General features: G+C 71.8%; 56 protein-coding genes (1 of these 56 only partly in view). 34 read left to right on the forward strand and 22 right to left on the reverse strand.

The features are described 5' to 3' along the window. Positions 1-68: 68 nt before the first annotated feature. Positions 69-1,412: an IS701 family transposase gene (locus RB614_RS25535; RefSeq protein WP_308714810.1), complete on the forward strand. Its 1,344-nt coding sequence runs from the start codon at positions 69-71 to the stop codon at positions 1,410-1,412. Between the two features lie 399 nt (positions 1,413-1,811). Here RB614_RS25535 and RB614_RS25540 read toward each other — a convergent pair whose 3' ends face one another. Continuing rightward, positions 1,812-3,986, reverse strand: a complete 2,175-nt coding sequence (locus RB614_RS25540) for an elongation factor G-like protein EF-G2 (protein WP_308715165.1) — start codon at positions 3,984-3,986, stop codon at positions 1,812-1,814. 214 nt (positions 3,987-4,200) lie between these two features. On the opposite strand from RB614_RS25540, the gene pgsA reads away from it, so the two are divergent. From pgsA to pdxS, 5 genes are all read left to right on the forward strand, one after another. Continuing rightward, positions 4,201-4,821 carry a phosphatidylinositol phosphate synthase gene (pgsA, locus tag RB614_RS25545; RefSeq protein WP_308715166.1) on the forward strand — a complete coding sequence of 207 codons (621 nt, stop codon included), beginning with the start codon at positions 4,201-4,203 and terminating at the stop codon, positions 4,819-4,821. Then, positions 4,818-5,744, forward strand: a complete 927-nt coding sequence (locus tag RB614_RS25550) for a phosphatidylinositol mannoside acyltransferase (RefSeq protein ID WP_308715167.1) — start codon at positions 4,818-4,820, stop codon at positions 5,742-5,744. The genes pgsA and RB614_RS25550 overlap by 4 nt, the downstream gene beginning before the upstream one ends. A gap of 13 nt (positions 5,745-5,757) precedes the next feature. Further along, entirely contained in the window at positions 5,758-6,894 is a 1,137-nt protein-coding gene (locus RB614_RS25555) for a glycosyltransferase family 4 protein (RefSeq protein WP_308715168.1), read from the forward strand. A gap of 86 nt (positions 6,895-6,980) precedes the next feature. After that, complete coding sequence (locus tag RB614_RS25560; protein ID WP_308715169.1) at positions 6,981-7,469, forward strand: hypothetical protein; 489 nt, start codon at positions 6,981-6,983, stop codon at positions 7,467-7,469. Between the two features lie 63 nt (positions 7,470-7,532). Next, entirely contained in the window at positions 7,533-8,498 is a 966-nt protein-coding gene (pdxS, locus tag RB614_RS25565; protein WP_308715170.1) for a pyridoxal 5'-phosphate synthase lyase subunit PdxS, read from the forward strand. Positions 8,499-8,618: 120 nt separating this feature from the next. On the opposite strand, the gene RB614_RS25570 is transcribed toward pdxS, so the two are convergent. Then, positions 8,619-9,032 carry a hypothetical protein gene (locus RB614_RS25570; protein ID WP_308715171.1) on the reverse strand — a complete coding sequence of 138 codons (414 nt, stop codon included), beginning with the start codon at positions 9,030-9,032 and terminating at the stop codon, positions 8,619-8,621. A gap of 78 nt (positions 9,033-9,110) precedes the next feature. On the opposite strand from RB614_RS25570, the gene pdxT reads away from it, so the two are divergent. The 5 genes from pdxT (at position 9,111) to RB614_RS25595 (ending at position 12,386) form a co-directional block, all read left to right on the forward strand. Beyond that, complete coding sequence (pdxT, locus tag RB614_RS25575; RefSeq protein WP_308715172.1) at positions 9,111-9,710, forward strand: pyridoxal 5'-phosphate synthase glutaminase subunit PdxT; 600 nt, start codon at positions 9,111-9,113, stop codon at positions 9,708-9,710. Beyond that, the gene (locus tag RB614_RS25580; RefSeq protein WP_308715173.1) at positions 9,710-10,465 is read left to right on the forward strand and encodes a YebC/PmpR family DNA-binding transcriptional regulator; all 756 of its coding nucleotides are present in this window, start codon (positions 9,710-9,712) and stop codon (positions 10,463-10,465) included. The genes pdxT and RB614_RS25580 overlap by 1 nt, the downstream gene beginning before the upstream one ends. A gap of 61 nt (positions 10,466-10,526) precedes the next feature. Then, positions 10,527-10,757, forward strand: a complete 231-nt coding sequence (locus RB614_RS25585) for a type II toxin-antitoxin system VapB family antitoxin (protein WP_308715174.1) — start codon at positions 10,527-10,529, stop codon at positions 10,755-10,757. Next, positions 10,754-11,158, forward strand: coding sequence for a PIN domain-containing protein (locus RB614_RS25590; RefSeq protein ID WP_308715175.1), 405 nt, complete (start codon positions 10,754-10,756; stop codon positions 11,156-11,158). Before RB614_RS25585 ends, RB614_RS25590 begins: the two co-directional genes overlap by 4 nt. Positions 11,159-11,216: 58 nt before the next feature. Continuing rightward, positions 11,217-12,386: a YncE family protein gene (locus RB614_RS25595; protein ID WP_428983112.1), complete on the forward strand. Its 1,170-nt coding sequence runs from the start codon at positions 11,217-11,219 to the stop codon at positions 12,384-12,386. Positions 12,387-12,830: 444 nt separating this feature from the next. On the opposite strand, the gene RB614_RS25600 is transcribed toward RB614_RS25595, so the two are convergent. Continuing rightward, positions 12,831-13,505, reverse strand: a complete 675-nt coding sequence (locus RB614_RS25600; RefSeq protein ID WP_308715177.1) for a response regulator — start codon at positions 13,503-13,505, stop codon at positions 12,831-12,833. Continuing rightward, entirely contained in the window at positions 13,502-15,061 is a 1,560-nt protein-coding gene (locus RB614_RS25605; RefSeq protein ID WP_308715178.1) for a sensor histidine kinase, read from the reverse strand. The genes RB614_RS25600 and RB614_RS25605 overlap by 4 nt, the downstream gene beginning before the upstream one ends. 102 nt (positions 15,062-15,163) lie before the next feature. On the opposite strand from RB614_RS25605, the gene RB614_RS25610 reads away from it, so the two are divergent. The 12 genes from RB614_RS25610 (at position 15,164) to RB614_RS25665 (ending at position 29,413) form a co-directional block, all read left to right on the forward strand. Further along, the gene (locus tag RB614_RS25610) at positions 15,164-16,528 is read left to right on the forward strand and encodes a cation:dicarboxylate symporter family transporter (protein WP_308715179.1); all 1,365 of its coding nucleotides are present in this window, start codon (positions 15,164-15,166) and stop codon (positions 16,526-16,528) included. A 93-nt stretch (positions 16,529-16,621) separates the two neighbouring features. After that, complete coding sequence (locus RB614_RS25615; RefSeq protein WP_308715180.1) at positions 16,622-17,656, forward strand: aminotransferase class V-fold PLP-dependent enzyme; 1,035 nt, start codon at positions 16,622-16,624, stop codon at positions 17,654-17,656. Between the two features lie 105 nt (positions 17,657-17,761). Next, complete coding sequence (locus RB614_RS25620) at positions 17,762-19,333, forward strand: MFS transporter (RefSeq protein WP_308715181.1); 1,572 nt, start codon at positions 17,762-17,764, stop codon at positions 19,331-19,333. A gap of 10 nt (positions 19,334-19,343) precedes the next feature. Beyond that, positions 19,344-19,955 (forward strand): TetR/AcrR family transcriptional regulator, encoded by a 612-nt coding sequence (locus RB614_RS25625; RefSeq protein ID WP_308715182.1) that lies wholly within the window; start codon positions 19,344-19,346, stop codon positions 19,953-19,955. A 92-nt stretch (positions 19,956-20,047) separates the two neighbouring features. Continuing rightward, positions 20,048-20,572 carry a crossover junction endodeoxyribonuclease RuvC gene (ruvC, locus tag RB614_RS25630; protein ID WP_308715183.1) on the forward strand — a complete coding sequence of 175 codons (525 nt, stop codon included), beginning with the start codon at positions 20,048-20,050 and terminating at the stop codon, positions 20,570-20,572. Beyond that, complete coding sequence (ruvA, locus tag RB614_RS25635) at positions 20,569-21,171, forward strand: Holliday junction branch migration protein RuvA (protein WP_308715184.1); 603 nt, start codon at positions 20,569-20,571, stop codon at positions 21,169-21,171. Before ruvC ends, ruvA begins: the two co-directional genes overlap by 4 nt. Next, positions 21,168-22,223: a Holliday junction branch migration DNA helicase RuvB gene (ruvB, locus tag RB614_RS25640; RefSeq protein WP_308715185.1), complete on the forward strand. Its 1,056-nt coding sequence runs from the start codon at positions 21,168-21,170 to the stop codon at positions 22,221-22,223. Before ruvA ends, ruvB begins: the two co-directional genes overlap by 4 nt. 199 nt (positions 22,224-22,422) lie before the next feature. After that, positions 22,423-22,731: a preprotein translocase subunit YajC gene (gene yajC / locus RB614_RS25645; protein ID WP_308715278.1), complete on the forward strand. Its 309-nt coding sequence runs from the start codon at positions 22,423-22,425 to the stop codon at positions 22,729-22,731. A gap of 104 nt (positions 22,732-22,835) precedes the next feature. Further along, complete coding sequence (secD, locus tag RB614_RS25650) at positions 22,836-24,719, forward strand: protein translocase subunit SecD (protein WP_308715186.1); 1,884 nt, start codon at positions 22,836-22,838, stop codon at positions 24,717-24,719. A 243-nt stretch (positions 24,720-24,962) separates the two neighbouring features. Continuing rightward, entirely contained in the window at positions 24,963-26,150 is a 1,188-nt protein-coding gene (gene secF, locus RB614_RS25655; protein ID WP_308715187.1) for a protein translocase subunit SecF, read from the forward strand. Between the two features lie 89 nt (positions 26,151-26,239). Then, positions 26,240-26,767: an adenine phosphoribosyltransferase gene (locus tag RB614_RS25660; RefSeq protein ID WP_308715188.1), complete on the forward strand. Its 528-nt coding sequence runs from the start codon at positions 26,240-26,242 to the stop codon at positions 26,765-26,767. Positions 26,768-26,947: 180 nt separating this feature from the next. Next, positions 26,948-29,413 (forward strand): RelA/SpoT family protein, encoded by a 2,466-nt coding sequence (locus RB614_RS25665; protein ID WP_428983114.1) that lies wholly within the window; start codon positions 26,948-26,950, stop codon positions 29,411-29,413. Between the two features lie 352 nt (positions 29,414-29,765). On the opposite strand, the gene RB614_RS25670 is transcribed toward RB614_RS25665, so the two are convergent. Then, positions 29,766-30,587, reverse strand: coding sequence for a peptidylprolyl isomerase (locus RB614_RS25670; RefSeq protein WP_308715190.1), 822 nt, complete (start codon positions 30,585-30,587; stop codon positions 29,766-29,768). Positions 30,588-30,626: 39 nt separating this feature from the next. Beyond that, positions 30,627-31,538: a peptidylprolyl isomerase gene (locus RB614_RS25675; RefSeq protein WP_308715191.1), complete on the reverse strand. Its 912-nt coding sequence runs from the start codon at positions 31,536-31,538 to the stop codon at positions 30,627-30,629. Positions 31,539-31,721: 183 nt separating this feature from the next. Between RB614_RS25675 and RB614_RS25680 the strand changes: the two genes are divergently transcribed. Next, entirely contained in the window at positions 31,722-32,405 is a 684-nt protein-coding gene (locus RB614_RS25680) for an MBL fold metallo-hydrolase (RefSeq protein ID WP_308715192.1), read from the forward strand. After that, positions 32,402-33,733 (forward strand): histidine--tRNA ligase, encoded by a 1,332-nt coding sequence (gene hisS, locus RB614_RS25685; RefSeq protein ID WP_308715193.1) that lies wholly within the window; start codon positions 32,402-32,404, stop codon positions 33,731-33,733. Before RB614_RS25680 ends, hisS begins: the two co-directional genes overlap by 4 nt. Positions 33,734-34,318: 585 nt before the next feature. Here the strand turns inward: hisS and RB614_RS25690 are convergent. Beyond that, positions 34,319-34,771 carry a MarR family winged helix-turn-helix transcriptional regulator gene (locus RB614_RS25690; RefSeq protein ID WP_308715194.1) on the reverse strand — a complete coding sequence of 151 codons (453 nt, stop codon included), beginning with the start codon at positions 34,769-34,771 and terminating at the stop codon, positions 34,319-34,321. A 75-nt stretch (positions 34,772-34,846) separates the two neighbouring features. Here RB614_RS25690 and RB614_RS25695 point away from each other — a divergent pair, with 75 nt between their 5' ends. The 6 genes from RB614_RS25695 to urtE all read left to right on the forward strand — a co-directional run bounded on the left by RB614_RS25695 (position 34,847) and on the right by urtE (position 40,908). Next, positions 34,847-35,914 carry a substrate-binding domain-containing protein gene (locus RB614_RS25695; RefSeq protein WP_308715195.1) on the forward strand — a complete coding sequence of 356 codons (1,068 nt, stop codon included), beginning with the start codon at positions 34,847-34,849 and terminating at the stop codon, positions 35,912-35,914. A gap of 233 nt (positions 35,915-36,147) precedes the next feature. Further along, positions 36,148-37,389, forward strand: coding sequence for an urea ABC transporter substrate-binding protein (gene urtA / locus RB614_RS25700; RefSeq protein ID WP_308715196.1), 1,242 nt, complete (start codon positions 36,148-36,150; stop codon positions 37,387-37,389). A 49-nt stretch (positions 37,390-37,438) separates the two neighbouring features. Further along, entirely contained in the window at positions 37,439-38,326 is an 888-nt protein-coding gene (gene urtB, locus RB614_RS25705; RefSeq protein ID WP_308715197.1) for an urea ABC transporter permease subunit UrtB, read from the forward strand. Continuing rightward, positions 38,323-39,417 (forward strand): urea ABC transporter permease subunit UrtC, encoded by a 1,095-nt coding sequence (urtC, locus tag RB614_RS25710; RefSeq protein ID WP_308715198.1) that lies wholly within the window; start codon positions 38,323-38,325, stop codon positions 39,415-39,417. The genes urtB and urtC overlap by 4 nt, the downstream gene beginning before the upstream one ends. 67 nt (positions 39,418-39,484) lie before the next feature. Continuing rightward, positions 39,485-40,216: an urea ABC transporter ATP-binding protein UrtD gene (urtD, locus tag RB614_RS25715; protein ID WP_308715199.1), complete on the forward strand. Its 732-nt coding sequence runs from the start codon at positions 39,485-39,487 to the stop codon at positions 40,214-40,216. After that, a complete protein-coding gene (gene urtE, locus RB614_RS25720; RefSeq protein WP_308715200.1) occupies positions 40,216-40,908 on the forward strand; it encodes an urea ABC transporter ATP-binding subunit UrtE in 693 nt (230 codons plus the stop codon). The genes urtD and urtE overlap by 1 nt, the downstream gene beginning before the upstream one ends. Before the next feature lie 111 nt (positions 40,909-41,019). Here urtE and RB614_RS25725 read toward each other — a convergent pair whose 3' ends face one another. Next, a complete protein-coding gene (locus RB614_RS25725) occupies positions 41,020-41,559 on the reverse strand; it encodes a PaaI family thioesterase (protein ID WP_308715201.1) in 540 nt (179 codons plus the stop codon). A 56-nt stretch (positions 41,560-41,615) separates the two neighbouring features. Between RB614_RS25725 and RB614_RS25730 the strand changes: the two genes are divergently transcribed. Then, positions 41,616-42,086 (forward strand): winged helix-turn-helix transcriptional regulator, encoded by a 471-nt coding sequence (locus RB614_RS25730; protein WP_308715202.1) that lies wholly within the window; start codon positions 41,616-41,618, stop codon positions 42,084-42,086. 84 nt (positions 42,087-42,170) lie between these two features. Here RB614_RS25730 and RB614_RS25735 read toward each other — a convergent pair whose 3' ends face one another. The 14 genes from RB614_RS25735 to RB614_RS25800 form a co-directional block, all read right to left on the reverse strand. Continuing rightward, complete coding sequence (locus RB614_RS25735; RefSeq protein ID WP_308715203.1) at positions 42,171-43,979, reverse strand: serine/threonine-protein kinase; 1,809 nt, start codon at positions 43,977-43,979, stop codon at positions 42,171-42,173. 110 nt (positions 43,980-44,089) lie between these two features. After that, positions 44,090-44,869, reverse strand: coding sequence for an ABC transporter ATP-binding protein (locus tag RB614_RS25740; protein ID WP_308715204.1), 780 nt, complete (start codon positions 44,867-44,869; stop codon positions 44,090-44,092). Then, positions 44,869-45,699 (reverse strand): ABC transporter permease, encoded by an 831-nt coding sequence (locus tag RB614_RS25745; protein ID WP_308715205.1) that lies wholly within the window; start codon positions 45,697-45,699, stop codon positions 44,869-44,871. The genes RB614_RS25740 and RB614_RS25745 overlap by 1 nt, the downstream gene beginning before the upstream one ends. A 5-nt stretch (positions 45,700-45,704) precedes the next feature. Then, on the reverse strand, positions 45,705-46,697 hold the full coding sequence (locus tag RB614_RS25750; RefSeq protein ID WP_308715206.1) for an ABC transporter substrate-binding protein: 993 nt from the start codon (positions 46,695-46,697) through the stop codon (positions 45,705-45,707). After that, entirely contained in the window at positions 46,694-47,809 is a 1,116-nt protein-coding gene (locus tag RB614_RS25755; protein ID WP_308715207.1) for an agmatinase family protein, read from the reverse strand. The genes RB614_RS25750 and RB614_RS25755 overlap by 4 nt, the downstream gene beginning before the upstream one ends. 342 nt (positions 47,810-48,151) lie before the next feature. Then, entirely contained in the window at positions 48,152-48,589 is a 438-nt protein-coding gene (locus tag RB614_RS25760; protein ID WP_308715208.1) for a DoxX family protein, read from the reverse strand. An 81-nt stretch (positions 48,590-48,670) separates the two neighbouring features. Then, complete coding sequence (locus RB614_RS25765) at positions 48,671-49,441, reverse strand: urease accessory protein UreD (protein WP_308715209.1); 771 nt, start codon at positions 49,439-49,441, stop codon at positions 48,671-48,673. Continuing rightward, positions 49,438-50,091: an urease accessory protein UreG gene (ureG, locus tag RB614_RS25770; RefSeq protein WP_308715210.1), complete on the reverse strand. Its 654-nt coding sequence runs from the start codon at positions 50,089-50,091 to the stop codon at positions 49,438-49,440. The genes RB614_RS25765 and ureG overlap by 4 nt, the downstream gene beginning before the upstream one ends. Beyond that, on the reverse strand, positions 50,081-50,713 hold the full coding sequence (locus RB614_RS25775) for an urease accessory protein UreF (RefSeq protein ID WP_308715212.1): 633 nt from the start codon (positions 50,711-50,713) through the stop codon (positions 50,081-50,083). Before RB614_RS25775 ends, ureG begins: the two co-directional genes overlap by 11 nt. 5 nt (positions 50,714-50,718) lie before the next feature. After that, on the reverse strand, positions 50,719-52,425 hold the full coding sequence (locus RB614_RS25780; RefSeq protein WP_308715213.1) for an urease subunit alpha: 1,707 nt from the start codon (positions 52,423-52,425) through the stop codon (positions 50,719-50,721). Beyond that, the gene (locus RB614_RS25785) at positions 52,422-52,718 is read right to left on the reverse strand and encodes an urease subunit beta (protein ID WP_308715214.1); all 297 of its coding nucleotides are present in this window, start codon (positions 52,716-52,718) and stop codon (positions 52,422-52,424) included. The genes RB614_RS25780 and RB614_RS25785 overlap by 4 nt, the downstream gene beginning before the upstream one ends. A gap of 67 nt (positions 52,719-52,785) precedes the next feature. Beyond that, entirely contained in the window at positions 52,786-53,088 is a 303-nt protein-coding gene (locus RB614_RS25790; protein WP_308715215.1) for an urease subunit gamma, read from the reverse strand. A 204-nt stretch (positions 53,089-53,292) separates the two neighbouring features. Beyond that, on the reverse strand, positions 53,293-53,772 hold the full coding sequence (locus RB614_RS25795) for a TM2 domain-containing protein (RefSeq protein WP_308715216.1): 480 nt from the start codon (positions 53,770-53,772) through the stop codon (positions 53,293-53,295). Between the two features lie 231 nt (positions 53,773-54,003). Then, a complete protein-coding gene (locus RB614_RS25800; RefSeq protein ID WP_308715217.1) occupies positions 54,004-54,678 on the reverse strand; it encodes a hypothetical protein in 675 nt (224 codons plus the stop codon). Between the two features lie 121 nt (positions 54,679-54,799). Here RB614_RS25800 and RB614_RS25805 point away from each other — a divergent pair, with 121 nt between their 5' ends. Together RB614_RS25805 and aspS are read left to right on the forward strand one after the other, a co-directional pair. After that, entirely contained in the window at positions 54,800-55,654 is an 855-nt protein-coding gene (locus tag RB614_RS25805) for a hypothetical protein (RefSeq protein WP_308715218.1), read from the forward strand. Positions 55,655-55,732: 78 nt separating this feature from the next. Then, a protein-coding gene (gene aspS, locus RB614_RS25810; RefSeq protein WP_308715219.1) for an aspartate--tRNA ligase crosses the window boundary here: on the forward strand, positions 55,733-56,973 show its 5' portion. Its footprint extends 583 nt past the window's final position; the window shows 1,241 of its 1,824 coding nt (coding positions 1-1,241); it begins with the start codon at positions 55,733-55,735; its stop codon lies off the right edge, out of view.

The raw sequence follows: 56,973 nt of genomic DNA on the forward strand, positions 1-56,973 counted from the left end.
CTAGTAGTGCTTTGTTAGGTCGGCGTGTCGTGGGGTCGTCGGGGTGGTGCGGGTAGTTTCATGCTTCGGTGACTCCGGATGAGCTTTCGGTTGTGCGGCAACGCCTGGAGGCGTTCGCGGCGGACGTGTTCACGCCCTTGGCCCGGTCTGACCAGCGGGTCAAGGGCGAGACGTATCTGCGGGGGCTGTTGCTGGACGGGCGGCGTAAGTCGATGCAGCCGATGGCGGCCCGGCTCGGCGTGGATCATCAGGGGCTGCAGCAGTTCGTGACCACGTCGACGTGGGACACCATGGCGGTGCGGGCGCGGCTGGCCGAGCGGGCGGTAGAGTTGATCGACCCGGTCGCGTGGGTGTTCGATGACACCGGGTTCCCGAAGGACGGCACCGGCTCGCCCGGGGTGGCCCGGCAGTACTCCGGCACCCTGGGCAAGGTCGCCAACTGCCAGATCGGGGTCAGCGTCCACGCGGTCACCGATACGGCGTCGTGCCCGCTGGACTGGCGGCTGTTCCTGCCGGAGTCCTGGGACGCCGCCAAGGCCGGACCGGCCGCGGTCAAGGCGGCCAAGGCCAAGCAGCGTAAGACGTTGACGAATGCACCGCGGGCCACCGCGTCTGTCGAACCGGCCGAGGTCGATGTTGATGCGGTCGCCGCTGCCGCGACCGAGACCGCGCGGCGGCGGCGCCGCAAGGCCGCGATTCCGGAGGATGAGGGCCACCGTCCGAAGTGGATACTGGCAATCGAGATGATCGACGGGCTCGCTGCACACGGATTGCGACCACCCCTGGTCACCGCCGACTCCGGCTACGGCGACAGCGGCCCGTTCCGGGCCGCGCTCGACGAACGCGGCATCCTCTACAGCGTCCAGGTCAAAGGCGAAACCCTCGCCCACCGGTCCGACGCGGAACCCGCGCCACCCACGTGGTCCGGGCACGGCCGCCCACCGACCCGCCCGGACTACCCCGACGACGCGGCCAGCATTGCCCGGCACGTGCTCGACGCCGGCCGCGATGCCGCGACCACGGTCACCTGGCGCGAAGGCAGCAAAGGCATCCTCAGCTCACAGTTCGTGTTCCTACGGGTCCGTCCGGCTGGGCACCGCATCCCCCGCAACCCCGACGGCAGCCTGCCCGAGCGGTGGCTGATCGCGGAATGGCCCGACGACGAGGCCGAACCGGTCACCTACTGGCTATCCAGCCAACCCGCCGACACCGACCCCGTCGACCTGATCCGCACCGCGAAGATCCGCTGGCGGATCGAACACGACTACCGCGAACTGAAAACCGGCCTCGGCCTGGACCACTTCGAAGGCCGCTCCTTCACCGGCTGGCACCGCCACGTCACCCTGGTCACCGCCGCGCACCTGTTCATCACCCTGCTGCGACACGACCCAAAAGCGGCTGCGCCGGCCTGACCCTCTACAAGGTCATCCGCGAGCTGCAATACCTCCTCGCGACCTGGACCGGCGCCTGCCCCACATGCCACCAAACCGTGAAACCCTTACACCACAACCAATCTCGAGTTACCTAACAAAGCACTACTAGGGCCTGTATCAAATTCCTTGCCGGGCTGCGCCGGGCCCAGGCGGCGCCATGCGGCGTCGGGCGTAAGCCCGCATACAACGCGGTCGCCCAGGTCGAGGAGAACGCGGGCGCGCTCGCCAAAGGCCCCCTGGCGCCAGACGCCGCGGCGGCGGTGACCGCCCTGCTCACCCACCCCCGCTCCCGCGGTTGATCAGGGAGTTCGTGACGTGACGCGCCGGCGACACGCGCGACGAACTCCCTGATCAACCCATCGAGGCGAGTCGGGCGGGTCAGGCGGAAGCGTGTTCTTTCTTGACCTGGTCGGCCAGGTGGGTGGGCATGGGTTCGTGCCTGGCGAAGGTCCTGGTGAAGGTGCCGGCGCCGCTGGTCATGGAGCGCAGCTCGACGGCGTAGCGGACCAGCTCCGTCGCGGGGACCTCGGCGCGGACCAGCGTGCGCTCGGTGCCGGTCTGGTCGGGCTCGGTGCCGAGCACCCGGCCGCGCCGACCCGACATGTCCGACATGACCGCACCGACGAACGAGTCCGGTACGCGGATCACGATCTCGTCGACCGGCTCCAGCAGGGTCAGGTGGCCCTTTTCGGCGGCGTCCTTGAGCGCCATCGCGCCCGCCGTCTGAAACGCCGCGTCCGAGGAGTCGACGCTGTGCGCCTTGCCGTCGAAGAGCGTGATGCGCAGGTCGACCACCGGGTAGCCGGCGACGATACCGCGTTCCATCTGGGCCTTGACGCCCTTTTCCACCGACGGGATGTAGTTGTGCGGGACCACGCCGCCCACGATCTTGTCGATGAACTCGAAGCCGCTGCCGCGGGGCAGGGGCTCGACCTTGATGTCGCAGACCGCGTACTGGCCGTGGCCGCCGGACTGCTTGACGTGCCGCCCGTGCCCGGACGACCCGGTCGCGAACGTCTCCCGCAGCGCCACCCGCACCGGCTCGGTCTCCAGCTCGACGCCGCCGGCGCGCAGGCGGTCCAGCACCACGTCGGCGTGGGCCTCGCCCATGCACCAGAGGACGAGCTGGTGGGTCTCCGGGTTGCGTTCCAGGCGCATGGTCGGGTCGCCGGCGACGAGCCGGCCCAGGTTTTTGGCGAGCGCGTCCTCGTCGGCCCGGCTCTTCGCCACGATCGCCACCGGCAGCAGCGGCTCGGGCATCTCCCAGGGCTCGACCAGCAGCGGCTGCTCCTTGAGCGAGATCGTGTCGCCGGTCTCCGCGCTGCCCGACTTGGTGATCGCGCAGATGTCGCCGGCGATCGCGGCGGGCACCTCGCGCAGCGTCGCGCCCAGCGGGGCGTAGATGTGCGCGATCCGCTCGTCCGCGTCGTGGTCGGGGTGGCCGCGCTCCTCCATGCCGTGCCCGGACACGTGCACCGTGGCCTCCGGGCGGAGAGTGCCGGAGAAGACCCGCACCAGGGAGACCCGCCCGACGTGGCGGTCGATGGTGGTCTTGACCACCTCGGCGACCAGCGGCCCCTCCGGGTCGCAGGTCAGCGGCGGCTGCGGCGACCCGTCGACGCCGGTGACCGCGGGCAGGTCGTGCTCCTGCGGCGTCGGGAACGCGGCGGTGAGCAGCTCCAGCAGCGCGTCGAGCCCCACCTGGGTCTGCGCGCAGACCGGTACGACCGGGTAGAAGTGGCCGCGGGCGACCGCCTTCTCCAGATCGGCGATGAGCACCTCGACCTCGATGTCCTCGCCGCCGAGGTAGCGCTCCATCAGCGTCTCGTCTTCGGACTCGGCGATGATGCCCTCGATCAGCTCGTTGCGCGCCTCCTCGATCGCGGGCAGGTGCTCCGGGTCGGGGTCGCGGACCTGCGGCGGGTAGCCGCCGGCCGGCTGTCCGGGCGAATAGTCGAAGACCCGCTTGGTGATCAGGCCCATCAGGCCGACGGTGGACTCGCCGTCGTCTCCCAGCATCGGCAGGTACAGCGGGAGTACGTTGTCGCCGAAGACCCGCTGGCACAGCGCCACCGTCTCGTCGAAGTCGGCCCGCTGGTGGTCGAGCCGGGTCACGGCGACCGCGCGGGGCATGCCGACGGAGGCGCACTCCTCCCACAGGGCGGCGGTGGCGGCGTCCATGCCGTCGACCGACGAGACCACGAAGAGGGCGGCGTCGGCGGCGCGCAGCCCGGCGCGCAGCTCACCGACGAAGTCCGCGTATCCGGGGGAGTCGAGCAGGTTGACCTTGACATCGTTGTGGATGAGCGGCGCGCACGCCAGGCTCACCGACCGCTGCTGCTTGACCGCGGCGGGATCGTGGTCGCAGACCGTGGTGCCCTCGGTGACGCTGCCCGCCCGGGGGATCGTGCCGGTCGCGGTGAGCAACGCCTCGACCAGAGTCGTCTTCCCGGCGCCGGAATGGCCGACGAGCACCACGTTGCGTACCCTGCCGGGTGCGTCCACCACCGGCGCGGGGCCGGTGACTCCCTTCTCCTGACTCTTCTGCGCCATCGCCAGAACCTCCCTAAGCAGCGGGCGTGCCTTCGCGGGAGCGTGAGTGTCCGGCGCCAGGCGCCACGAAGCGGCGACCAACACCAGTGAGCCACATCACGTTCGCCCTTCGATCCCACACCCGCAACACGCTGTACACAAGCCCGACGCACGAAGTCAGGTCCTTCGCCCTGTGAGGTCGGGCCGGCACGCGGGCCGTATCGTGAGAGCCGCCATGGCGAAGATCTTCCGTGTGTCCGCTCGGACGGCCCTCAGCTCCGTCGTCGAGCCCATCGCCCGCGCCCTCCTCCGCGCGGGCATCACGCCGAACACCGTCACGGTGGCCGGCACGATCGGCGTGCTGGTCGGCGCCATCGGATTCGCGGCCCGCGGCCAGCTCCTGGTCGCCCTCGTGATCATTGTGGTGTTCGCACTCACCGACTTCCTCGACGGCACGATGGCGCGGATGAAGGGCGGGTCGACCCGCTTCGGCGCGTTCCTGGACTCCTCGATGGACCGGGTGGCCGACGCCGGCATCTTCGGCTCGGTCGCGTACTACCTGGCCGGCCAGGACGACCGCTGGGGCATGGTCGCCGCGCTGCTCTGCCTGGCCGTCGGGCAGATCGTCTCGTACGTCAAGGCGCGCGCCGAGGGCCTCGGCATGACCTGCAACGTCGGCATCGCCGAGCGGCCCGAGCGGCTGCTCAGCGTCGGCGTGGGCGGGCTGCTCACGATCATCGGGCTGGAGTGGGCGCTGCCGGCCGCGCTGTGGATCCTCGCGGCGCTCTCCGTGGTCACCGTAGGGCAGCGCATCGCACACGTGTACAAGCAAGCGCAGACCCAAACACCGGCATGAGCGAGCGCAGCGAGCGAAACGGCTGGCTCAGCGCGGCCGAGCTCGGGTACGCCGCCGGCTGGCGGTTGGTCCGGGCCCTGCCCCGGCCGGTCGCGGCGGCGGCCTTCCGGGCGGGCGCCGACTGGGCGGCGCGCAAGCGGGGCAAGGGCGCCACCCGGCTGGCCGGCAACCTGCGCCGCGTCGTCGGCCCCGACTTGCCGGAGGGCGAGCTCGACGATCTGGTACGCCGCGGGCTGCGCTCGTACGCCCGGTACTGGATGGACGCGTTCCGGCTGCCCTCCCGCTCCACGGCGCAGATCCTCGACGACTTCGCCCTCGGCGGCGAGGACCGGCTCGGCGCCGACGTGGCCTCCGGGCGGGGCGCGGTGGTGGCGCTGCCGCACGCCGGCAACTGGGACGCCGCGGGCGCCTGGGTCGCCGCCAAGGGCTGGCCGATCGCCACGGTCGCCGAGCGGCTCAAGCCGGAGAGCCTCTACCAGCGCTTCCTCGCGTACCGCCGGGGTCTGGGCATGGAGATCATCCCCACCGACGGGGGTGACCGGCCCCCCTTCGATCTGCTGGTCGAACGCCTCGGCCAGGGTTTCGTCGTACCGCTGCTGGCCGACCGCGACCTGTCCGCGCGCGGCGTCGAGGTGACGTTCTTCGGCGGCCGGGCCCGGATGCCGGCCGGCCCCGCGCTGCTCGCCCTCCGCACCGGCGCCCCGCTCTACACCGTCACCATGTGGTACGACGCGGAGCGCGCCCACGGTGAGCTCTCCCAGCCCCTCCGACCCCCCACCGAAGGCCCGCTCGACCAGCGGGTCCGGGCGCTCACCCAGCAGGTGGCCGACGGGCTGGCCGCGGGTATCGCCCGGCATCCGGAAGACTGGCACATGCTGCAGCGGCTGTGGCTGGACAGCCCGGCGACAGCGCAGCGGGTCTAGGGGGAGGGGGCACATGCGCGTCGGCATCGTGTGCCCGTACTCCTTCGACGTCCCCGGCGGCGTGCAAAACCACGTCATGGACCTCGCCGAGGCGCTGATCGCGCTCGGGCACGAGGTGAGCGTGCTCGCGCCGGCCGACGAGGACGCCCCGCTCCCGCCGTACGTGGTGGCCGCCGGCCGCTCGGTCCCCTTCCCGTACAACGGCTCGGTGGCCCGGATCAGCTTCGGCCCGGTCTCGACCGCCCGGGTACGGCGGTGGCTGGCCCGCGGCGACTTCGACGTGCTGCACGTGCACGAGCCGTTCTCGCTGAGCCTGTCGATGCTCGCCGTGCTCTCCGCGCGCGGGCCGGTGGTGGCAACGTTCCACACCGCGATGACCCGGTCCCGGGCGATGGCCGCCGCGCAGGGCCTGCTCCAGCTCGTCCTGGAACGGATCACCGCGCGCATCGCGGTCAGCGCGCTCGCCCGCAAGGTGCAGGTCGAGCACGTCGGCGGCGGCGCGGTGGAGATCCCGAACGGGGTGGCGGTCGCCAAGTTCGCCGGCGCCGCGCCGCTGCCCGGGTGGCCGGGCGAGGGCGGGGCGGTCGGCTTCCTCGGCCGGTTCACCGAGCCGCGCAAGGGGTTCGGGCTGCTCCGCACCGCGTACGCCGACCTGGCCGCCACCCGCCCCGGGCTGCGCCTGCTGGTCGCCGGGCCGGGCGAGCGGGAGGAGCTGCTCGACGGGCTGCCGGCGGAGCTGCACGGCCGCGTCACGTACCTGGGGAAGGTGTCCGAAGAGGACAAGGCGCGGATGCTGCGCAGCGTCGACGTGTACGTGGCGCCGAACACCGGCGGCGAGTCGTTCGGCATGATCCTGACCGAGGCGATGGCGGCCGGCACCGCGATCGTCGCCAGCGACCTGGACGCGTTCCGCCGGGTGCTGGACGGCGGGCGGGCCGGCGTCCTCTTCCCGGTCGGCGACGCGGCCGCGCTCGGCGCCCGGGTCGGCGAGCTGCTGGACGACCCCGCACGCCGGTCCGCGCTGGCCGCGGCGGCGCGCGAGGTGGTCACCGAGTTCGACTGGCCGGTGATCGCGGAACGGGTGCTGGAGGTCTACGCGACCGCGATCGAGGCCACCGACGGAAGGGTGATCGACCAGGAAGTTCCCTGAGTGGAATTCGGGTCGAGCACCGTCGTGGGCGGCCGCGGCTCCCCACCAGAAGCAGGAAGGTCCCGCGACCCCTCTACCATGCGGTCATGTGGTGGGTGGTCGGCGTCGTCACCGTCGTGGTGCTCGTGTCGACGTACCTGACCTGGACCGCCGCCCGCGTCGACCGGCTGCACGCCCGCGCGGCGGCAGCGGCGAAGGCGCTCGACGCGCACCTGCTGCGGCGGGCGGCCGCGGCGGCGGTGCTCGCCGAGGAGCGCTCGGCGGTCGAGCTCTACGCGGCGGCCCGGATCGCGCTGGACAGCCCGCCGGAAGAGCGGGAGGCCGCGGAAAACGACCTCACCCGCCAGCTGCGGACCATCCCCCTCGACGAGGACGCCGAGGCACTGGTCGCGGCGAGCCGGCGGCTCGCGGTGGCCCGGCAGGTCCACACCGACCTGGTACGCGACGCGCTGTCGCTGCGCCGGAGGCGGGTGGTGCGGCTGTTGCGGATGACGCGGCGGCACCCCGAGCCGGAGTACTTCGACATCGACGACCCGATCCTCGCCCCCGCGGCGGTGCCGACCCCGCTGCCCTGAGCAGGCCACCTTGGGTGCGATTGGCTGTGGGAGGCCGCCCCGGCCGGCGATAAACTGCAGGTCATGGCCGAGATCACTCCTTCGTCGTCGCTTGCTGCCGGCACGTCGCCCGCCGGCGCGTCGCTTTCCGGGGGCACGTCGACCGCGCCCGCCACCGGCACCGCCCGCGTCAAGCGCGGCATGGCCGAGATGCTCAAGGGCGGCGTCATCATGGACGTGGTCACCCCCGAGCAAGCCAAGATCGCCGAAGACGCCGGCGCGGTCGCGGTCATGGCGCTGGAGCGGGTGCCCGCCGACATCCGGGCCCAGGGCGGCGTCTCCCGGATGAGCGACCCCGACATGATCGACGGCATCATCGCCGCCGTCTCCATCCCGGTGATGGCCAAGGCGCGCATCGGGCACTTCGTCGAGGCCCAGGTGCTCCAGTCGCTCGGCGTCGACTACGTCGACGAGTCCGAGGTGCTCACCCCCGCCGACTACGCCAACCACATCGACAAGTGGGCGTTCACCGTGCCGTTCGTATGTGGAGCCACCAACCTCGGCGAGGCGCTGCGCCGCATCACCGAGGGCGCCGCGATGATCCGTTCCAAGGGCGAGGCGGGCACCGGCGACGTCTCCAACGCCACCACCCACATGCGCAAGATCCGGGCCGAGATCAAGCGCCTCACCTCGCTGCCGGAAGACGAGCTGTACGTGGCGGCCAAGGAGCTCCAGGCGCCGTACGACCTGGTCCGCGAGGTGGCCCAGGCGGGCAAGCTGCCGGTCGTGCTCTTCACCGCGGGCGGCATCGCCACCCCGGCCGACGCCGCGATGATGATGCAGCTCGGCGCCGAGGGCGTCTTCGTCGGCTCGGGCATCTTCAAATCCGGCAACCCGGCCCAGCGCGCGGCCGCGATCGTCAAGGCCACCACGTTCCACGACGACCCCGACGTGATCGCCAAGGTCTCGCGCGGCCTCGGCGAGGCGATGGTCGGCATCAACGTCGACGACATCCCGCAGCCGCACCGGCTGGCGGAGCGCGGCTGGTGAGCGCCGCTCGCCTCAGCGCCCCCGCCAGCCTCACCGCTTCCGGCGGCCTCACTGCTTTCGCCGGCCTCACCGGCTCGGCTGGCCTCAGCGCTTCCGGCGGCCTTAGCGCCTCCGGCGGCCTTACCGCTTCCGGCGGTAGCGGCGCATGTGGAAGACCACGAGCCGCGCGGTGGTCGCGGCCGCGAGGGCCAGGCCGGCGAGGGTGAGCGCGACGGCCGCGCCGCCGTCCAGGTCCAGCTCCTCACCGAGCGGGATCAGCGCGTACAGGACCACGAGCCAGACCACCACGTCGGTCGGGACCCAGTCGCGCGGGTCGACCCAGCGCCGCAGGATCGCCAGCGCGGCCAGCAGCAGGAGGACGAAGACGCCGAGCGGCAGCCAGTTGGCCAGGGTGGCGTTGGCGTCGCCGAGCGCGACCGCCGGGACGACGCTGAGGCAGAGCAGCAGCAGGGCGCCGAGCCAGGTCAGCGGTGTGGCGAGGATCCGCATGACGATCGTGGCGTCGGAACGGGGTGGCACCGGGGGTGGGGTCACGCCGCACAGGATGTCACGCGGCACAGGATGTCACGCGGCACAGGATGTCACGCCCCACAGGATAAGGAGTTGGTCGATATGGCGCCGGTGATCGGCGTGTTCGCCCTGCAGGGCGACGTCCGCGAGCACCTGCGCGCTCTGCGCGAGTGCGGGGCGACCGCGACCGCCGTACGCCGCCCGTCCGAGCTGGACTCCGTCGATGCCCTGGTGATCCCGGGCGGCGAGTCGACGACGATGAGCAACCTCTCGATCGAGTTCGGCCTGCTGGAGCCGATCCGCAAGCGCATCGCCGGAGGCATGCCCACGTACGGCTCCTGCGCCGGCATGATCATGCTGGCCGGGCGGGTCCTCGACGGCCGCCCCGACCAGCAGTCGTTCGGCGGCATCGACATGACCGTGCGTCGCAACGCGTTCGGGCGGCAGGTCGACTCGTTCGAGGGGCCGGTCACGCTCAGCCCGTTCGAGGAGCCGTTCCACGCGGTCTTCATCCGCGCACCCTGGGTGGAGAGCGTCGGCGAGGGGGTGGAGGTGCTGGGGCGCGCCGCCGGTAGGATTGTCGCGGTTCGGCAGGGCAGTCTGCTCGCCACCGCCTTCCACCCGGAGTTGACCGGCGACCTCAGGGTCCACCGCCACTTCGTGGAAATGGTGCGCGCGGGGCTTAACGTGACGGAGGGGTAATGTCCGGCCACTCAAAGTGGGCGACGACCAAGCACAAGAAGGCGGTCATCGACGCCAAGCGCGGCAAGCTCTTCGCCCGCCTCATCAAGAACGTCGAGGTGGCGGCGCGCACGGGCGGCGGCGACCCGGCCGGCAACCCCACGCTCTTCGACGCCATCCAGAAGGCGAAGAAGAACTCGGTGCCCAACGACAACATCGACCGCGCCGTCAAGCGCGGCTCCGGCCTGGAGGCCGGCGGCGCCGACTGGCAGACCGTCACGTACGAGGGGTACGGGCCGAACGGCGTCGCCATCCTCATCGAGTGCCTGACCGACAACCGCAACCGCGCGGCGACCGAGGTGCGCACCGCCCTGACCCGCAACGGCGGCTCGCTGGCCGACGCCGGCTCGGTGGCGTACATGTTCAGCCGCAAGGGCGTGGTCATCGTCCCGCGGGCCGCCGGCGGCCCGAGCGAAGACGACGTGCTCACCGCCGTGCTGGACGCCGGCGCCGAGGAGGTCAACGACCTGGGCGAGGCGTTCGAGGTGGTCAGCGAGCCGACCGACCTGCTCGCCGTCCGCACCGCCCTGCAGGACGCCGGCATCGAGTACGAGTCGGCCGAGTCCTCCTTCGTGCCGTCGGTCAACGTACCGCTCGACGAGGAGGGCGCGCGCAAGGTCTTCAAGCTGATCGACGTGCTCGAAGACTGCGACGACGTGCAGAACGTGTACGCCAACTTCGACGTCTCCGACGAGGTCATGGCCGCCGTCGGCTGAGCCTATTCTTGGGGTCTACCGCCCAACTCGTCCGGCCCTAATTTGGCGAGAGGAGGTGACCATGACCGATACGTCACTTGAGAAAGACACCGAGCCGGAGCTCGACGAGGAGCTCCTCGCCGAGGCGATGCGCGGCACGGGCACGATGTCCCGCAACGAGACCCTAAACATCGTGCTGCGCGAATACGTGATGGCCAAACGGCACGTGCGCCGCAAGGCACTCGAAGAGATACGGCGGATGTCGGCTGAAGGCGCGTTCGACTGGGACGCGATCGAGGAGGCCGACAAGTGAAGTATCTCGCTGACACGAGCGCGCTTGTCCGTATCGAGCGGGACAAGGCCGACACGCATTGGGACAAGTTGGTGGAGCGAGGGCTCGTCACCATCTGTGAGCCAGTGCTCGCCGAGACGCTGCTTATCGCGGATGCCAAGAAGTACCAGAGCGTCGAGGACAAACTACGGGACCACTACCCGTGGGCGACGATTCCGGACAACATCTGGGATCTTGTCGCCGCCATCCGCCGTGATCTTGCGCGGCGCAGCGCTCACAAGGGTATGTCGGTGGCCGACTACGTCGTGGCGGCGACGGCGATCCGGTTGAAGCTGATCCTGCTGCACGAGGATGGCGACTTCGAGACGATCGCTCGCTTCGTCCCTGAGCTGAGGCAGCAGCGGATCAGTACCTTGCCCTGATCGTCCTGGTTTTTGGGGAAACGAGGGCGGGCAAAAGGGTCAAACCGGCTAAGGTCGGATGGTGTCGACTATCAGGCCGGCGCTGGCCGGATGCCTCGTGCTCGCCCTCCTCGCCGCATGCGGCGACGACAGTGACGATGCGGCCGACAGCGCCCGAGACGTCGCCCCCAGCGCCAGCTCAAGCCCAAGCCCAAGCCCGTCCGCCGGTCCCGGGATCGGGGGCAACGTCTACGCCGCCGCCGGGCCGGGCATGCTCAGCGAGGCCGTGCGCGGGCACCGCGAGCTGGTCTACGTGCCCAATACCGCCAGTGACGACGTCACCGTCATCGACCCCAAGACGTACAAGGTGGTGGACCGGTTCTACGGCGGGCCGGAGCCGCAGCACGTGGTACCCGCCTACGACCTCGGCACCCTCTACGTCGCCTCCAGCCGGGTGCCGACCGGCGGGCTGGTGCCGATCGACCCGCGGACCGGTAAGTCGGGCAAGCTGATCAACGTGCAGGACGTGTACAACCTGTACTTCACGCCGGACGGCACGCAGGCGATCGTGGTCGCCGAGGCGTACAAGCGGCTGGACTTCTACGACCCCGCCACGTGGAAGCGGACCAAGTCGCTGAGCTTTCCCGAGTGCGCCGGCATCAACCACCTGGACTACTCGGCGGACACCCGGACGATGCTGGTGAGCTGCGAGTTCGCCAACCGCATGATCGTGCTCGACGGGGTGTCGCACGAGAAGGTGCGGCAGTTCGACCTCGACGTGGTGCCGCACGGGATGCCGCAGGACACCCGGCTCACCCCGGACGGCAAGCACTTCCTCGTCGCCGACATGCACGCCGACGGGGTGTACGTCTTCGACGGCGCGGCCGCCAAACGCACCGGCTTCATCCCGACCGGCAAGGGCGCGCACGGCATCTACTTCAGCCGGGACGGCGCCCGCGCGTACATCTCCAACCGGGGCGAGGGCTCCGTCACGCTGCTCGACACCGCCACGCTCAAGCCGGTCACCAAGTGGCGGATTCCGGGCGGAGGCAGTCCGGATATGGGTGGCGTCTCCGCCGACGGCACGGTGCTGTGGCTCTCCGGGCGCTACGACGACGAGGTCTACGCGCTGAGCACGAAGGACGGCCGGCTCCTCGCCCGCATCCCGGTCGGCGCCGGCCCGCACGGCCTCACGATCTGGCCCCAGCCCGGCCGCTACTCGCTCGGCCACACCGGCAACATCCGCTGACGGCGGCGGAGGCGGCGACCCCTAGATGATCTATTCCAAGGGTGGGCTCGCTCAGCGGTACTGGAAGTACGTTATGGCGGCCTCATAACGTACTTCCAGTACCGCTGAGCAGAGATTCGGTCCTTGGTCGACGGCCACGAGCCGACCGATCCCCGACGGCGATCGAGGGAGGGCGCACGGGACCTCGACCCCGAGGTCACCGCTTGAGATCGGGACCGTCCCAGCAGATCGTGGTACGGATCGGCCCGCCTGAGGGCAACTGCGTACCACGATCTCGACGTCCGCCCGGTGCTGTCCTTGATCGATCGCGGCCCGGCCCGGGCCGGTCAACAGCCTGACGCTGCTGAGCGTGCCCAGCACACGGCCTTGATCGAATCAGCGTCAGTGGCGTTGGGTCCGGACCACGACGGGCATCGCGGTAGCTCATACCTTGGAATAGATCGCCTAAGCGATCACGTACTCCACCTCGGGCCGGCCCGGTCCGCCGTACCGGGAGGCGCGTTCCACCCGGCCGGTCTCCGCGAGATGCTCCAGGTAGCGGCGGGCGGTGACCCGCGACGTGCCGGTCACGCCCGCCACCTCCGCCGCGGAGAGCGGCGTCACGGACGCGCGCAGCGCGGCCAGCACCCGGTCGAGCGTGCCGGCGTCCAGCCCCTTCGGCAGCGACGCCGCCGGGCCGCCGCGCAGCGCGGCGAAGACCCGGTCGACCTCGTGCTGCGCGGCCACCTCACCCGCCGCCTGCACGTGGGCGCGGTAGCGGGCGTACGCGGCCAGCTTGTCCCGGAACGCCGCGAACGTGAACGGCTTCAGCAGGTAGTGCGTCACGCCCAGCGCCACCGCGGCCCGGACCATCGCGATGTCGCGCGCGGAGGTCACCGCCAGGACGTCGGTCGCGCTCCCCGCCGCGCGCAGCGCCCGGCAGACCTCCAGGCCGTGCCGGTCCGGCAGGTTCAGATCCAGGAGTACGAGGTCGACCGGCTCGGCCCGCAGCACGGCGAGCGCCTCCCGGGCGGAGTGGGCCACGCCGACCACCGTGAAGCCCGCCACCCGCTCGGTGTACTCCCGGTGCGCGTCGGCGATCAGCGGCTCGTCCTCCACGACGAGGACCCGGATGGTCACGGCACCGGGAGCCGCACGGTGAAGACCGTGGGGCCGCTCGTCGAGACCTCGTACCCGCCGCCGTAGCGCTCGACGACCTGGCCGACCAGGGCGAGCCCCAGCCCGCGCCCCTCCCGCTTGGTCGACCAGCCGCGCCGGAAGGCGTCCGCCACCTGCTCGGCCGGCAGCCCGGGTCCGGTGTCGGTGACCCGCACGAGTACCCGCTCGGCGGTCGCCTGGACGAGCACGGTGACCCGGCGCGGCGGCTCGGTGCCGGCCACCGCCTCGAGCGCGTTGTCGACCAGGTTGCCGACCACGGTCAGCAGGTCGCGGGCGGGCAGCGGCTCACCGTCCAGTCTGGACTCCGCGTCCACCACCAGCTCGACGCCGCGCTCGCTGGCCTGCGCCGACTTGCCCAGCAGCAGGGCGGCCAGCGCCGGCTCGGTCACCGCGCCCACCACCCGGTCGGTGAGCTGCTGGGCGAGGGCCAGCTCCTCGGTCGCCAGCCGTACCGCGTCGTCCGCGCGCCCCAGCTCGACCAGCGTGAGTACCGTGTGCAGCCGGTTGGCGGCCTCGTGGGCCTGGGCGCGCAGCGCCTCGGTCAGGCCGCGTACCGAGTCCAGCTCGCCGGTCAGCGCGCGCAGCTCGGTGTGGTCGCGCAGCGTGAGCACCGTGCCGAGCGGCCGCCCCTCGAAGCGGGTCACCTGTTGGTTGGCGACCAGCACCCGGTCGCCGGCCAGCAGCGGCTCGTCGGCGGCGGGGCGGCCGGAGGCGAGCAGGTCGCCGACGGCGGGCGGCAGGTCGAGCTCGCCGACGCGGCGGTCGGCCACCCCCTCGGGCAGGCCGAGCAGTCGCCGCCCCTCGTCGTTGACCAGCGCCACCCGCCCGCCCCGGTCCACCACCACGAGCCCTTCCCGGACGGAGTGGAGGACGGCGTCGTAGTACTCGTACATCCTGGTCATCTCGGCCGGTCCGAGGCCGTGCGTCTGGCGGCGGAGGCGGCGGCTGAGCAGCCACGCCCCGACCCCGGCGAGAGCGAGCGCCGCCACGGTGGCCGAGCCCACCGCGGGCGCCTGGCGCAGCAGCTTGCGGTTGATCGCCTCGGTGGTGATGCCGACGGAGACGAGGCCGACGACCGCGCCGCCGTCGCCGTGGACCGGGACCACCGCGCGCACCGACTCACCGAGCGTGCCGGTGTACACCTCGACGACGTGGCCGCCGGCGAGCGCGCCGTCGACCGTGCCGATGAACGGCTTGCCGATCAGGTCGCGGTTGGGGTGGGTGAACCGGGTGCGGTCGGGCGCCATCACCACGACGAAGTCGGTGCCGGTCGCGGTCCGGGTGCTCTCCGCGTACGGCTGGAGGCGGCGGGTCGGGTCGGGGGAGGCGAGCGCCTCGGCGACGAACGGGGCGCGGGCCACGGTCTGCGCCACGGAGGTCACCTCCTCGGCCGCCGCGTCGCGGGCGTCGTCCCGCGCGAGCAGGACGGCACCGGCCGTACCGCCCGCCACGAGGAGCGTCACGACCAGCACCTGGAGGGCGAAGAGCTGCCCCGCGATGCTCCATCTGCGTGTCATCGAGATCTGCGTGTCATCGAGCTGTTTCCGTCCCAGGTCCCGCCGGTGAACAGAATGAACGTAACGGTGTTTTCCGGTGAGACCCAGACCACAGTCTCCGCCATGGACACCCAGACCCCCGTCCCGCGGGTACGGCGGGACCGTACGCACTTCCTCTACATCGCCGTGGTCGTCGCCGTCGTGGCCGGCGTGACCCTCGGCCTGCTGGTGCCGGACGTGGCCAAGGAGCTCAAGCCGATCGGCACCGGCTTCGTGGCGCTGATCAAGATGATGATCAGCCCGGTCATCTTCTGCACGATCGTGCTGGGCGTCGGCTCGGTACGCCAGGCGGCCAAGGTGGGCCGGGTGGGCGGGCTCGCGCTCGGCTACTTCCTGGTCATGTCCACTGTGGCGCTGGCGATCGGCCTGGTCGTCGGCAACGTCGTCCACCCCGGTTCGGGCCTCGACCTGACCGGTACCGCCGCCGAGGCCGGCCAGGACGCGGCCAGCGACGCGCCGGACGAGGGGCTGGCCGACTTCCTGCTCGGCATCGTCCCCACCTCGCTGGTCTCCGCGCTGACCGAGGGGGAGGTGCTGCAGACGCTGCTGGTGGCGCTGCTCGTCGGCTTCGCGGTACAGGCGATGGGCACGCGCGGCGAACCGGTGCTCCGCGCCGTCGGCGTGATCCAGCGGCTGGTCTTCCGCATCCTCACGATGATCATGTGGCTCGCCCCGGTCGGCGCGTTCGGCGCGATGGCCGCCGTGGTCGGCGCGACCGGCGTGGACGCGCTCAAGAGCCTCGCCCAGATCATGCTCGGCTTCTACGCCACCTGCGCGATCTTCGTCTTCGTCATCCTCGCGGCGCTGCTGTGGGTGGTCGCCCGGATCAACATCTTCGCGCTGCTGCGGTACCTGGGCCGCGAGTTCCTGCTGATCCTCTCCACCTCGTCGTCCGAGTCGGCGCTGCCCCGGCTGATCGCCAAGATGGAGCACTTCGGGGTCAGCAAGCCGGTCGTCGGGATCACGGTGCCGACCGGGTACTCGTTCAACCTGGACGGCACCGCGATCTACCTGACGATGGCCTCGCTCTTCGTGGCCGAGGCCATGGGCGACCCGCTGTCGGTGGGCGAGCAGATCTCCCTGCTGCTCTTCATGATCATCGCGTCGAAGGGCGCGGCCGGCATCACCGGCGCCGGCCTGGCCACGCTCGCCGGCGGCCTGCAGAGCCACCGCCCGGACCTGGTCGACGGGGTCGGCCTGATCGTCGGCATCGACCGCTTCATGTCGGAGGCGCGCGCCCTCACGAACTTCGCCGGCAACGCGGTCGCGACCGTCCTCATCGGAACGTGGACCGGCGAGTTCGACCGCGCCCGCGCCCCGTCGGTGCTCGCCGGCGACGCCCCCTTCGACGAGACCACCATGCTCGACGACGACCCCGCCGACCCGGTGCCGGTCTCGCCCGCACCGGCCCCCGTGGGGACCCACTAAAGGTGATCGAAGCTCCCCTGAAGCCGTTAGAACGACTTGAGGGGAGCTTCGATCACGGGTGGAGACCGGCGCGGCGGGCATAGCCTGGAACGCATGGATCTCGTCGAGGCGCAGCGGCTGTGGGACGCGGAGCCGGGCTGGCTCAACACCGCGAGCTACGGGCTCCCGCCCCGACCCGCCTGGGACGCGTTGCAGCGGGCGCTGGGCGACTGGCGCGCCGGGCGTACCTCATGGGAAGGCTGGGGCGACGCGACCGGACTGGCCCGCGAAGCCGTCGCCCGGATCATGGCCGTGCCCGCCACCGACGTGGCCGCGGGCGCGACGGTGTCGCAGGTGCTCGCGCCGGTCGCCGCCGCGCTGCCGGCCGGCGCGCGGGTGGTGGTGCCGGAGATCGAGTTCACCTCGAACCTCTTCCCGTGGCTGGCCCAGGAGGCGCGGGGCGTGCGGGTGCGCACCGTGCCGGCCGACAAGCTCGCCGCCGCGGTCGACGCGGACACCGACCTGGTCGCGTTCAGCCTGGTGCAGTCATCGGACGGCACGGTCGCCGCGTACCGCGAGATCGTGGCCGCCGCCCGCGCGCACGGCGCCCTGGTCGTGGTCGACGCGACGCAGGCCTGCGGGTGGCTGCCCTTCGACGCGGGGCTGGCCGACGCGGTCGCCGTCTCGACGTACAAGTGGCTGATGGGGCCGCGCGGCCTGACCTTCGCCTACCTGGCGCCCGCGCTGCGCGAGCGGCTGACGCCGGCGGCGGCCGGGTGGTTCGCGGGGGAGGACGTGCACGACGCGTACTACGGGCCGCCGCTGCGGCTGGCCGGCGACGCGCGGCGGTTCGACATCTCGCCGGCGTGGTTCAGCTGCGTGGGGGTGGTGCCGGCGCTCGACCTGATCGAGCGGATCGGGGTCGCCCGGATCGGCGCGCACGACATCGCGCTGGCCGACCGCTTCCTGGCCGGGCTCGGCCGCCCGCCGGGCGGCAGCGCGATCGTCACGGTCGACGTGCCGGGGGCCGAGGAGCGGCTGCGCCGGGCCGGCGTCCGCGCGGCGGTGCGGGCCGGTCGCGTGCGGGCCTCCTTCCACGTGTACTCCACGGAGGCCGACGTCGACATGGCCCTCGACGCGCTGCTGTGACGGTGCGCACTTTAAATACGAGACGGTTCCGTATCGCTAGCGACCGGCGTAGCGTCGTCCGCGGATAAATACGAGACCGTTCCGTATCGGGGGGGAGCACGCCTAGTGCAACCGCAAGTCAACACCGGACACCCGAGGCGCTGGGCCATCCTGGGGGTCCTCGTCATCAGCCTCCTCGTGGTGGTCCTCGACAACACCGTGCTCAACGTCGCGCTGCGTACGCTGGCCGACCCGGTGCACGGCCTGGGGGCCAGCCAGGGTGAGCTGGAGTGGTCCATCAACTCGTACACGCTGGTCTTCGCCGGCATGCTCTTCACCGCCGGCGTGCTCGGCGACCGGTTCGGCCGCAAGCGGATGCTCACCGCCGGCCTCGCGCTCTTCGGGCTGGCCTCGCTGCTGTCCGCGTACGCCCAGTCGGCCGACCAGCTGATCTGGGCCCGCGCGCTGATGGGGCTCGGCGGCGCCGCGATCATGCCGGTGACGCTCTCGATCATCTCGAACGTCTTCGACCCGCGCGAGCGCGCCCGCGCCATCGCCATCTGGTCCGGCTCGGTCGGCCTCGGCATCGCGATCGGCCCGATCCTCGGCGGTGCGCTGCTGGAGAGCTTCTGGTGGGGCTCGGTCTTCCTGATCAACGTGCCGGTCGTCGCGGCCGGCCTGATCGCGGTCACCGTGATGGTGCCCGAGTCGCGCGACCCGCGCCCCGGCCGGATCGACATCGTCGGCGTCCTGCTCTCCGTCGTGGGCCTCGTCGCCCTGTCGTACGGGATCATCGACGGCGGTGAGCACGGCTTCGGCCGGCCCGTCGTGTGGGCGGCCATCGTCGGCGGCCTGGTGGTGCTCGCGGCCTTCGTGGCGTACGAGCGGCGCATCGAGTTCCCGTCCCTGGACGTGCGCCTCTTCAAGGTGCCGCGGTTCGCGGCCCCGGTGGCGCTGATCGGCCTGGTTTTCTTCGCCGCCATGGGCGTGTTCTTCTTCAGCGCCTTCTACCTGCAACTGGTGCGGGGCTTCAGCCCGCTGGAAACCGGCCTGATGATGCTGCCGTTCGCGGTGGCGCAGATGGCGTTCGCGCCGCGCAGCGCGGCCATGGTCCGCAGGTACGGCGGCAAGGCCGTCTCCGCGGTCGGCCTCGGCCTCACCGCGGTCGGGATCGGCGGTTTCGCCTTCCTCGGCGTCGACACGCCGATCGTGGTCGCGATGGCGTTCTTCTTCGTCCAGGGCGTCGGGATGGCCAACATCATGCCGCCGGCGATGGAGTCGATCATGTCGTCGCTGCCGCGGGAGAAGGCCGGCGTCGGTTCGGCCGTCTCCAACACGATCCGCCAGGTCGCCGGCGCGCTCGGCGTCGCGGTGCTCGGCTCGGTGCTCGCCGGCGTGTACCGCGGCCAGGTCGACGGCGCCGCCCAGGCGCTGCCCGGCCCGGCCCGCGACGCGGTGGAGGAGTCGATCTCCGGTGCGTACGGCGTGGCCGACCGCCTCGGCCCGGCCGGCGGCACGGTGATCAACGCGGCCAACGACGCCTTCGTGACCGCCATGCACTGGACCGCCGGGATCGGCGCGGTCGTCGCCGCGCTCGGCGTGCTGATGGTGGTGCGGTGGATGCCGGGCAAGGCGGCGCCGGAGCCGCAGGCGGCCGACGCGCCCGCCACGGCGCCGGAACTGGCAGCGGCGTCCTAGATCGGCGAGGATGCATGCTATGAGCTCCGCCGTCGAGAGTGCTCCGCGGTCGCCCGGTCGACCGCGGAGCACCCGCGCAGATGAGGCGATCATCGAGGCGGTGCTCGATCTGCTCGCCGAGGGCAGCACGATCGAGTCGCTGTCCATCGAGGCGATCGCGGCCAAGGCCGGCGTGGGCAAGGCCACCATCTACCGGCGGTGGTCGGGCAAGCAGGCGCTGCTGGTCGACGCCCTCCGCAGGCTCAAGGGCAAGCCGCCGACGCCGAAGGGCGAGTCGGTCCGCGACGACCTGGTGCTGCTGATGCGCGGCGTCGGGCGCAACGCCGACCCGCGGGCTTCCAAGATCATGCCGTGTCTGGTGCCGGAGGTGCACCGTAGCCCCGAGCAGTGGGCCGTCTACCAGGAGATCGTGCAGCCCCGGCGGGAGCTGACCCGCGAGGTGCTGCGCCGCGGCGTACGCACCGGCGAGCTCCGCGCCGACCTCGACGTCGAGCTGGCCGTGGTGATGCTCACCGGGCCCCTGCTGACGCAGCGCGTCCTGCAGCGGCAGCCTTACGTCGACGACGAGGCGCTGCCCGAGCGGGTGGTCGACGCGCTGCTCGCCGGCATGACCCCGCGCTGACCGTACGTGTGTCGGTGCGCCGCGCGGGCCACCCGACCCGCTAGGGTGTCGAACACACGTACGTGGTGTCTGGGTCGGGAGGGGGTCGTCGCGTGCGCGTGCTCGGCGTCGACCCGGGGCTGACCCGGTGCGGGGTGGGCGTGGTGGAGGGCGTGCCCGGCCGGCCGTGCACCCTGGTCGCGTACTACGTGGTCTACACCGATCCCGCCGACGACCTGGCCCTGCGCCTGCTCCACCTCGACCGCTCGCTCACCGACCTCGTCGCCGAGCACCAGCCGCGCAGCGTCGCGGTCGAGCGGGTGTTCAGCCAGCACAACGTGCGCACCGTGATGGGCACCGCACAGGCCAGCGCGGTCGCGGTGCTCGCCGGCGCGCGGGCCGGGCTGCCGGTCAGCACGTACACGCCGAGCGAGGTCAAGGCGGCCATCACCGGTTCGGGCCAGGCCGACAAGGCGCAGGTCACGTCGATGGTGACCCGCCTGCTCAAGCTGGACGCGCCGCCCCGCCCGGCGGACGCCGCCGACGCCCTCGCCCTGGCCATCTGCCACATCTGGCGCGGCGGCACCCGTTCCAAGCTGGCGGCCGCCGCGTCCCGTCAGCGGGGAGGAGCGAGATGATCGCGAGCGTGCGGGGCAGGGTCGCGGCGGTGTCGCCGGACGGAGCCGTCATCGAGGTGGGCGGGGTCGGCCTCGCCGTGCAGTGCGCGCCCGGCACGCTCGCCGGGCTGCGCCTGGGCGCCGAGGCCCGGCTCGCCACCAGCCTGGTGGTCCGGGAAGACTCGCTGACCCTGTACGGCTTCGCCGACGACGAGGAGAAACAGCTCTTCGAGCTGCTGCAGACCGCCAGCGGCGTCGGGCCCCGGCTCGCGCAGGCGGTGCTGGCCGTGCACTCGCCGGAGACGGTGCGGCGGGCGATCGCCACCGCCGACACCGCGACGCTCACCCGGGTGCCGGGCATCGGCAAGAAGGGCGCCGAGCGCCTCGTGCTGGAGCTGCGTGACCGCATCGGCCCGGTCGCGGTGGGCACCGACGAGACCGCCGGGGTACTGGTCGGCGCCTGGCAGGAGCAGGTGCGGCAGGGCCTGGTCGGGCTCGGCTGGACCGCGTCCCAGGCCGAGCAGGCGGTGGCCGCGGTCGCGGAGACCGTCGACGGCACCACGCCGCCCGTGCCGGTACTGCTCAAGCAGGCCATCCGCCTGCTCGGTAAGACGCGATGACGGATCCCGGGATCGTCTCGGCGTACGCGAGCGAGGCGGAGCGCGACGCCGAGGTCAGCGTCCGCCCGAAGCGCCTGGCCGACTTCATCGCCCAGCACCGGGTACGCGACCAGCTCGACCTGCTGCTACGCGGCGCGATGGGGCGCGGCGCCCCGCCCGACCACATCCTCCTCTCCGGCCCGCCCGGCTTGGGCAAGACGACCCTGGCCAACATCGTGGCGGCGGAGCTCGGGGTGGGGATCCGGGTGACGAGCGGGCCGGCGATCGAGCGTTCCGGTGACCTGGCGGCGATCGTGACCAGCCTCGCCGAGGGGGACGTGCTCTTCATCGACGAGATCCACCGGATCGCGAAGCCGGCCGAGGAGTTGCTCTACAGCGCGATGGAGGACTTCCGGGTCGACGTGGTGGTGGGCAAGGGGCCGGGGGCCACCGCGATCCCGCTCGACGTCGAGCCGTTCACGCTGGTCGGGGCGACCACCCGGTCGGGGCTGCTGACCGGGCCGATGCGCGACCGGTTCGGGTTCACCGCGCACCTCGACTTCTACTCGTCGGACGACCTGCGGACGCTGCTGCACCGGTCGGCGCGGATCCTGGGCGTCCCGATCACCGAAGAGGGCGCGGCGGAGATCGCCGGCCGGTCGCGGGGCACCCCGCGGATCGCCAACCGGCTGCTGCGCCGGGTGCGGGACTTCGCCGAGGTCCGGGCCGACGGCGTGGTCAGCCTGGAGACCGCCAAGGCCGCTCTCCAGGTGTACGACGTCGACGGCCTCGGCCTCGACCGGCTCGACCGGGCGGTGCTGACCGCGCTGGTGGAGTCGTTCCGGGGTGGGCCGGTGGGGCTCTCCACGCTGGCCGTCGCGGTGGGGGAGCAGCCCGACACGGTGGAGGAGGTGTGCGAGCCGTTCCTGGTGCGGGCCGGGCTCCTGGCGCGTACGCCCCGTGGCCGGGTCGCTACCGAGGCGGCCTGGCAGCATCTCGGGCGTACGCCGCCAAATGGTACGTTCGGGCCGGGGGCCAGCCCGGCGCCCGACCTGTTCTCGACCGAGCCATAGTCGTTCCTGGATATCCCGTGATCTGAACGTGATCTGTGCCAAGTTCGGTGTTCACAGGGACAGGGACTAGACTTCGCCGCGGTCCGTACAGGACGTGAGATCATGCCTGCGCTCCGGTGCCCCCGCGCCGGGTGCGGGTCCACTTGGAAGGTCATCTATCGTGCCTTTGGCAGCAAACTCCGGCGGCGCCGGCAGCTTCATGCCGATTCTCATGATCGTCCTGCTGTTCGGCGTCATGTACTTCATGATGATCCGTCCCCAGCAGAAGCGCCGTCGCGAGGCGGAGCAGATGCAGGCGACCCTCGGCCCCGGCGCGGAGGTGGTGACGATCGGCGGCCTCTACGGCCACGTGGTGAGCGTCGACGACGAGACGGTCACGCTCGAGGTCGCGCCCGGTGTGCAAAACCGCTACGCCCGCCCCGCCATCGCCCGCGTCGTGAGCGGCGCCGAGCCGCAGGACGTCCCGGCGGCCGAAAAGGTCGTCGACGAGGCCGACGCCAAGGACTGATCCGCTGAGCGGGCGGCGCCCCCACTCCACCCGCTCGACCCTGCCCAGACGCCGCCGGCTCGCCGGCCGGTCCACATCGATACCGCACAGGAGACCCGACAGCCGTGGCACCACCTCAGGGACAGATGCGCCCAGGGCGGCAGCTGGCCGTGCTCGCCCTGCTCTTCGTCGTCCTCTACCTCCTGGTCTTCCTCGGCGGTAGCGGCAGCTTCATGGACCGGCTCGAGCCCAAGCTCGGCCTCGACCTCATCGGCGGCAGCCGGGTGAGCTACACGGCCACCACGGCGAACGGGCAGGCGCCCCAGGCCGACCAGCTCGAAGAGGCCCGCCAGATCATCGAGAGCCGGGCGAACGCGTACGGCGTCTCCGAGGCCGAGGTGGTGACCGAGGGCGACCGAAACATCGTGGTCTCGCTGGCCGGCGAGAGCGACGACGCGCTGGCCAACCTCGGGCAGGCGGCCGAGCTGCGGTTCCGCAAGGTCATCAAGGTCACGGTCGACAACGCCGCGGCGGCGGTGGCGCCCTCGGCGAGCGCGACGCCGTCCGGCACCGCGGCACCCACGCCCTCCGCGGCCGGTACCCCGACCCCGAGCGCCTCGGCGAGCGGCGGCCAGGGCGGTGGCGCCCCGGCCCCGTCGGCGTCCCCCTCGGCGACTCCGACGCCCGCGCCCAGCCCGACCGGCACCGGCACGGCCGAGGCCGACCAGAGCGGCACCAGGACGCCCGAGCAGCTGCTGGCCGACGCGAAGCGCAAGGTCGGCGACGCCGCCTGGGCCGCGGCGGCCGCGCTGCAGAGCCCGCCGGACCTGAGCACCGACCCGGCGGCCGCCGCGCAGTTCGAGAAGTTCAGCACGCTGGACGGGCCCGAGGTGGCGGTCCTCGACCCGAACATGCAGTACAACGTGCCGACGATCGGCTGCGCCCAGCTCAACGCCCGCCCGCCGGGCTCGATCCAGGACCCGGCCAAGCAGGCGGTCTCCTGCGAGGCCTCGCAAAAGCTCTTCCTCGACGTGGCCAAGGTGCTCGGCACGGACGTGTCGGACGCCAACGGCGTGCTCGACCAGCAGGGCGGCGACTGGGTCGTCTCGCTCGACTTCACCGGCGACGGCCAGAAGAAGTGGACCGCGCTGACCCGCGAGGCGTACGAGAACACCAGCGGCGCCTGTGACGCCTCGGCCCTCGGCGACCAGGGCAAGTGCCGCGTCGCCGTGGTGCTCGACAACGAGGTGATCTCCTCGCCCGAGATCCAGGGCGTGCTCACCGGCGACTCGCAGATCACCGGTAGCTTCAACTCCAAGACCGCCAACGAGCTGGCCGGCAAGCTCCGCTACGGCGCGCTGCCGCTGACCTTCACGCAGAACGAGGTGCAGAACGTCTCGGCGACGCTCGGCACCGAGCACCTGAAGGCCGGTCTGCTGGCGGCGGGCATCGGCATGCTGCTGGTCGTCATCTACTCGTTCTTCTACTACCGCCTGCTCGGCACCGTGATCTTCCTGAGCCTGGTCCTCTCCGGCCTGCTGGTGTTCGGCGCGCTGATCGTGCTCGGCCGGCAGATCGGCTACACGCTCAACCTCGCCGGCATCGCGGGCTTCATCGTGTCGCTCGGTGTGGCGGCGGACTCGTTCGTCATCTACTTCGAGCGCCTCAAGGACGAGATACGCGAGGGTCGAAGTCCGCGCAGCGCGGTGCCGCGGGCGTGGGCCCGGGCCCGCCGCACGATCATCTCGGCGAACGCGATCACGCTGATGGCGGCCGTGGTCCTCTACATCGTGTCGGTCGGCACGGTGAAGGGCTTCGCGTTCGCGCTCGGGCTCGCGACCGTGCTCGACCTCGTGGTCGTCTTCCTCTTCCGGCATCCGATCATGACGATGTTCGCGCGCACCCGCGCGTTCCTCTCGCCCCGGGTCAGCGGCCTCGGCCGGGTCCTGGAAAAGGAGCCCGGAGAGCAGCCGGCCAAGCCCCGCAACCCGCGCGTGAAGGAGGCGTAGCCGATGAGCGAGCGCAGCGAGCGAATCATCAGGCGGAGCGCTCATGGAGTCTCGTGCCCGCCCGGAGCGAAGCGAGGACGGGCATGAGCGAGCGTAGCGAGCGAATCATGAAACTCAGTGCGCTTGGAGTCTCGTGCCCGCCCGGAGCGAAGCGAGGACGGGCATGAGCGAGCGTAGCGAGCGAATCATGAAACTCAGTGCGCTTGGAGTCTCGTGCCCGCCCGGAGCGAAGCGAGGACGGGCATGAGCGGCCTCGCTACCCGGCTCTACAAGGGCCAGGCCGACCTCAACATCGTCGGCAAGCGCAAGATCTGGTTCACCGTCGCGGCGGTGGCGGTGCTGATCGCCGTGGTCAGCTTCTTCGCGCGCGGCTTCACGCTGGGCATCGAGTTCTCCGGCGGCAACGAGTTTCAGGTGCCGGCCTCGGTGGGCACGCTGCAGCACGCGGAAGAGACCGTCGAGGAGGCGCTCGCCGAGGCGCCCAACCCCGGCGGCGACCCGCTCCGGGTGGCCTCCACCCAGCAGGTCGGTGGCGGTGAGGGCACCTACCTGATCCGCACCTCGGAGATGGAGCCGGAGCAGTCCGAGGCGGTCAAGCAGCATCTCGTCGAGGCGTTCGGCATCCCGGCCGGCGAGATCAGCAACAGCCGGGTGAGCGGCGCGTGGGGCGCCCAGGTGACCGAGCGGGCGCTGCTCGGCCTGGTCATCTTCGTCGCCGTCGTGATGCTGTACCTGATCGTCCGGTTCGAGTGGCGGATGGCGGCGGCCGCGGTCTCGTCGCTGCTGTTCGACCTGCTGCTCACCGCCGGCGTGTACTCGCTGGTCGGCTTCGAGATCACCCCGTCGACGATCATCGGGTTCCTCACCATCCTCGGCTTCGCCCTCTACGACGTGGTCGTGGTCTTCGACAAGGTGCAGGAAAACACCCGCGGCATCACGGCGAGCAGCAGCCAGACGTACGCGGAGGCGGCCAACCTCGCGGTCAACCAGACGCTGATGCGGTCGATCAACACCGGCCTCGTCGCGCTGCTGCCCGTCGGTGGCCTGCTCTTCATCGGGGCCGGCCTTCTTGGCGCGGGTACGCTCCGCGACCTCGGCCTCGTGCTCTTCGTCGGTATGGGCATCGCGGTGTACTCGTCGATCTTCTTCGCGACGCCGGTGCTGACCACGCTCAAGGGCTACGAGCCGAAGTACCAGGCGCACACCCAGCGGGTGCTGGCCCGGCGCGCGGCGATCGCCCGCGGCGACGTCACGCCCAAGACGGCGCGTTCGCCGAAGCAGTCGGCGCCGGCCCAGCCGCGCGACGACGCCGAGGTGGCCGCGCTGGCCGGTGCCGCGCCGAAGGTGGGTGCCCGCCCGACCGCCAAGCGCCCGTCCGGCAACCGGGGCGGCCGCTCCGGCAGCCGCCCGCGCGGCGGAAAGCGTCACTGAGTTCGTCCGTGATCAGGGCGTCCCCAAGCGACTTGCGGGGCGCCCTGAACCATGAGTGGCCCTGAACCACGAGCGAAGGAGTACACCGGGTGGCTGACCTCGCGGAGATCGTGGCGGGCCACATCCTGGACGTGCCGGACTTTCCCAGTCCGGGCATCCTCTTCAAGGACCTGACCCCGCTGTTCGCGGACGGGCCGGCGTTCCGCGAGGTGATCGACGGGATCGTGGCCCACCACGGGGCCGGTTCCTTCGACGTGGTGGCCGGTATCGAGGCGCGCGGGTTCGTGGTCGCCGCCGCCATCGCGTACGCCACCGGCCTCGGCGTCGTGCCGATCCGCAAGGCCGGCAAGCTGCCCCGCGCCACCCACAGCGCCTCGTACGAGCTCGAGTACGGCGAGGCCGCGCTGGAGGTGCACACGGATGCGTTCATGGCGGGGGAGCGGGTGCTGGTCGTCGACGACGTACTGGCCACCGGCGGCACCGCCGCCACCACGCTCGACCTGGTGGAGCGCGCCGGGGGAACAGTCGCCGGGTTCACCGTGTTGTTGGAGTTGTCGTTCCTACCGGGTCGGGAGCGGTTGGCGCCGCGCGAGGTTCATGCCGTCCTGACCGTCTAGAAGCACTCTGGCCTGGTGGGCCGAAAGGGTCGTTTACCAGGGCGGACGGGTAGGATTGCCTTCCGCGACCGGCCAGGAACGGTCCGGCGTGGGTAGCGCATGTTGGTGCCGGCCGGATACGGTCGGTGTCATTCCCCGGTGAGGGTGAGGAGGCCGGTGTCTCAGGACGTCGCCCATTCAGTGGAGGGCAGCGTGCATCCGACTGGCGAGGCGCAGCCCGGTCAGGAGGAGGCGACGGCGGCTGCCAATGGCACACCCGCCGAGGCCGTCGACGGCGGCACGGAGGGCGCCGGCATTGTCGTGCCTTTTCCCCCGGTGGAGACCGCCACCCATGACGACCACGTCCACGACGACGAGTCGGCCGAGCCGGCTGCGACGTCGGGCTGGGCCGGCGCGCCGACCGGGCGCCGGGTGCGGGCGCGGCTGGCCCGGTTCAACGCGCCCTGGCAGACCCCGCAGGTGAGCGAGGTGCTGGAGCCGCTGATCGCCACCCACCGCGCGTGCCACCCCAAGGCGGACTCGCGGCTGCTGCAGCGCGCCTTCGACGTGGCCGCCCAGTGGCACTCCGGGCAGTACCGGAAGTCCGGCGACCCGTACATCACGCATCCGCTCGCCGTGGCGACCATCCTGGCCAACCTGGGCATGGACACCACGACGCTGGTCGCCGCCCTGCTGCACGACACGATCGAAGACACCGACTACACCCTCGACGAGATGCGCACCGATTTCGGCGGCGAGGTGGCGCTGCTGGTCGACGGCGTGACCAAGCTCGACAAGGTCAAGCTCGGCGACGCGGCCAAGGCCGAGACCATCCGCAAGATGGTGGTCGCGATGGCCAAAGACCCGCGGGTACTGGTCATCAAGCTCGCCGACCGCCTGCACAACATGCGCACCCTGACCTTCCTGCCCCGGCCCAAGCAGGAGCAGAAGGCCAAGGAGACGCTGGAGATCCTCGCTCCGCTCGCCCACCGCCTGGGTATGAACACGATCAAGTGGGAGCTGGAGGACCTCGCGTTCGGCACGCTGTTCCCCAAGCGGTTCGAGGAGATCAACCGGCTGATCGGCGAGCACCAGCCGCAGCGCGACACGCTGCTGCGCCAGGTGACGCAGAAGGTGCAGCTGGATCTGAAGGCCGCGAAGATCAAGGCCGAGGTGACCGGCCGCCCCAAGCACCTGTACTCGATCTACCAGAAGATGATCGTGCGGGGTCGCGACTTCAACGACATCTACGATCTGATCGGCGTGCGGATCCTGGTCGACACGGTGCGCGACTGTTACGCGGCGTTGGGTGTCATCCACGCCAACTGGCAGCCGGTGCCGGGCCGGTTCAAGGACTACATCGCGATGCCGAAGTTCAACATGTACCAGTCGCTGCACACCACGGTGATCGGCCCGACCGGCAAGCCGGTGGAGATGCAGATCCGCACGCTGGGCATGCACCGCACGGCGGAGTTCGGCATCGCCGCGCACTGGAAGTACAAGGAGCAGAAGGGCGCCACGATCGTCGGGCCGCCGGCCCACATCGACGAGATGACGTGGCTGCGGCAGCTGCTCGACTGGCAGCGGGAGGCGAGCGACCCGAGCGAGTTCCTGGACGCGCTCCGGTTCGACCTCTCCAGCCAGGAGGTGTACGTCTTCACGCCCAAGGGCGACGTGATCCCCCTGCCCACGGGCTCGACGCCGGTCGACTTCGCGTACGCGGTGCACACCGAGGTCGGGCACAAGTGCATCGGCGCGCGGGTCAACGGCAAGCTGGTACCGCTGGAGTCGACGCTCTCCAACGGTGACGTGATCGAGATCTTCACGTCCAAGTCGGAGACGGCCGGCCCGTCGCAGGACTGGCTGGGCTTCGTCAAGAGCCCCCGGGCGCGCACCAAGATCCGGCAGTACTTCAACAAGGAGCGGCGCGAGGAGGCGATCGAGGCCGGCAAGGAGTCGATCGTCAAGGCGATGCGCCGCCAGGGGCTGCCGCTGACCCGGATGCTCACCACCGAAGCGCTGATGGCGATCGCCCGCGACCTGCACCTGGCCGACGTGGCGAGCCTGTACGCGGCGGTGGGGGAGAGCCAGGTCTCCGCCCAGTCCGTCGTGCAGCGGCTCGTCCAGGGCTACGGCGGCGAGGAAGGCGCGGTCGAAGACATCGCCGAGACCGCGGTCGCCACCAGGCCGCCGAGGGCCCGCCAGGCCGTACACGACCCGGGCGTGGTGGTCCGCGGGGTCAGCGACGTCTGGATCAAGCTGGCGCGCTGCTGCACGCCGGTACCGGGCGACGCGGTGTTCGGCTTCGTGACCCGGTCCGGTGGCATCAGCGTCCACCGCGACGACTGCGCCAACGCCGAAGACCTCAAGGCCCAGCCCGACCGCATAGTCGAGGTGACCTGGAAGCCGACGTCGGCCTCCACGTTCCTGGTGGCGATCCAGGTGGAGGCGCTCGACCGGCACAAGCTCCTCGCCGACGTCACCCGGGTCCTGTCGGACGAGCGGGTCAACATCCTCTCCGCCACGGTCACCACGACCCGCGACCGGGTGGCGGTCAGCCGCTTCTCGTTCGAGATGGCCGACCCCAAGCACCTGGGCCACCTGCTGGCGGCGGTGCGCAAGGTCGACGGCGTCTTCGACGCTTACCGTGTCACTTCTGGAGCTTGAGGCTTTGAGGTAGGGCTTTGGGGCCGGGACGACCCACTCTGGGCGGTCAGGCTTGATCCCGGCGTGGGTCGCCCCGGCCCCAAACCCCGCCGCTCACCCTCCGCGGGCACCGCGCCGCGGCCGAACCACTCCTGCACGGCTTTAGTAGCTCTGCCCAGCGGAGCGACTCGACTTGGGGGCCGCTCCCGGGTCGCGTCGTCGTTTCGCTGGGCGGGACTCGCTGAGCTGGAAAGCAGGCACAGACACGACTGGGGTGGACCACGTCGGGTTCGGGGGCAGGGTGACCCGCGCAGGGATCAAGCCTGACCGCCCGGAGCGGGTCGCCCTGCCCCCGAACCCCAACAGTGACCAGCTACGACACAGTCAAAGTGTTGATGTTGATGTCGTTCTTGGGGTGGCCACCCCCAGGCGAAGGATCGAAAGCGCCGTCGTGGCCCTTTTCGGTGGCCTTCTTGATCACGTCGAGGCTGGCCTGGTCGACCTTGCCGATGACGGTGTAGTCGGGCTGGAGCTCGACGTCCTGGTAGATGAAGAAGAACTGGCTGCCGTTGGAGTCCGGGCCGCTGTTGGCCAGGGCCACCACGCCCGCCGGGTAGGCCGGGCGCTCGTTGGCCGGCAGGTACTCGTTGGCGTAGCGGTAGGCGGGGCCGCCGGTGCCGTCGCTCTCCCGGTACCCCTTGCCCTTGGCGCTCGGGTCGCCGCACTGCAGCATGCCGGGGAACATGCGGTGGCACTTGGTGCCGTCGAAGAACTTCTTGCTCGCCAGGAACGAGAAGCTCTCCGCCGCGCACGGGGACTTTGACAGGTCGAGGTTGACGTTGACCTTGCCGAAGTTGGTGTCGACGGTCATCGTCTTGGTGCCGGTGTTGGGCGGGGTGGTGGTCGGCGGTACGCCCACGTCCTTGGTGGTCGCGGTGCGCTCCTCCTTGGGCACCTCGTTCCACACGCAGCTCACCGGGCCGGCGGTGGAGTCGGCCGCGGTGTCGGTGGAGTCGTCGTCACCCGCGGCGTTGACCAGCAGCACCACGCCGACCGCGAGCACCAGCACCGCGACCCCCGCGCCGATGCTCACCTGCCACTGGCGGCGCTTTCTGGCCGCCGCCGCGCGCTCGGCCATCTCCCTTTCGAGCCGGGCTCGCGCCGCGGCGCGCTGGCGCTCCCTTGTGGACGTCACGCTCTTCCTCCTGGGGTGTGGTGCTCCTACCTAAGCTTCTCAGGACTGGCTGGCCGACGCCGCGGGGGTCGGCGTGGCCTCCGGGCTGCCGGAGGGGGCGCCGGTGGCGGGGGCGGAGGCCTCGGGCGTCACCGGGTCCATCTCGCCCACGGTCAGGCTCTGGATCGTGATGTCCTTCTCCGGCTTGACGTTCGCACCCGAACCGTTGTCGACCGTCTTGATCTTTCCGATGTTTTCCACCACGTCCAGGCCGGAGGTCACGCGGCCGACGATCGGGTACGCCGGGGTGTCGGCCGGGCTGAAGTCCTTGAAGAAGATCAGGAACTGGCTGCCGTTGGTGCCCGGCGGGTTGCCGATCAGTGCCACCGTGCCCTTGGGGTAGATCGGCGGCTGCTCGGTGCCGGGGCTCGGCGTGGCCTCGGGGGCCGACGGCACGTTTTCGTTGTAGAAGGAGTACGTGGGGCCGCCCGTGCCGGTGCCGCCCGGGTCGCCGCAGCGCAGCGCGCCGTCCGCGGTGATCTCGGTGCACTTGGTGTTGTCGTAGAAGCCGTTGCCGGCCAGGTGGGCGAAGCTCGCGCTCGCGCATGGCGCGCTGGCCACGTCGAGCGAGACCGTGATCGGGGCGCCCTGGTCGGTGGTGATGGTCATCGGCCGCGTGCCGGTGGTCGGCAGGTCCTTGGTGGGCGGCTGGCCGACGTCTTTGAGGTTGGGGTTGTTGGCGGCGTCCGCGGTGGTCCAGGCACAGACGTCGGCGGCGGCCGTGTCGGTCGGCTCGGAGTCGAAGCCACCGAGCACCCACACGGTGCCGACCACGATCAGCGCGAGCGCGACGGCCGCGCCGACGCCGGCCTGGACGCGCCGCTTGCGGCGGGTCTGCGCCGCCTTGCGCGCCATCTGCCGGTCGTACTTGGCCCGGGCCAGCTTGCGCTGCCGAGTCCTGCTGGAAGCCACCCGCGCTCCCCTTCCTCGCTCCACTCCACCAGCGCCGCGACAGCCGCGACACGCCGTACGCACGAAACTGTGTAGCGCGCGCCACACAACGCCCGCCAGAGTGTACGGGTATCACCTGGGAAAGTGTTGGGTGAGGTCGCCCGTTCCCAATCGGTCACCATCAACACCGATAGGCTTGAGCTCATGTTGGTGAAGGGGTTCCCGGCTGACGCGTTCGGCACCAACTGTTACGTGGTCGCAACCGGGCCGGGTGAGCAGTGTGTGGTGGTCGATCCCGGTATCGGGGTGATCGACCGGCTCGACGCGCTGATCGAGGAGCATCGGCTGCACCCGGCGGCGGTGCTGCTGACCCACGGGCACCTCGACCACACGTTCTCGGTGACCCCGGTGTGCGGGGCGCGCGGCGTGACGGCGTACATCCATCCGGACGACCGCGAGCTGCTCAAAGACCCGACCAAGGCGATCAACTCGGTCGACCCGCGCCAGCTGCTCGGCGGCTTGGAGTGGAGCGAGCCGGACGACGTGGCCGAGCTTGTCGACGGTGCCGTGGTGAGCCTCGCCGGGCTGGAGTTCACGGTCGACCACGCGCCGGGGCACACCCGCGGGTCGGTGCTCTTCCGCGTGCCCGGGCCGGAGTCGGCCGAGCTCTGCCTCTCTGGCGACGTGCTCTTCGCCGGTTCGGTCGGCCGCGTCGACCTGCCCGGCGGCAGCATGGACGCGATGGTCGCCAGCCTGCGCGACAAGATCCTGCCGCTCGCCGACGAGACCGTCGTGCTGCCCGGCCACGGCCCGGCCACGACGATCGGGCGCGAGCGCGTCACCAACCCGTACCTCCTACAAGTCGCCGAGGCTGGAACAGTTTCATGACCCGACCCACGCCGATCTCCGGCTTCCCCGAGTGGCTCCCGCCGCAGCGGATGATCGAGCAGTACGTGATCGACCACATCCGCCGCACCTTCGAGCTGTACGGGTTCGCGCCGCTGGAGACGCGTGCGGTCGAGCCGCTCGACCAGCTGCTGCGCAAGGGTGAGACCTCCAAAGAGGTGTACGTCCTGCGCCGGCTCCAGGCGGGCGAGGGCGAGACCGACGAGGACGCGCTGGGGCTGCACTTCGACCTGACCGTGCCGTTCGCCCGGTTCGTCCTGGAGAACGCCGGGAAGCTCACCTTCCCCTTCCGCCGCTACCAGATCCAGAAGGTGTGGCGGGGCGAGCGGCCGCAGGAGGGGCGCTACCGCGAGTTCCTCCAGGCCGACATCGACATCGTCGACCGCGACACCCTGCCGCCGCACTACGAGGCCGAGATCCCGCTGGTCATCGGCGACGCGCTCGGTTCGCTCCCGATCCCACCGATCCGGATCCAGGTCAACAACCGCAAGGTCTGCGAGGGCTTCTACCGGGGGCTCGGGCTGACCGACCCGGAGGCGGCGCTGCGCGCGGTCGACAAGCTGGACAAGATCGGTCCGGAAAAGGTCGCCGCGCTGCTGATGGAGACCGCCGGCGCCGACGACCAGCAGGCCGCCGCCTGCCTGCGGCTGGCCGAGATCTCCGCGCCGGACGCGTCGTTCGCCGACCGGGTACGGGCGCTGGGCGTGACGCACCCGCTGCTCGACGAGGGCATCGACGAGCTGGTGCGGGTGGTCGAGACCGCCGCCGAGCACGCCCCCGGCCTCTGCGTCGCCGACCTCAGGATCGCGCGCGGCCTCGACTACTACACCGGCACCGTCTACGAGACCCAGATGATCGGGTACGAGAGGTTCGGCTCGATCTGCTCCGGCGGCCGGTACGACAACCTGGCCAGCGCCGGCAACGACCGCTTCCCGGGCGTGGGCATCTCGATCGGCGTGACCCGGCTCCTCGGGCTGCTCTTCGGCGCGGGCGCGCTCACCGCGAGCCGCGCCGTACCGACGGCCGTGCTCGTCGCGCTCCCCACCGAGGAGCGGCGGGCCGAGTGCGACCGGGTCGCCGCGGCGCTGCGCGGGCGGGGGATCGCGACCGAGGTGGCGCCGAGCGCGGCCAAGTACGGCAAGCAGATCCGTTTCGCCGAGCGGCGCGGCATCCCGTTCGTCTGGTTTCCGGGCGCGGAGGGCGGGGGCGACACGGTCAAGGACATCCGCTCCGGCGACCAGGTCGACGCCGACGCCGCGACGTGGAGCCCGCCCGCCGGCGACCTCCGCGCCGCCGTGGCCGGCGCCTAGCGGATCATTTCCGCTACCGCGACGTCCGCGGTGGCCCGACCCAACGCCACTCAGCCTGAGTCGATCACGGGGTCAGCCCGTCCTGGGCGGGACGGCTTGACACCCCAGAACCGGTCGACGCGTCGGCGATCGTGGTATTTCAGTGCCCCTCCGAGGGCACCTGGATACCACGATCTCAACAACCGCCCGTGGCCCGTATAGGAGGCGCCCTGCGCACCGAACGACCCCCGATTTCGGGCCATCGATCATCGGCTACACCCGAGCTGACCGCCCTTTGCCATGATCGGCGCTGCGAGATCGGCCCAAGCCGCGGATCGTGGTACGGATCCGCCCGCCCGAGGGCGGCTGCGTACCACGATCTCGACCGCCCGCCCGGTGATGATCGCGGACCGGTCCGCGTGGGCCGGGCGATGGCCTGATGCTCCTGAGTGTGCCCAGGTCACAGGGCCTTGATCGAATCAGCGTTGGGGCTGGGTCGTTGCTCCCGCGGCCTCACCCTCCGCGGTTCGACGTTTTGCCGACCGCGATGACGATGTCGGTGTCGGAGGCGGGGCGCGGCGGCCGCCACGAGTGCGGCAGCACCCGCTAACCGGGTGGGTGCTCCAGCGCCCCGGCCAGCAGTCGCAGCAGGTCGGCCAGGCGGGCGCTCTCCTCGTACCCGATGGGAAGCTGGTCCCAAACGGCGCGGACGTCGCGGGTGACGCGCTCGTGGGTCGTGCGGCCGCGCGGGGTGATGTAGGCGCGGATGCGCCGCCGGTCCATGGGGTCGATGCGCCGGTAGACCAGGTTTTCGTCGACGAGGTGGTCGACCAGCTTGGTGAGCGTGCCCGGCGGCAGGAACGCGAGGTCGGAGATCTCGGTCATCGGGTGGCCGGCGCCGTCGGCGAGGATCGACAGGACCCGCCACTCGTCGGGTGTGCGGCCGTGCGCGTCGAGCACGTCGCGCAGCCGCCGGGAGAGCAGCCGCTCCGCGCGCGTGACGAGGAGAACGACATCTTCCGACGCGAGAGCTTGTGGCCGCACCGGCAGACCTGGCATCGGCTCATGCTACAGATCGGCCGCAGGTCCCGGCAGGCTCTGGTTTCGCGGCCATGCGGCGGGAATCATGCGGTCATGTCGATTGTCGACCACGCGGCGCTCAACGTCGCGCTGGTCTACCCGATGCGCGGGCCGGCCGGGATCTTCGGGCCGACCTGCGAGCTCTGCGCGCGGCTGGCCGCCGAGGAGATCAACGAGGCGGGCGGGGTGCTCGGCCGCGAGCTGCGGCTGGTGCCGGTCGACGGCGGCGCGCCGCCCGAGCGGGTCGCCGACGAGGTCGAGGCGCTGGTGCGGATGGGGGCGGTCGACGGGGTCACCGGCTGGCACATCTCGTCGGTGCGGCAGGCGGTGGCGCCGCGGATCGCGCACCGGGTGCCCTATGTGTACACCGCGCTGTACGAGGGCGGCGAGCGCACCGAGGGCGTCTTCATGACCAGCGAGACCCCCGCCGACCAGCTGTTGCCGGCGATGCGCCTGCTCGCCCGGGAGCGCCGGGTGCGCCGGTGGTACGTGGTGGGCAACGACTACGTGTGGCCGCGCCGCACCGCCCGCAAGGCCCGGCGGTACGCGCTGGACTGCGGCGGGCGGGTGGCCGGCGAGACGTACCTGCCGCTCGGCACCCACGACTACCGCGACGTGCTGCGCCGGATCGAGCAGACCGGCGCGGACGCGGTGGTGATGCTGCTGGTGGGGAGCGACGCGGTCCGCTTCAACCGGGCGTTCGCGCGGTCCAATCTGGACGCCCGCTGCCTGCGCCTGTCCACGCTCATGGACGAGAACATGCTGCTGGCCAGCGGGGCCCGGGCGACCGCCGGGCTGTACAGCACGGCCGGGTTCTTCGCCGGCCTGGTCACCCGGGAAAACCTCGACTTCCACGGCCGGTACGCGCGGCGGTTCGGGGTGGAGGCGCCGCCGCTGGGCAGCCTGGGGGAGTCCTGCTACGAGGGGGTACGGCTGCTCGCCGCGCTGATCTCGCGGGCCGGCACGGTGGACGTACGGGCGATCGGGGCGAGCGCCGAGTCCGTGTCGTACGAGGGGCCGCGCGGTCGACTGTGGATGCGCGACCGCCACCTGCGCCAGCGGATCTACCTCGCCGAGGCGGACGCGCTCGACTTCAACGTCGTGGCCGAGCTGACCCCTTGACACTGTGGACGCCCGTCGAGATACTTCCTGTGGGAAGTAACGCGAATAGTTAATTGCCTGTGCAGAGGTCGGGGAGACCTTTGTGCGGGCATTTCTTTATGCAGGGGAAGTGCTATTTCGGAAACAGGCTCTTAAGGGCCGGGAAATACCTCCGCAACGATTCGAGCAGACGCTGACCCTGCCATTCCGGCCCCCGGTGTCGTGGCGCCGAATCCCCTGGTGCGGAGGTTCTGATGTTGGATATTCGCGGGCGCTGGAAAGGCGTCCTGTTGCCCCTCGCGGCGATACTCGCGCTGAGCGCGTGCGGCAGCAAGACGGGTGAGAACGAGTCCACCGGCGGCGCGGTGGCGGACACGTCCGGCGACACCGTCAAGGTCGGCCTGCTCAACTCCCTGTCCGGCACGATGGCGATCAGCGAGGTCACCGTCCGCGACTCCATCAGGCTCGCGGTCGAGGAGATCAACGCCGCCGGCGGCGTGCTCGGCAAGAAGATCGAGCCGATCAGCGAGGACGGCGCCTCGGACTGGCCGACGTTCGCCGAGAAGGCCGAGAAGCTCATCCGGGAGGACAAGGTCGCCGCGGTCTTCGGCTGCTGGACCTCGGCCAGCCGCAAGGCGGTCAAGCCGGTCTTCGAGGAGAACAAGGCGCTGCTGTTCTACCCCGTGCAGTACGAGGGGCTGGAGCAGTCGCCGTACATCTTCTACACCGGCGCCACCACCAACCAGCAGATCGTGCCGGGGCTGGACTACCTCAAGTCGCAGGGCAAGACCTCGGTCTACCTGGTGGGCAGCGACTACGTCTTCCCGCGTACCGCCAACAAGATCATCAAGGCATATGCGGCGGCGAACGGGATGACCGTCCTCGGCGAGGACTACGCGCCGCTCGGCTCGACCGAGTTCGGCACGATCGTCAACAAGGTCAAGGCGTCCAAGGCTTCGGCAGTGTTCAATACGTTGAACGGTGACAGCAACGTGGCCTTCTTCAAGGAGTACAAGTCGGCCGGGCTCACCGCCGCCACGATGCCGGTGGTCTCCGTGTCGATCGCCGAGGAAGAGGTCAAGAGCATCGGCACGCAGTACCTCGACGGCCAGCTCACCGCCTGGAACTACTACCAGACCACGCCCGGCGCGGCCAACGACAAGTTCGTGAAGGCGTACAAGGCGAAGTACGGGCAGGACAAGCCGACCAGCGACCCGATGGAGGCCGCGTACGTCTCGGTCTACCTGTGGAAGGCGATGGTCGAGAAGGCCGGCAAGTTCGACGTCGCGGCCGTCAAGTCCGCCTCCGACGGGGTCACGTTCGAGGCGCCCGAGGGGCTGGTCACGATCGACGGCGCGACGCAGCACATCTACAAGACCGCGCGGATCGGCAAGGTCGGCCCCGACGGCCTGATCACCGAGGTGTGGAACTCCGGCCAGCCGGTCAAGCCGGACCCGTACCTCAAGGGCTACCCGTGGGCCACCGGCCTGAGCTGACGTCGGGTGCCCGCCTTCGGGCGGGCACCTCCCACCGCGGAGGTCCGCCATGACCGTCATCGTCAGCCAACTCTTCACCGGCGTCAGCATCGGCGCGGTACTGCTGCTCATCGCGCTCGGCCTGTCGCTCACCTTCGGCCAGATGGGCGTCATCAACATGGCGCACGGCGAGTTCATCATGGCCGGTGCCTACACCGTGTACGTGCTGCAGAAGGTGATCACCGGCGCCGGCTGGTCGCTGCTCGTGGCGCTGCCGCTGGCGTTCGCGGTGGCCGGCGCGATGGGCGTGCTGCTGGAGTTCCTGCTCATCCGCCGCCTCTACGCGCGGCCGCTGGACACCCTCCTGGTCACCTGGGGCGTCTCGCTGATCCTCCAGCAGTTGGCCCGGGACATCTTCGGCGCGCCCAACGTGCAGACCCGCGCGCCGGACGCCCTGACCGGCAACATCAAGATCACAGACGATCTGGTACTGAGCAACAACCGCCTCTTCATCCTCGCGCTCGCCCTGCTGGCCGTGGTGGCGCTGACGCTGGTGCTGCGCTTCTCCTCGCTCGGCCGGCGGATCCGCGCCGTGGTGCAGAACCGCGACCTCGCCGCGGTCTCCGGCATCCCGACCGGGCGGGTCGACCGGCTCACGTTCCTCATCGGCTCGGGGCTGGCCGGGGTGGCCGGCGTCGCGCTCACCCTGCTCGGCCCGATCGGCCCGACGATGGGCACCAACGTCATCATCGACGCGTTCCTCGTCGTGGTGGCCGGCGGCATCGGGCACCTCAAGGGCAGCGTGATCGTGGCGTTCGCGCTGGGCACGCTCCAGTCCCTCGTCGAGTACTCCACGACGGTCAGTGTCGCCAAGGTGGGCGTCTTCGTGGCGATCGTGGCCTTCCTCCAGTGGCGGCCGCAGGGGCTGTTCACGTTGCGGACCCGGAGCCTGGCATGAGATCTCTTTCCTGGCGTGCCGGTGCCGGCTTCGCGGTCGGCGCCGTGCTCCTCTTCGGTGTCGCGCCGTTCGCCCTGTCCGACTTCCGGCTCAGCCTGCTCGCCAAGTACCTGTGCCTGGCGATGGTCGCGGTCGGCATCGGGCTGGCCTGGGGGCGGGGCGGGCTGCTCACGCTCGGCCAGGGCGTCTTCTTCGGGCTGGGCGGCTACGCGATGGCCATGCACATGAAGCTCGCCGACGCGGGTCCCGGCGAGATGCCCGACTTCATGCAGCTGTACGGCCAGCTCGACGCGCTGCCCTGGTGGTGGCGGCCGTTCGCCAACCCGGCCTTCGCGCTGCCGGCCACCGTGCTGCTGCCGATGCTCGTCGCGTTCCTGCTCGGGTCGCTGGTCTTCCGGCGGCGGGTGCGGGGCGCGTACTTCGCGATCCTCAGCCAGGCGCTCGCCGCCGCGATGGCGATCCTCCTCATCGGACAGCAGGGCACCACCGGCGGCACCAACGGGCTCACCGACTTCCAGGGCTTCTTCGGGTACGACCTGGACGACCCGGTCAACCAGCGGATGGTGTACTTCATCGTCGCCGGTGTGCTGCTCCTGCTGCTGGCCATCGCGCGGCAGCTGATGCGGTCGCGGTACGGCGAGCTGCTCGTGGCGGTGCGCGACAGCGAGGAGCGGGTCCGCTTCCTCGGGTACAACCCGGCGAACGTCAAGCTCGTCGCGTACGTGACCGCCGCCGGCATGGCCGGGCTCGCCGGCGCGCTGTTCGTACCGGCGGTCGGCATCATCAACCCGGCGCTGATCGGGATCGTGCCGTCGATCGAGTTCGTGATCGGGGTCGCGGTCGGCGGGCGGGCCTCGCTGCTCGGCCCGGTGCTCGGCGCGGTCGCGGTGGCGTGGGCGAAGACCACCCTCTCCGAGGAGTTCCCGGCCGCCTGGACGTACCTGCAGGGGTTGTTGTTCGTGCTGGTCGTGGCGTTCCTGCCGGGCGGCCTGGCGTCCGTCGTGCGCCTGCTCCGGCGGCGGCGTCGACCGCCACCCGACCCGGCTCCGGTCTCACCGGCACCGGTCGTGGCGCAGGAGGTGACGGCATGAGCGAGCGAATCATCGGGTGCGGTGCGTTTGGAGCCTCGTGCCCGCCCGCGGCGAAGCGAGGACGGGCATGAGCGGGACCGGGCTGGTGGTGCGCGACCTGCGGGTGGTCTTCGACGGCTTCGCGGCCGTGGACGGGGTCGACCTGGAGGTGGCGCCGGGCGACATCCGGTTTCTCATCGGGCCGAACGGCGCCGGCAAGACCACGCTCGTCGACGCGGTGACCGGGCTGGTCAAGGCCACCGGCTCGGCGCGCTTCGGCGACGAGGAGCTGCTGGGGCGGCCGGTGCACCGGATCGCGCGGATGGGCGTGGGGCGCACGTTTCAGACCGCGACGGTGTTCGAGGAGCTGACCGTGCTGCAAAACCTCGACATCGCGGCCGGTGCGGGGCGTGGCGCGCTGACGCTGTTGCGGCGCCGCCGGTCGGTGCCGGCCGCTGTCTCCGCGGCGCTGGAGACGATCGGGCTGGCCGCCCTGCGCGACCTGCCCGCGGGCTCGCTCGCGCACGGGCAGAAGCAGTGGCTGGAGATCGGCATGCTGCTCGTCCAGGACGTCAAGCTGCTGCTGCTCGACGAGCCGGTCGCCGGCATGAGCCACGACGAGCGGGACGCCACCGGCGAGCTGCTGCGGGTGGTGAGCGCCGACCGCACGGTGGTGGTGATCGAGCACGACATGGACTTCATGCGCAACTTCGCCAACACGGTGACGGTGCTGCACGCCGGCAAGGTGCTCAGCCAGGGCACGGTCGCGCAGGTGCAGGCGGATCCGGCGGTACAGCAGGTGTATCTGGGGGTTGGCTGATGCTGGAACTCGACGGCCTCCACGTCGGCTACGGCCGCAGCCTCGTGCTGCACGGCGTGTCGCTCTCCGTACCCGACGACGGCGTGGCCGCGGTCATGGGGCACAACGGCGCCGGCAAGAGCACGCTGCTGCGGGCGGCGATCGGGCTCCTCAAGCCGCGCGGCGGGCGGGTGCTCCTCGGCGGCGAGGACGTGACCCGGCTGGCGCCGCACGAGCGGGTGGCGCGCGGCATGGCGTACGTGCCGCAGGGGCAGCAGTCCTTCCCACACCTCACCACCGCGGAAAACCTCCAGCTCATCGCCGACTCCCGCCCCGACGGCAAGGCGGCGACGGCCGACGCGCTGGACCTCTTCCCGGCGCTGCGCGGCCTGATGGGGCGGCGGGCCGGCCTGCTCTCCGGCGGGCAGCGGCAGCAGCTGGCGATCGCGCGGGCGCTGATCACGTCACCGCGGCTGCTGCTGCTCGACGAGCCGACCGAGGGCATCCAGCCGTCCGTGGTCGCCGAGATCCAGGAGACCATCCTGTCGCTCACCCGGCGGGGCGGGCTGTCGGTACTGCTGGTGGAGCAACACGTCGGGTTCGCGCTGCGGGCGGCGGAGCGGTACTACGTACTGGAGTCGGGGCGGGTGACCTCGTCCGGCGCGGGCGGGCAGGAGGCGGAGCGGGACGTGCGCCAGGCCCTCGCCGTCTAGCCCGCTCTCCCCACGGCTGTGATCGAAGCTCCCCTCAAGTCGTTCTAGCGACTTGAGGGGAGCTTCGATCAGGCGGGCCGGGGCACATCGTGCCTGAAGAAGCGCGGTCCTTTATGGAATGTCGAAGAGCAGGCAGCTCGACGTGGCGTGCGCGGCGAGGCGCCCCTTGCCGTCGGTGAGCCGCGCCTCGGCCAGGGCGGTGCGCCGCCCGCGGGAGACCACCGTGCCCTCGCAGCGCAGCAGGCCGGAGTCGGTGGTGACCGGCCGGAGGAACTTCACGTTGAGGTCGAGCGTGGTGTAGCCGACGCCGGCCGGCAGCGTCGAGTGCACCGCGCACCCGGCGGCGGTGTCGAGCAGCGTGGAGATGACGCCGCCGTGCACCGAGCCGAGCGGGTTGTAGTGGAACTCCGCCGCGGTCATCTCCACGGCCACCCGCCCCTCGTCCGCCTCCAGGCGCGCCGCGCCGATCAGCTCCATGACCGGTGGCACGGGAAGCTCACCGGAGATCATCGCGCGCAGCAGGTCCAGCCCGGACCGCCGGCCGATCAGCGCCGCGTTGCCCGACGGGTCCGCCCACTCGAACGTCCGGCTCCTCTTCTTCAGGGCCCCGGCGCCGTCGCTCCCACCCAGCGCGGCCTGAGTCTGTGTCATGGACGCAGACTGTCACCCGTTTGCTGGGTCTGTCAACGAGACTTAGGCTCGCCCTTGTGAGACCTCAGGCACTCGACTGGTCGGTGGAGAACTGCACGATCGCCCGCGCCATGGCCATCCTGGGCGAGCGGTGGACGGTCGTGGTGCTGCGCGACATCTTCGCCGGCATCCGCCGCTTCGACGACATGCGCCAGCGCAGCGGCATCCCCCGCCAGGTGCTGGCCAACCGCCTGGCGATGCTGGTCGACAACGGCGTGCTGCGCCGCGTGCCGTACCGCGAGCCCGGTGCCCGCCCCCGCCACGAGTACCGCCTGACGGAGAAGGGCTTCGACCTCTACCCGGTGCTCGCCGCCGTCGCCGAGTGGGGCAACCGCCACCTCGCCGACCCCGAGGGCCCACCGGTGTCGATCGTCCACCGCGACTGCGGCGCCGAGGTACGTCCGGTGCTGCGCTGCGCCGCCGGCCACGACGCCCTCGAGCCCCGCGAGGTGGCCACCGCCCCCGGCCCCGGTGCCCGCCGCCGCTGACCCCCGCCCCGAGCCATCGGCCCGGCCGTGCCCGGCTCGCGCTCCCCATCTCCGAGGCGGGCCGGGGGCTTTCGACCAGAGTCCTCAGGAGGCGGGGACCTCGGCGGCGGGCTGGCTGAGGGTCGGGTCGGGCAGGACGGCCGGGGACTGCTCGTCGGCGGGTGGGGCGGGGTTGGGGGACGACGGCGAGGTCATCGGGGACGGGTCGGGCTCGGCGGACGGGGTGGTCGGGGTGCAGGACGCGGGCAGTTCGCCGTCGCCGCGCTGGGTGGCCGCCGTCGGGGTCAGGACCTCGACCTGGACCCAGACCGGGCCGGCGCCGTGCGGGACGGACGACGGTACGGCCAGGGCACCGCCGCCGGGCGCGGCGAAGTCGGTGCTGGAGGTGCCGCTCGCCCCGTCCGACCAGGTGACCCGGTAGGTGACCGTCGTCGGCGCGGAGACCGTGACCAGCGCGGACGCCGAGTACGTGCACGCGGTCGGGTCGATCGAGACGGCGACCGTCAGGCCGGTGACCTCCGCGGGCGGGGGCGGGGGCGTGGTGCCGCCGGTCTCGCCGCCGCCACCGCCGCTCGGCTCGGTCCCCGGGCCGGTGCCGGGGACGGTGGCGCCGCCGGCCGGCCGGGTGGTGCCCGACACGGGGTCGGTCACCATCCCGCCGCCCGGGTTGGTGCGCTCGGCGTCCAGTGGGGACAGTGGGTCCCGCGGGGAGGAGGGGTAGAGCAGCACCCCGGGCATGCCGAGCGCCCGCGCGCCACCCGGCGGGGCGGCGGAGGGGTCGGCGCCGGGAGGTGCGGGGCGTACCGCCGCGTCGGCACGACCGGCCAGGCCGGGACTGTTGGGACCGCCGGCCGCGCTGGCGAGGGTGGCCGCCACCGGTACGAGCAGGGCGGCGCCCGCCGTGAGGATGGTGACCCGGCGCCGGCGGGGCGGGCGGGCCCGGCGACCGTCCGGTGCGGCCGGGGGAGCGGCCGAGTCCGGCGGTCCGGCCACGGCGGCACCGGGCAGGACCGCCACGCTGTGCTGGCCGATGTACGCGCGCCGGGACGTGAGCGGCACCCGGTACACGGTGCGGGTCCTCGGCCGTGCCGCCGCGAGCAGTGCCGCGCGGGCGGCGGCCGAGTCCATGCGGTCGGCCACGTCCTTGGCCAGCAGGCCGTCGATGACCGCGGCGAGCGCCATGCCCCGTACCGGCCGGGGGTGCGGGTCGCAGACGGTGGCGATGAGGCAGGCCATCGCGTCTTCACGGGCGAACGGGCCGTACCCCTCCACCGCGTAGAACAGCGTGGCGCCCAGCCCGAACAGGTCGGCCGGCACCCCGCCCTCGTCGCCGTGCAGCCGCTCCGGCGCCACGTAGCCCGGGCTGCCCATCACCGCCGAACCGCGCAGCGGGACCGGCGCGCCGGCCACCGTGGCGATGGAGAAGTCGGTGAGCAGCGGGCGGTCGTTGGATATCAGCACGTTGGACGGCTTGACGTCCCGGTGCACGACCCCGGCCCCGTGCGCCGCGTCCAGCGCGTCGAGCAGCCCCAGCCCCAGCCGGGCGGCCGCCACGCTGTCCAGCGGACCCTCCTGCGCCACCACCTCGCGCAGCGAACGACCCTCGACCAGCCGCATGATCACCCATGGCTGGTCGGCGTCGTCCACCGCGTCGTAGATCGCGACGACGTTCGGATGGACGAGGCGGCCGGCGCTCAGCGCCTCCACCATCGCCCGATATTTGACCTCTTCACGCTCCTCCGGAGTCATGGGCTGGGTGAAGCGGATCTCTTTGACCGCCACCCAACGGGCGAGGCGCTCGTCGAACGCGCGCCACACCACTCCCATCCCACCGGAGCCCAGTACCGAGTCGAGCCGGTACCGTCCCCCAACGACGTGCCCCGACGACGCCACGCCTGATCCTCCCGTGCTACCGCAGCATGAACACTTCAGCACCTGTTAGGGAGGCGAGCCATCCCAGATCCGTACGGCCGGGCATCGGCCGATGCTCCGATTACCGCGGCTCAGATGGGCTGTTTTTCCTGGTGACGGCGGTGGTACGTGCGGACCAGGTCTTCCACCCGGGCCCGCATGGCGAGAAAATCGGGGAGTCGTTTAGCCGACAGTTCACGTTCGGCCGGGAGGTTGACGGGGAGGTCGGCGGCCACCCGGCCCGGGTCGCTGGCGAGTACGACGACGCGTTGGCCCAGGAAGACGGCCTCTTCCACGTCGTGGGTGACCATCAGGACGGTGGTGCCGGTGTCCTGCCACACCCGCCGGATGAGCAGCTGCATGTCCTCCTTGGTCTGAACGTCGAGCGCCCCGAACGGCTCGTCCAGCAGCAGCACCGCCGGCTCGCAGGCGAGGGCGCGGGCGATCGCCACCCGCTGCCGCTGGCCGCCGGAGAGCTGCTTGGGCAGCGCGTGGCGGTAGGCGGTGAGGCCGGTCTCGGCGAGGTACCAGGCGACCCGCCGGTCCCGCTCGGCCCGGGGCAGGGGGAGCAGCTCCAGGCCGAACGCGACGTTGCGCTCGACCGTCCGCCACGGGTAGACCGCGCCCTCCTGGAAGACCAGCCCGCGGTCGGGCCCGGGACCGGTGACCGGCCGCCCGTCCAGGCGTACCTCGCCGGCGGTGGGGCGGACCAGGCCGGCGACCAGCGAGAGCAGCGTCGACTTGCCCGAGCCGCTGGCGCCGACCACGCAGACGAACTGCCCGTCCGGGACGGACAGGTCCACCCCTTCCAGCGCCTTCACCGGGCCGCCGCGCCGGGTGAACTCCTTGCCGAGGGACGCCAGCTCCAGCATCAGACCCACCTCCCCACCCGGTCGCGGGTGATCCGCAACAGCAGGTCGATGGTCAGGCCGATCAGGGCGATGACCACGAGTACGGCGAAGATGCGGTCGATCTGGTTGAAGCGCTGGGCCCGCACGATCCGGTAGCCGAGCCCGGACTCGGAGGCGATCAGCTCGGCGACCACGACGAAGCTCCACGAGGCGGCCGCGTTCACCCGGATCGAGTCGATCATGCCGGGCAGGGCGTACGGGACGATCACCTTGCGCAGCACCTCGCCCCGGCGGGCGCCGAGCGTGTACGACACGTCGATGAGGCTGAGCGGCACCCGCCGTACCGCGTCGGCGGTCATCAGGGTGTTGAAGAAGAACGCGGCGAGGAAGAGCAGCGCCACCTTGGACGGCTCGCCCAGCCCCAGCCAGATGATCAGCAGCGGGATGAACGCGCTCGCCGGCAGGTAGCGCAGCAGTCCCACGAGCGGCTCCAGCAGCGCCTGCCCGGCCGGGAAGCTGCCCATGAGGATGCCGAGCGGCACCGATACGAGCACGGCCAGCCCGAAGCCCTGCAGCACCCGCGCGACCGTCGACCAGGCGTCGGTGAGCAGCTGCCCCGAGCGGGCCATCTCGATCCCCGCCTCGACGGCCTCGAAAGGCCCCGGCAGGTAGTCGGGCCGCCCGTCGACGACCACGCTGAGCACCTGCCAGGCGGCCAGCGGCACGGCCACCGAGAGCGCCATCAGCGTCCACCGGACGCCGGGCGGGACGGCTGTGCGGATGCCCCACAGGCCGCGCACCCGTGGCGGGCGGCGGCGCGGGAGCGAGCGCGGCGGTGCCTTCTCAGCCACGACGGTCACGGTGAGACCGCTTTGACGAACGTGGCGTCGAAGAGCCCGTCGAGCGGCGGCGCCTCGTCCACGAGCTTGGCGTCGACCAGGAACTTCGCGATCGACCGGGCCTGGAAGTCGAGGTTGGCCGCTGTCTCGCCGGGGGTGAAGGCGGCCAGGTTCTGCTCGTGCGTGAAGATCGTCGTACCCGCGTCGTAGGTCTTGTAGTCGGCGTCGCTGACGCCGCCCTTCTTGGCCATGATCGCGATGGCCGCGTCCTTGTTGGCCGCGATCCAGGCCAGCGTGTCGAACCAGGTGTCGACCAGCGCCTGCACCTGTTTCGGGTGGTCCTTGACGAAGCCGGCGTCGAAGACCAGGTGGTCGGGGATCGCGCCGGGGAAGTCGGCGGAGGTGGCGACCGCCTTGCTGCCGGCGAGCCCGAGCGCGGTCGTGGTGAACGGGGCGAAGGCGCCGACCGCGTCGACCTGTCCGGCCACGAACGCCGCCGCGGCCGCGTCGGTCAGCAGCGGCTTGACCGTGATGTCCCCTTCGGAGAGTCCGGCCTTGCGCAGCGCGAGCAGCAGCAGGTAGTGGTCGACGGTGCCCTGCTCGACCGCCACCGTCCGGCCCTTGAGGTCGGCGACGGTGTCGATGCCGGATCGGGCGATGATCTGGTCGTTGCCGGTGGAGTTGTCGTTGACCAGCACGATCGTCTGCTGGGCGCCGCCGCTGACCGAGGAGAGCGTGTCGTTGAGGGTCTGGCTGTTGGCGTCGAGGTTGCCGGTGGAGAGGGCGGTGAGGCTGTCGGTGTAGCTGTCGAAGTAGGTGAGGTCGACGGTCACCCCGTTCTCGGCGAACAGCCCCTGCTCCTGCGCGACCTGCCAGGGAAACCAGCCGGGCCAGGCGCTGAAGCCGAGCCGCACGGTGGTGCCGGACGAGTCGGCGGAGTCGGTGGAGTCGGACGATCCGCAGGCGGTCAACAGGACGAGCGCCGCGGCGGCGGCGAGAACTCTCTTCATGGCGTGCTCCTAAGGGGGAGGTGACCGGCCCGCACCAGGCAGCCGAGCGTGTCGCAGATGACGCGGGTCGCGATGAGGGAGGTGATCTCGGCGTTGTCGTAGGGCGGGGAGCACTCCACGACCTCGATGCCGGCCAGCGGCCGCTCGGCGACGAGCTGGATGAACTTGAGCACCTCGCGGGGGAGGAAGCCGCCCGGCTCGGGCCAGCCGGTGCCGGGTACGAACGCGGCGTCCAGGCAGTCGACGTCGAACGAGAGCCACACCGCGTCGGCCCCGTCCCAGGCCACCTCGAGCGCCCTGGCGGCGGCCGCCTCGATGCCCATCTCGACGCAGTCGGTGACGGTCATGATGGTGGTGCCCCGCTCGCGCCCGACCTTGACGCCGGGGCGGGGCGCCTGCCAGCCGCCGATGCCGATCTGCACGAGGTTTTTCGGCGGTACGTTGGGGATGTCGGTGGCGTGAAACCAGGGCGTGGTGTGCATCCGCTCGTCGAGGTCGGTCTCCTGCGTGTCGACGTGCCGGTCGAAGTGGATGATGCCGAGGTTGCCGTCGAGGTGCTCGGCCACCCCGCGCACCGTGGGGTAGCCGATCGAGTGGTCGCCGCCGAGCACGACCGGAAACGCGCCCGAGGCGTACACGTGGCCGACCGCCTTGGAGATCTGGTCGAACGTCTTCTCGATGTTCGCCGGGATGGTGAAGACGTCGCCGAGGTCGGCGATGGTGATCGACTCGCGCAGGTCGACGCCGAGCTCGAAGGAGTACGGGCCGTAGAGGGCGGAGATCTTGCGGATGCCCTGGGGGCCGAAGCGGGTGCCCGAACGGTACGTGGTGCCGCCGTCGAAGGGGGCGCCGAGCACCGCCACGTCGTACTCCCCGCAGCGGCGCACGTCCTCCAGGTACGGCGCCTTGAGGAACGTGTTGATGCCGGCGAAGTGCGGCAGCTCGCCGCGGCTGAACGTGGGGATGCGACGGTCCACGATGGAGTCCGCGCCGGGCAGGCCGAGCTCGAGGCCGCGGGCGACCTCCTCCTCCCACCGGGTGGTGGGCAGCTCTGCCTCGCGTTCCACGGCGTAGCGCGCTTCGGGGCCGTAGTGGTCGTGCGGATGGGCCACGGGCACCTCCGGGAGAGGGGCCTGGCTGGGAGCCCGGCCGCCTCCGCGTCCGTCGTGCGCCAACCGATGGCGGCGCGGACGCGGCTGCAACCAGCACAGCCAGGACTTGGCTGTCTCCCGGGCTTTTGTCCCGCCGTGGAACGCGCGCGGCGCGGCCATCGCGTCGCGGCGCCTGCGTCTCTCGGACCAGCCCCGCCCGCGGCAACGGGCGGCGGAACCCTAGGCGCGCCTCACCGGTGGTGAGTCAGAACGCAGTAGAACCGCCGCCCGTTGCTTGGGCTTTGCCCGTTTGTTGCGAGCGTGTGTCTTTACAGATCGTCGGCCATCAGTGCGTGCCGGGGCTCAGGAGGCGACGGCCGGCTCGGGCACACCGTCGCGGGCGCGCCGGCGGGCGAGTGCGGCGTCCAGCGACCAGCGGCCCGGTCCCAGGGCCGCGATCAGCAGGAACGACCAGCAGAACAGCGCCGCCGTCTCGCCGCCGTTGTTGAGCGGGAGCAGCCCGTCGGGCTGGTGGACGACGAAGTAGGCGTACGCCATCGAGCCGGAGCAGACGACCGCCGCGACCCGGGTGGTGAGCCCGGCCAGCACGAGCAGGCCGCCGGCGAACTGGATCACCGCGGCGTACCACCCGGGCCAGGTGCCGATCGCGATCGCTTCGCCGGAGCCACGGTTGCCGCCGAAGGCGCCGAAGAGGGACGCCGCGCCGTGGAAGGCGAACAGCAGCCCGAGCACGAGCCGGAAGAGGTTGGTGACGAGGTCGGGGATGCGTGCAGGGTTCATACGGAGAGCTCCTGTAGAGACTGGCCCCACGGCGAGCGAATCGTATCGCGTTCAATCAATGGTTGTCTATGCGAGCCCGATTCATGTGAATGCGCGGTCGAGTGCCGCGCGCACCTCGCGCAAATCACCACCCACGGCCGCGGCGAGCGCCGCCGGCCCGCCGGCGAGCGGCATCCGGGCCGCGCCGGGCCCGAGGACCGCCGCCTCCGGCGGCTTTTCCGTCCACAGAGGATCCACCACCAGCAGCGTCCCGGTCGCCCGGCCGCCGCCCAGGACCGCGGGTCCGGCCCATCCGCAAGCGCGCGGTCCGACCGCGAGATCCTGTCGCGCGAGGGTACGGCCGCCGAGGCGCACGGTGCTGTGCAGTGACGCGTCTCCGGGGTCCTCCCCGTGGCGCCCGCACACGACCTCCTCCCGCCAGGTGAGGGAGGCGTCGCTTTCGAGGTCTACAAGGGACCGGGAGACGTGGTCACAGCCCCTGGCGGCGATGAGCGGTTCGGGCAGCCAGCGCAGCGAGCCGCCGGCCGCCACGGTCGCGTGGATGTCGAGTGTGGACTGTGTGTCGGCCGGGCTCCGCGGGCCGGCTCGCTCCGGCCACCGCGGTCCGGGCAGGGCGAGCGAGGCCGCGACGGTACGCACGCACAGGCGCGCGCCCGGCCCGACGGTCACCTCGATCCGCAGCCGGTCGCCGCCGAGCGGGCCGGCGGCCCCGCCGACCAGGTGCACCTCGACCTCACCCGCCGCGTGGCGGGGACCCGTACGGCGTACCAGAAGGGGTGGCTCCGACCGGAGGGTGACCAGCCGCGTGCGCCCGGCCTCCGCGACCGCGGTGATCCGGGCGGTGGCCTTCATCCCTTGACGAGGCCGCGCACCCAGTCGGCGACCGGTGTCGCGGCGGGGTCCTCTACCAGGGAGAGGAAGACGGTCGGCAGGTCGCCGCGGCGGGCGGCCGCGTCCCGGGCCATGACGGAGAGGTCGGCGCCGACCAGCGGGGCGAGGTCGGTCTTGTTGACCACGAGCAGGTCGGCGGTGGTGACGCCGGGGCCGCCCTTGCGCGGCACCTTGTCGCCGCCGGCCACGTCGACCACGAAGATCTGATGGTCGACCAGGCCCTTGCTGAACGTGGCGGTGAGGTTGTCGCCGCCGCTCTCCACGAGGACGAGGTCGAGTGGGCCGAGGTCGTGCTCGAGGTCTTCACAGGCGTCGAGGTTGGCGGAGATGTCGTCGCGGATCGCGGTGTGCGGGCAGCAGCCGGTCTCGACCGCGCGGATCCGGTCGGCCGGCAGTACGCCGTTGCGGAGCAGGAAGTCGGCGTCCTCGGTGGTGTAGATGTCGTTGGTGACGACCGCGAGCCGCAGGTCGGCCGCGAGGGTACGGCAGAGCGCGGCGACCAGCGCGGTCTTGCCCGAGCCGACCGGGCCGCCGATGCCGATCCGCAGCGCGCGGGCGCCCGCGGTCAACGGGGCGTGCGGGTCGGGGTGAGTGTGTGCTTCAGGATGCAAAGAGACGCACCTCCCAGCTTGCGTGTGCTTCGGCTCCGATGTCCAGCAGCGGCGCGGAACAGGCGGGCAGCTCGTCCACTGTGGCCACTCGCGCCGCTCTCCTCGCCACGGCGTCGCAGTCTCTCGCGAGGCGGGCGACGAGCGCGTGCGTGGCGTACGGGTCGAGCCCCAGCAGCCGTACGGCGGCGCTGGCCGGCCCGGTGACCGTGCCGTACGCGGCGGTGAGCGCGGCCTCCTCGGGCGCGAGCCCGGCGGCCGCCGCCACCACGCCGAGCGCGACCGGGTGGTGCAGCTCGCGCTCCACTGTGGAAAGCGTCCACAGTGTACGGCCGGCGCGCAGCAGGGCCCGCCCCTGCGCCCTGGACGCCTTGCGCAGCGCGGGAGAGGGCGTGCGGGCGTCCATCTCGGAGTCGAGTGTGCTCGTGTCGCCGCCGCGGCACGCCGCCGCCGCGAAGGCCGCGGCCACCAGGCCCGCCGTCGCCAGGCGGCCGTCGAGGAAGGCGGCCAGGGTCTCCAGGTCGCGCACCCGCCCGGCGGTGACCGCCGCCTCCAGGCCGCCGGAGTGGGCGTGGCCGCCGGCCGGGAAGCGCCCGTCGGCGAGCAGGAGCAGGGTGGTGGACATCGTCGTCAGAAGAGGAAGTAGCGCTGGGCCATCGGCAGCTCGGCGACCGGCGCCGGCTCGACCACCTCGCCGTCGATCCGCACCGTGAACGTGTCCGGCTCGACCTCGATGCGCGGGGTGGCGTCGTTGAGCGGGAGGTCGGCCTTGCCGCGCCCGCGTACGCCGGCGACCGGCTGGAGCCTGCGGGCCACGGCGAGCCGCGCGGCCAGCCCGTCCTCGATCGCGGCCGGCGCCACGAAGGCGAGGCTGGTGGCGGCCGGCACCGCGCCGTACGCGCCGAACATCGGGCGGGGGAGCACCGGCTGCGGGGTGGGGATCGAGGCGTTCGCGTCGCCCATCTGCGCCCACGCGATCATGCCACCCTTGATCACCAGGTGTGGCCGCACGCCGAAGAACGCCGGGTCCCACAGCACCAGGTCGGCCAGCTTGCCCGCCTCGACGCTCCCCACGTCGCCCTCGATGCCGTGCGCGACGGCGGGGCAGATCGTGTACTTCGCGACGTACCGGCGGGCCCGGTGGTTGTCGGCGGCCCCGTCGCCGGGCAGCGCGCCCCGGCGCTCCTTCATCACGTGCGCGGTCTGCCAGGTGCGGAGCACGACCTCGCCGACCCGCCCCATCGCCTGCGCGTCCGAGCCGATCATCGAGATCGCGCCCAGGTCGTGCAGCACGTCCTCGGCGGCCATCGTGCTCGGCCGGATGCGGCTCTCCGCGAACGCCAGGTCTTCCGGCACCGCCGGGTTGAGGTGGTGGCAGACCATCAGCATGTCGAGGTGCTCGTCGAGCGTGTTGCGCGTGTACGGCCGGGTGGGGTTGGTCGACGACGGCAGCACGTTGGGGTGGGACGCGACCGTGATGATGTCCGGCGCGTGGCCGCCGCCCGCCCCCTCGGTGTGGTACGCGTGGATGGAGCGCCCGCCGATCGCCCGCAGGGTGTCCTCGACGAAGCCCGCCTCGTTCAGGGTGTCGGTGTGGATGTTGACCTGTACCCCGGCGGCGTCGGCGACGGTGAGGCAGGCGTCGATCGCGGCGGGCGTGGTGCCCCAGTCTTCGTGCAGCTTGAAGCCGCCCGCGCCGCCGCGCAGCTGCTCCCACATCGACTCCGCGCTGACCGTGTTGCCCTTGCCGAGCAGCAGCACGTTGACCGGCCAGGGGTCGATCGCCTCGAACATGCGGGCCAGGTGCCACGCGTTCGGCGTGACGGTGGTGGCCTTGGTCCCCTCGGCCGGGCCGGTGCCGCCGCCGATCACCGTGGTGATGCCGCTGGCGACCGCCTCTTCGAGGATCTGCGGGCAGATGAAGTGGACGTGCGAGTCGATCGCGCCGGCCGTGAGGATCTTGCCGTTGCCGGCGATCACCTCGGTGCCCGGGCCGATCACCAGGTCGGGGTGGACACCGTCCATCGTGTCCGGGTTGCCGGCCTTGCCGAGCGCGACGATCCGCCCGTCGCGGATCCCGACGTCGGCCTTCACCACGCCCCAGTGGTCGAGCACGACCGCGCCGGTGATCACCGTGTCCGGGGTGCCCTCGGCGCGGGTGGCCCGGGACTGCCCCATCGACTCGCGGATCACCTTGCCGCCGCCGAAGACCGCCTCGTCGCCGCCGGCGCAGCGGTCCTCCTCGACCTCGATCAGCAGGTTGGTGTCGGCGAGCCGGATCCGGTCGCCGGTGGTGGGGCCGTAGAGGGCCGCGTAGCGCCGCCGCTCGATCCTCATCCGTCCCGCCTCACCAGGCCGGGCACGACCCGCCGGCCGGCCAGGGGTACCAGGTCGACGTCGCGCGGCACGCCGGGCTCGAACCGGACGGACGTGCCGGCCGGGACCGCCAGCCGGTGCCCCTGGGCGGCCGCCCGGTCGAAGTCGAGGGCCGGGTTGGCGTCCGCGAAGTGGTAGTGCGAGCCCACCTGCACCGGCCGGTCGCCGGTGTTGGTCACGGCCAGCGTCAGCACCGGCCGCCCGACGTTGATCTCGACCTCCCCGTCGCCGGGGATGACCTCACCGGGGATCACGGGTGCCTCCTTACCGGCCGCCCGCCGCGGCGCACGCGAAACCGGCCCTGCCCGGTCGCGGGGTGCGTCACGGGATCGGCTCGTGGACGGTGACGAGCTTGGTGCCATCCGGGAACGTCGCCTCGACCTGCACCTCAGCCAGCATCTCCGGCACGCCGTCGAGCACGTCGTCCCGGGTGAGCACCTGCCGGCCCGCCTCCATCAGCTCGCCGACGGTCCGGCCGTCCCGGGCCGCCTCCAGGAGGAACGCGGTGATCACCGCGGTCGCCTCCGGGTGGTTGAGCCGCAGGCCGCGCTCGCGGCGCCGCCAGGCAACGTCGGCGGCCACATGGATCAGCAGCCGGTCCTGCTCGTGCCGGGTCAGGTACAAGGCGTCACCTCCAGCGGGATGCTGACACCTCAACGTTTCCGGCACGTTTCGGTTGTGCGGACCGGTGGGCCGGCCGGGCGCGGTGCGGGCCCGGCACCCGGCGCCGCGCCGCGGTGGCCCTCGCCGGCGGCGTGCCGCGGGCTCTCGCCGGCGGCGTGCCGTGGCGGCCCTTTGGCGCGGCGGTGGGTGACCGGGGGGGCCGGGTCAGCTGCGCAGGACCCGGCCCTGCGCGTCGGTGCCGCCGCGGGCCAGCAGCACGATGCCGTCGACGAGCGGCCAGATCGTCCCCAGCGGCATGAAGAACCACAGGAGGAAACCGCCGATGAACGAGAACAGCGTGCCGATGCAGCAGAGCGTCAGCGCCGGTACCCAGACCGCGGCGAGCTGGCCGAGGGCGAGTCCCACGTGCCCGGTGTAGAACCGCCCGACCGCGAAGCCGCCCAGGAAGATCTGCAGCAGGCCGGCCACGGTGCGGGACTTGTCCGACAGCGGCAGGCCGGTCAGCGGGTCCAGTCCGAACGGCGCGGCCGGCGGCGACACGGCGGGGGAGTACGGCACCGCCGGCGACTGCGGGTACGCCGAGAGCGGGTAGCCGGCGGGCCCCGGGAAGGGCGAGCCGAAGACCGGCCCCTGGTTTTGCCCCGGCTGCGTCTGTCCCGGCCGCGGCGGGAAGGGACCGGACAACGGCTCGTTCTGCCTTCCGGGGCCCGGCGGCTCGGTTCCGGCGGGTGGCTCGTTTCCGGGGCCGGATGGCTCGTTTCCGGCGGGTGGCTCAAATGATGGATCGGTCACGGGAATCGACATTACGGCGACCCGTCGTACATTTGGTTGTCGAAATGGTGACACGATTTCCAGTACACCCGGAATGGGCTGTCTATTCGTCGAGAATTGCCGCGCGAAAAGGGTGGCCCGCGGTCAGCCGGCCGGCGTGAGCGACGCGTCCGCGAGTACCACCACGCCCTCCGGCGACTCGCACTGGACCTGGATGGTGAGCTCCTCCACCCCGTCGACCGCGGCAGTGAGCCGGCCGGGCGTGGCCATCGTCGCGGTGAACTGGGTGCCCGCCGTGCGCCGGGTCAGCGTGTCGTCCCGCTCCTTAACCCCGGAGACCGCGGTCACGTACGTGCGCGAGTCCGGCTGGCCGGTGTAGTACGGCCGGACCGTGGCGGCGAGGTCGAGGTAGCGGCCGCGCAGCAGGTAGGTGACCGTGCGTACCTTGTCGTCCGACTGGTTGGTGGGGCACTGCACCACGATCGGATGGTCGTAGCCGGCCTGCCCCTTCAACGCCCTCGGCAGGGTCACCAGGTTGCCCCCGCCGGACTGGGGCGGCAGGTCGGCGAGGTAGGTGGCGGCCGGGCCGGCGGGCGTCGGGGCCGCGGTGGTGGGCGCCGGTGCCGGCTGACCCGTCGACGGGCCCGGGGCCGCGCCGTCCGGTCGCCGCGGCTGCGCCGGCCCCTGGGTATCCCGCGGCCACCGCCACGCGCCGATCGCCACCGCCGTCGTCACGACCAGCGTCACCACGCCGAGCCAGATGCCTATCTTTTCCGCCCGGCGCATTCCGCGGCGGGCGACGGGTTCGTCGTATAGCACGGTTCATCATTATGGTGAGCGGTCGAAAAATGGGGTCACCCGATCGTGGACGGAAAAGCGACAGTGGGAATGGTGGGCCTCTGCGATAAATGCAATCCCGATAATCGAGGAGGTGTGCGCGGTGACCGCGCCCGACCCGCAGTACCCCGTTCCCCGGCCGCCGGCCGGCCCCGCCTACCCGCCGTTCTCCGCGCCTCCCGACCAGATGTCGGCGCCGCCCCTCTCCGCGCCGCCCGCCCCGTACCCGGTCTCGCCGGCCGCGCCCGCCCCCGCCAAGCGTTCCCGGGGCGCGCTGCTCGCCGTCGGCGTGTCGACGCTCGCGCTGCTGGTCGCGGTGGTGTCGCTGGCGGTCGCCTGGCGGGCGGTCGACCAGGCCGGTGACGCGAAGCGGTTCGCCCTGGCCGGCGCCGCGGACGTGCCCGCGCCGGTGACCCAGGCCCCGGCGCCGCCGGCCACGACCGGGGCGCCACCGCCGACCGAGGCCCCCGCCACCGACGCCCCGATCGCCCCCGATCCGACCAGCACCGCTGAGCCGGCACCGCTGGACGAGCGCACGGTCTACACCGTGGAGTACGAGAAGCAGGTCCTGACCCTCAAGGCCGGCTGCAACGACTCGATGTACATCGACCTGGACGAGCCCCGGGCGAACGTCGAGTACAACGACTACGACCTCGGCTTCACCCGCCGCTGCCAGGGCGGGACGTCCAATCTCGGCCTGGGTGAGGGAGTGGAAGGCAGCGAGTCGGGCAACCCGCAGATGACGCCGCACGACTGCGCCGAGCGGATCCGCACCGCGCCGATCGGCACCGACGCGGCGGTCCCGGTGCGCAAAGGCGTCGTGCTCTGCCTGACGACGTCGCTGGCCAGCGCCCGGGCCAAGGGCGACAGCCAGCGCATGGTGCGCCTCGAGATCACCGGCGCGGCCGACGACGGCACGGTCACGTTGCAGGGCACCGCCTGGAACATCCCGCGCTGACGGGCGGGTGGCGTCGGGTCACTGCGGGTATCCCTGACAGAATGTGCGGCGGACACCCGTCACGAAGGAGATGCACCCGTGATCCGTACCCATGACGCCGGGAGCCTGCGCGCCGCGGACGCCGGCACGACGGTGACGCTCGCCGGCTGGGTGGCCCGCCGGCGCGACCACGGGGGTGTCATCTTCGTCGACCTGCGCGACGCGTCGGGCGTGGTGCAGGTGGTGTTCCGGGAAGAAATGGAGCTCGCGCACGCGCTGCGCAACGAGTTCTGCGTGAAGGTGACCGGCGTGGTCGAGCGCCGCCCGGAGGGCAACGACAACCCGGAGCTCCCCACCGGCCAGGTCGAGGTCAACGTCTCGGTGCTGGAGATCCTCTCCGAGGCGGCGCCGCTGCCGCTGCCGGTCGACGACCACGTCGACGCCGGTGACGACATCCGGCTCAAGTACCGCTACCTCGACCTGCGCCGCAGCGGCCCGGCGCGGGCGATCCGGCTCCGCTCGCGGGCCAGCCAGATCGCCCGCACCGTGCTGCACGACCGCGAGTTCGTGGAGATCGAGACCCCGACGCTCACCCGCTCCACGCCGGAGGGGGCCCGCGACTTCCTGGTGCCGGTGCGGCTCCAGCCCGGCACCTGGTACGCGCTGCCCCAGTCGCCCCAGCTCTTCAAGCAGCTGCTGATGGTCGGCGGGATGGAGCGGTACTACCAGATCGCCCGCTGCTACCGCGACGAAGACTTCCGGGCCGACCGGCAGCCGGAGTTCACGCAGCTCGACATCGAGATGTCGTTCGTGACCCAGGACGACGTGATCGAGCTCGGCGAGGCGATCGTCGGCGCGCTCTGGCGCGAGCTGGCCGGCCACGAGATCACCGGGCCGATCCCGCGGATCACCTGGCTCGACGCGATGGCGCGGTACGGCTCGGACAAGCCCGACCTGCGGTACGGCGTGGAGCTGACCGAGCTGACCGGATACCTGCGCGGCACCGAGTTCCGGGTCTTCGCCGGCGCGATCGACGCGGGCGGGTACGTCGGCGCGGTCGTCATGCCCGGCGGCGCCGCCCAGACCCGCAAGGAGCTCGACGGCTGGCAGGACTGGGCCAAGGCGCGCGGCGCCCGCGGCCTGGCGTACGTGGTGCTCGACGCCGAGACCGGCGAGCCGCGCGGCCCGGTCGCCAAAAACCTCAGCGAGGCCCACCTGGCCGGCCTGGCCGACGCGGTGGGCGCCAAGCCGGGCGACGCGATCTTCTTCGCCGCCGCCACGGACCGCCGCGAGGCCCAGGAGATGCTCGGCGCCGCCCGCGTCGAGATCGCCCGCCGGGC

The organism is Phytohabitans maris (assembly GCF_031085175.1).
GTDB lineage: Bacteria > Actinomycetota > Actinomycetes > Mycobacteriales > Micromonosporaceae > Phytohabitans > Phytohabitans maris.

Bases quoted from the DNA above. Each gene is read 5' to 3' on its own strand.
- RB614_RS25540 (WP_308715165.1), bottom strand. From the start codon at position 3,986: ATGGCGCAGAAGAGTCAGGAGAAGGGAGTCACCGGCCCCGCGCCGGTG.
- pgsA (WP_308715166.1), top strand. From the start codon at position 4,201: ATGGCGAAGATCTTCCGTGTGTCCGCTCGGACGGCCCTCAGCTCCGTC.
- RB614_RS25550 (WP_308715167.1), top strand. From the start codon at position 4,818: ATGAGCGAGCGCAGCGAGCGAAACGGCTGGCTCAGCGCGGCCGAGCTC.
- RB614_RS25555 (WP_308715168.1), top strand. From the start codon at position 5,758: ATGCGCGTCGGCATCGTGTGCCCGTACTCCTTCGACGTCCCCGGCGGC.
- RB614_RS25560 (WP_308715169.1), top strand. From the start codon at position 6,981: ATGTGGTGGGTGGTCGGCGTCGTCACCGTCGTGGTGCTCGTGTCGACG.
- pdxS (WP_308715170.1), top strand. From the start codon at position 7,533: ATGGCCGAGATCACTCCTTCGTCGTCGCTTGCTGCCGGCACGTCGCCC.
- pdxT (WP_308715172.1), top strand. From the start codon at position 9,111: ATGGCGCCGGTGATCGGCGTGTTCGCCCTGCAGGGCGACGTCCGCGAG.
- RB614_RS25580 (WP_308715173.1), top strand. From the start codon at position 9,710: ATGTCCGGCCACTCAAAGTGGGCGACGACCAAGCACAAGAAGGCGGTC.
- RB614_RS25585 (WP_308715174.1), top strand. From the start codon at position 10,527: ATGACCGATACGTCACTTGAGAAAGACACCGAGCCGGAGCTCGACGAG.
- RB614_RS25595 (WP_428983112.1), top strand. From the start codon at position 11,217: ATGGTGTCGACTATCAGGCCGGCGCTGGCCGGATGCCTCGTGCTCGCC.
- RB614_RS25605 (WP_308715178.1), bottom strand. From the start codon at position 15,061: ATGACACGCAGATGGAGCATCGCGGGGCAGCTCTTCGCCCTCCAGGTG.
- RB614_RS25610 (WP_308715179.1), top strand. From the start codon at position 15,164: ATGGACACCCAGACCCCCGTCCCGCGGGTACGGCGGGACCGTACGCAC.
- RB614_RS25615 (WP_308715180.1), top strand. From the start codon at position 16,622: ATGGATCTCGTCGAGGCGCAGCGGCTGTGGGACGCGGAGCCGGGCTGG.
- RB614_RS25625 (WP_308715182.1), top strand. From the start codon at position 19,344: ATGCATGCTATGAGCTCCGCCGTCGAGAGTGCTCCGCGGTCGCCCGGT.
- ruvA (WP_308715184.1), top strand. From the start codon at position 20,569: ATGATCGCGAGCGTGCGGGGCAGGGTCGCGGCGGTGTCGCCGGACGGA.
- ruvB (WP_308715185.1), top strand. From the start codon at position 21,168: ATGACGGATCCCGGGATCGTCTCGGCGTACGCGAGCGAGGCGGAGCGC.
- yajC (WP_308715278.1), top strand. From the start codon at position 22,423: ATGCCGATTCTCATGATCGTCCTGCTGTTCGGCGTCATGTACTTCATG.
- secF (WP_308715187.1), top strand. From the start codon at position 24,963: ATGAGCGGCCTCGCTACCCGGCTCTACAAGGGCCAGGCCGACCTCAAC.
- RB614_RS25680 (WP_308715192.1), top strand. From the start codon at position 31,722: ATGTTGGTGAAGGGGTTCCCGGCTGACGCGTTCGGCACCAACTGTTAC.
- hisS (WP_308715193.1), top strand. From the start codon at position 32,402: ATGACCCGACCCACGCCGATCTCCGGCTTCCCCGAGTGGCTCCCGCCG.
- RB614_RS25690 (WP_308715194.1), bottom strand. From the start codon at position 34,771: ATGCCAGGTCTGCCGGTGCGGCCACAAGCTCTCGCGTCGGAAGATGTC.
- RB614_RS25695 (WP_308715195.1), top strand. From the start codon at position 34,847: ATGTCGATTGTCGACCACGCGGCGCTCAACGTCGCGCTGGTCTACCCG.
- urtA (WP_308715196.1), top strand. From the start codon at position 36,148: ATGTTGGATATTCGCGGGCGCTGGAAAGGCGTCCTGTTGCCCCTCGCG.
- urtB (WP_308715197.1), top strand. From the start codon at position 37,439: ATGACCGTCATCGTCAGCCAACTCTTCACCGGCGTCAGCATCGGCGCG.
- urtC (WP_308715198.1), top strand. From the start codon at position 38,323: ATGAGATCTCTTTCCTGGCGTGCCGGTGCCGGCTTCGCGGTCGGCGCC.
- urtD (WP_308715199.1), top strand. From the start codon at position 39,485: ATGAGCGGGACCGGGCTGGTGGTGCGCGACCTGCGGGTGGTCTTCGAC.
- urtE (WP_308715200.1), top strand. From the start codon at position 40,216: ATGCTGGAACTCGACGGCCTCCACGTCGGCTACGGCCGCAGCCTCGTG.
- RB614_RS25725 (WP_308715201.1), bottom strand. From the start codon at position 41,559: ATGACACAGACTCAGGCCGCGCTGGGTGGGAGCGACGGCGCCGGGGCC.
- RB614_RS25740 (WP_308715204.1), bottom strand. From the start codon at position 44,869: ATGCTGGAGCTGGCGTCCCTCGGCAAGGAGTTCACCCGGCGCGGCGGC.
- RB614_RS25750 (WP_308715206.1), bottom strand. From the start codon at position 46,697: ATGAAGAGAGTTCTCGCCGCCGCCGCGGCGCTCGTCCTGTTGACCGCC.
- RB614_RS25760 (WP_308715208.1), bottom strand. From the start codon at position 48,589: ATGAACCCTGCACGCATCCCCGACCTCGTCACCAACCTCTTCCGGCTC.
- RB614_RS25765 (WP_308715209.1), bottom strand. From the start codon at position 49,441: ATGAAGGCCACCGCCCGGATCACCGCGGTCGCGGAGGCCGGGCGCACG.
- RB614_RS25775 (WP_308715212.1), bottom strand. From the start codon at position 50,713: ATGTCCACCACCCTGCTCCTGCTCGCCGACGGGCGCTTCCCGGCCGGC.
- RB614_RS25780 (WP_308715213.1), bottom strand. From the start codon at position 52,425: ATGAGGATCGAGCGGCGGCGCTACGCGGCCCTCTACGGCCCCACCACC.